Annotated in this window: 36 protein-coding genes, 1 tRNA gene and 5 pseudogenes; 16 read left to right on the forward strand and 26 right to left on the reverse strand. The window is 46.4% G+C overall.

Features of this window, described 5'->3' with window-relative positions:
* Positions 1 to 107: 107 nt before the first annotated feature.
* On the reverse strand, positions 108 to 596 hold the full coding sequence (locus IQ257_RS11050) for a PfkB family carbohydrate kinase (protein ID WP_193880807.1): 489 nt from the start codon (positions 594 to 596) through the stop codon (positions 108 to 110).
* Positions 597 to 726: 130 nt separating this feature from the next.
* On the opposite strand from IQ257_RS11050, the gene pgsA reads away from it, so the two are divergent.
* Complete coding sequence (gene pgsA, locus IQ257_RS11055; protein WP_193880810.1) at positions 727 to 1,284, forward strand: CDP-diacylglycerol--glycerol-3-phosphate 3-phosphatidyltransferase; 558 nt, start codon at positions 727 to 729, stop codon at positions 1,282 to 1,284.
* Here pgsA and IQ257_RS11060 read toward each other — a convergent pair.
* The 4 genes from IQ257_RS11060 to IQ257_RS11075 form a co-directional block, all read right to left on the reverse strand.
* Positions 1,230 to 2,165, reverse strand: coding sequence for an NAD-dependent epimerase/dehydratase family protein (locus IQ257_RS11060; protein ID WP_193880813.1), 936 nt, complete (start codon positions 2,163 to 2,165; stop codon positions 1,230 to 1,232). The genes pgsA and IQ257_RS11060 overlap by 55 nt on opposite strands.
* A gap of 164 nt (positions 2,166 to 2,329) precedes the next feature.
* A tRNA-Glu gene (locus IQ257_RS11065) sits at positions 2,330 to 2,402 on the reverse strand.
* Between the two features lie 74 nt (positions 2,403 to 2,476).
* Complete coding sequence (locus IQ257_RS11070) at positions 2,477 to 3,517, reverse strand: glucokinase (protein ID WP_193880816.1); 1,041 nt, start codon at positions 3,515 to 3,517, stop codon at positions 2,477 to 2,479.
* A gap of 1 nt (position 3,518) precedes the next feature.
* On the reverse strand, positions 3,519 to 4,157 hold the full coding sequence (locus IQ257_RS11075; protein WP_193880818.1) for a histidine phosphatase family protein: 639 nt from the start codon (positions 4,155 to 4,157) through the stop codon (positions 3,519 to 3,521).
* A 430-nt stretch (positions 4,158 to 4,587) separates the two neighbouring features.
* Here IQ257_RS11075 and IQ257_RS11080 point away from each other — a divergent pair, with 430 nt between their 5' ends.
* From IQ257_RS11080 to IQ257_RS11095, 4 genes and pseudogenes are all read left to right on the forward strand, one after another.
* Positions 4,588 to 5,547, forward strand: a complete 960-nt coding sequence (locus IQ257_RS11080) for an RNA polymerase sigma factor, RpoD/SigA family (protein ID WP_193880821.1) — start codon at positions 4,588 to 4,590, stop codon at positions 5,545 to 5,547.
* A 266-nt stretch (positions 5,548 to 5,813) separates the two neighbouring features.
* On the forward strand, positions 5,814 to 6,158 hold the full coding sequence (locus IQ257_RS11085) for a DUF760 domain-containing protein (RefSeq protein WP_193880824.1): 345 nt from the start codon (positions 5,814 to 5,816) through the stop codon (positions 6,156 to 6,158).
* 84 nt (positions 6,159 to 6,242) lie between these two features.
* Positions 6,243 to 6,791: pseudogene (gene mutT / locus IQ257_RS11090) on the forward strand (8-oxo-dGTP diphosphatase MutT); the annotation flags it as partial.
* A gap of 466 nt (positions 6,792 to 7,257) precedes the next feature.
* Complete coding sequence (locus IQ257_RS11095; RefSeq protein WP_193880830.1) at positions 7,258 to 7,485, forward strand: hypothetical protein; 228 nt, start codon at positions 7,258 to 7,260, stop codon at positions 7,483 to 7,485.
* A 70-nt stretch (positions 7,486 to 7,555) separates the two neighbouring features.
* Here the strand turns inward: IQ257_RS11095 and IQ257_RS11100 are convergent, their stop codons facing one another.
* The 10 genes and pseudogenes from IQ257_RS11100 to IQ257_RS31495 all read right to left on the reverse strand — a co-directional run bounded on the left by IQ257_RS11100 (position 7,556) and on the right by IQ257_RS31495 (position 20,014).
* On the reverse strand, positions 7,556 to 7,936 hold the full coding sequence (locus IQ257_RS11100) for a DUF86 domain-containing protein (RefSeq protein WP_228060619.1): 381 nt from the start codon (positions 7,934 to 7,936) through the stop codon (positions 7,556 to 7,558).
* Positions 7,923 to 8,237 (reverse strand): nucleotidyltransferase family protein, encoded by a 315-nt coding sequence (locus tag IQ257_RS11105; RefSeq protein WP_193880833.1) that lies wholly within the window; start codon positions 8,235 to 8,237, stop codon positions 7,923 to 7,925. Before IQ257_RS11105 ends, IQ257_RS11100 begins: the two co-directional genes overlap by 14 nt.
* A complete protein-coding gene (bchH, locus tag IQ257_RS11110) occupies positions 8,238 to 12,104 on the reverse strand; it encodes a magnesium chelatase subunit H (RefSeq protein WP_193933040.1) in 3,867 nt (1,288 codons plus the stop codon).
* Positions 12,105 to 12,437: 333 nt separating this feature from the next.
* Positions 12,438 to 15,263 carry a PAS domain-containing protein gene (locus tag IQ257_RS11115; RefSeq protein ID WP_193874471.1) on the reverse strand — a complete coding sequence of 942 codons (2,826 nt, stop codon included), beginning with the start codon at positions 15,261 to 15,263 and terminating at the stop codon, positions 12,438 to 12,440.
* 152 nt (positions 15,264 to 15,415) lie between these two features.
* A complete protein-coding gene (locus IQ257_RS11120) occupies positions 15,416 to 16,012 on the reverse strand; it encodes a macro domain-containing protein (RefSeq protein ID WP_193874469.1) in 597 nt (198 codons plus the stop codon).
* Positions 16,013 to 16,198: 186 nt separating this feature from the next.
* Positions 16,199 to 16,759 (reverse strand): WD40 repeat domain-containing protein, encoded by a 561-nt coding sequence (locus tag IQ257_RS11125; protein ID WP_193874467.1) that lies wholly within the window; start codon positions 16,757 to 16,759, stop codon positions 16,199 to 16,201.
* Between the two features lie 143 nt (positions 16,760 to 16,902).
* Entirely contained in the window at positions 16,903 to 17,373 is a 471-nt protein-coding gene (locus IQ257_RS11130; protein ID WP_193874465.1) for a WD40 repeat domain-containing protein, read from the reverse strand.
* Between the two features lie 154 nt (positions 17,374 to 17,527).
* Positions 17,528 to 18,709: pseudogene (locus IQ257_RS31160) on the reverse strand (AAA-like domain-containing protein); the annotation flags it as partial.
* A 21-nt stretch (positions 18,710 to 18,730) separates the two neighbouring features.
* The gene (locus tag IQ257_RS11140; RefSeq protein WP_416207926.1) at positions 18,731 to 19,723 is read right to left on the reverse strand and encodes an AAA-like domain-containing protein; all 993 of its coding nucleotides are present in this window, start codon (positions 19,721 to 19,723) and stop codon (positions 18,731 to 18,733) included.
* Positions 19,724 to 19,894: 171 nt separating this feature from the next.
* A complete protein-coding gene (locus tag IQ257_RS31495; protein WP_369076433.1) occupies positions 19,895 to 20,014 on the reverse strand; it encodes a hypothetical protein in 120 nt (39 codons plus the stop codon).
* A 551-nt stretch (positions 20,015 to 20,565) separates the two neighbouring features.
* Between IQ257_RS31495 and IQ257_RS31165 the strand changes: the two are divergent.
* From IQ257_RS31165 to IQ257_RS11175, 6 genes and pseudogenes are all read left to right on the forward strand, one after another.
* A pseudogene (locus tag IQ257_RS31165) lies at positions 20,566 to 20,697 on the forward strand (mersacidin/lichenicidin family type 2 lantibiotic); the annotation flags it as partial.
* 26 nt (positions 20,698 to 20,723) lie between these two features.
* Positions 20,724 to 20,789, forward strand: a pseudogene (locus IQ257_RS31170) (hypothetical protein); the annotation flags it as partial.
* Positions 20,790 to 20,831: 42 nt separating this feature from the next.
* A pseudogene (locus tag IQ257_RS31500) lies at positions 20,832 to 21,289 on the forward strand (biotin/lipoyl-binding protein); the annotation flags it as partial.
* 378 nt (positions 21,290 to 21,667) lie between these two features.
* Positions 21,668 to 24,085: an endonuclease MutS2 gene (locus IQ257_RS11165; protein ID WP_193874461.1), complete on the forward strand. Its 2,418-nt coding sequence runs from the start codon at positions 21,668 to 21,670 to the stop codon at positions 24,083 to 24,085.
* Positions 24,086 to 24,270: 185 nt separating this feature from the next.
* The gene (locus tag IQ257_RS11170) at positions 24,271 to 24,858 is read left to right on the forward strand and encodes a DUF3038 domain-containing protein (protein ID WP_193874459.1); all 588 of its coding nucleotides are present in this window, start codon (positions 24,271 to 24,273) and stop codon (positions 24,856 to 24,858) included.
* A gap of 126 nt (positions 24,859 to 24,984) precedes the next feature.
* Positions 24,985 to 26,565 carry a DUF4335 domain-containing protein gene (locus IQ257_RS11175; RefSeq protein ID WP_193874457.1) on the forward strand — a complete coding sequence of 527 codons (1,581 nt, stop codon included), beginning with the start codon at positions 24,985 to 24,987 and terminating at the stop codon, positions 26,563 to 26,565.
* A 61-nt stretch (positions 26,566 to 26,626) separates the two neighbouring features.
* Here the strand turns inward: IQ257_RS11175 and IQ257_RS11180 are convergent, their stop codons facing one another.
* Positions 26,627 to 27,619 (reverse strand): response regulator, encoded by a 993-nt coding sequence (locus tag IQ257_RS11180; RefSeq protein WP_193874455.1) that lies wholly within the window; start codon positions 27,617 to 27,619, stop codon positions 26,627 to 26,629.
* A gap of 521 nt (positions 27,620 to 28,140) precedes the next feature.
* The gene (locus tag IQ257_RS30740; protein ID WP_265584487.1) at positions 28,141 to 28,263 is read right to left on the reverse strand and encodes a hypothetical protein; all 123 of its coding nucleotides are present in this window, start codon (positions 28,261 to 28,263) and stop codon (positions 28,141 to 28,143) included.
* Positions 28,264 to 28,370: 107 nt separating this feature from the next.
* On the opposite strand from IQ257_RS30740, the gene IQ257_RS11185 reads away from it, so the two are divergent.
* Complete coding sequence (locus tag IQ257_RS11185) at positions 28,371 to 28,877, forward strand: LD-carboxypeptidase (RefSeq protein WP_193874453.1); 507 nt, start codon at positions 28,371 to 28,373, stop codon at positions 28,875 to 28,877.
* Here IQ257_RS11185 and IQ257_RS11190 read toward each other — a convergent pair.
* The 5 genes from IQ257_RS11190 to IQ257_RS11210 all read right to left on the reverse strand — a co-directional run bounded on the left by IQ257_RS11190 (position 28,863) and on the right by IQ257_RS11210 (position 34,709).
* Complete coding sequence (locus tag IQ257_RS11190) at positions 28,863 to 29,378, reverse strand: hypothetical protein (RefSeq protein WP_193874451.1); 516 nt, start codon at positions 29,376 to 29,378, stop codon at positions 28,863 to 28,865. The genes IQ257_RS11185 and IQ257_RS11190 overlap by 15 nt on opposite strands.
* A 259-nt stretch (positions 29,379 to 29,637) precedes the next feature.
* Complete coding sequence (locus IQ257_RS11195) at positions 29,638 to 29,976, reverse strand: YbjN domain-containing protein (protein WP_228060621.1); 339 nt, start codon at positions 29,974 to 29,976, stop codon at positions 29,638 to 29,640.
* 399 nt (positions 29,977 to 30,375) lie between these two features.
* Entirely contained in the window at positions 30,376 to 31,227 is an 852-nt protein-coding gene (locus IQ257_RS11200) for an HNH endonuclease (RefSeq protein WP_193874449.1), read from the reverse strand.
* Between the two features lie 298 nt (positions 31,228 to 31,525).
* On the reverse strand, positions 31,526 to 34,135 hold the full coding sequence (gene acnB / locus IQ257_RS11205; protein ID WP_193874447.1) for a bifunctional aconitate hydratase 2/2-methylisocitrate dehydratase: 2,610 nt from the start codon (positions 34,133 to 34,135) through the stop codon (positions 31,526 to 31,528).
* 178 nt (positions 34,136 to 34,313) lie between these two features.
* Entirely contained in the window at positions 34,314 to 34,709 is a 396-nt protein-coding gene (locus IQ257_RS11210; protein WP_193874445.1) for a VOC family protein, read from the reverse strand.
* Between the two features lie 518 nt (positions 34,710 to 35,227).
* On the opposite strand from IQ257_RS11210, the gene IQ257_RS11215 reads away from it, so the two are divergent.
* The gene (locus IQ257_RS11215) at positions 35,228 to 35,617 is read left to right on the forward strand and encodes a hypothetical protein (RefSeq protein WP_193874443.1); all 390 of its coding nucleotides are present in this window, start codon (positions 35,228 to 35,230) and stop codon (positions 35,615 to 35,617) included.
* Positions 35,618 to 35,868: 251 nt separating this feature from the next.
* The gene (locus tag IQ257_RS11220; protein WP_193874441.1) at positions 35,869 to 36,759 is read left to right on the forward strand and encodes a fructosamine kinase family protein; all 891 of its coding nucleotides are present in this window, start codon (positions 35,869 to 35,871) and stop codon (positions 36,757 to 36,759) included.
* Between the two features lie 191 nt (positions 36,760 to 36,950).
* Here the strand turns inward: IQ257_RS11220 and typA are convergent, their stop codons facing one another.
* Positions 36,951 to 38,741, reverse strand: a complete 1,791-nt coding sequence (typA, locus tag IQ257_RS11225) for a translational GTPase TypA (RefSeq protein ID WP_193874439.1) — start codon at positions 38,739 to 38,741, stop codon at positions 36,951 to 36,953.
* 771 nt (positions 38,742 to 39,512) lie between these two features.
* On the opposite strand from typA, the gene IQ257_RS11230 reads away from it, so the two are divergent.
* Entirely contained in the window at positions 39,513 to 41,033 is a 1,521-nt protein-coding gene (locus IQ257_RS11230; protein ID WP_193874437.1) for an MFS transporter, read from the forward strand.
* Between the two features lie 389 nt (positions 41,034 to 41,422).
* The gene (locus IQ257_RS11235) at positions 41,423 to 43,651 is read left to right on the forward strand and encodes a molybdopterin oxidoreductase family protein (RefSeq protein WP_193874474.1); all 2,229 of its coding nucleotides are present in this window, start codon (positions 41,423 to 41,425) and stop codon (positions 43,649 to 43,651) included.
* Positions 43,652 to 44,397: 746 nt separating this feature from the next.
* On the opposite strand, the gene IQ257_RS11240 is transcribed toward IQ257_RS11235, so the two are convergent.
* From IQ257_RS11240 to ppk2, 3 genes are all read right to left on the reverse strand, one after another.
* Complete coding sequence (locus IQ257_RS11240; protein ID WP_193933042.1) at positions 44,398 to 47,910, reverse strand: HEAT repeat domain-containing protein; 3,513 nt, start codon at positions 47,908 to 47,910, stop codon at positions 44,398 to 44,400.
* Between the two features lie 230 nt (positions 47,911 to 48,140).
* Positions 48,141 to 48,344, reverse strand: a complete 204-nt coding sequence (locus IQ257_RS11245; RefSeq protein WP_193882443.1) for a hypothetical protein — start codon at positions 48,342 to 48,344, stop codon at positions 48,141 to 48,143.
* Positions 48,345 to 48,538: 194 nt separating this feature from the next.
* Complete coding sequence (ppk2, locus tag IQ257_RS11250; protein ID WP_193882441.1) at positions 48,539 to 49,408, reverse strand: polyphosphate kinase 2; 870 nt, start codon at positions 49,406 to 49,408, stop codon at positions 48,539 to 48,541.
* Positions 49,409 to 49,774 lie beyond the last annotated feature (366 nt).

The following is a 49,774-nucleotide window of genomic DNA, read 5'->3' on the forward strand; positions in this document are numbered from 1 at the left end:
TCCCCTATGCTCATTGTCACTTCTGGTGTTTCCATATCGCTTACTGATACAGTCTTCATCCTATTATCTACTCAATCAGGAAGAAATGACAAGAGGTGATTAGGAAATTAGTTAGAGTTACTAACCCCTACAGAATGTGCGGTTCGGGCGGCTGAGAGTACGGCGGATACTGGAATTTCCAACTGCATCAATAAAGCCACAGCACCCGGTAAAAGAGGCTGGAGGCGTCCGACATCGGTTTCGTTAAGCCGTCCATTAGCACCAGGGGTAATAACAATTTGATTTTCGCCTGCATCATCGACACTAATAACAGCAACGCCAGAAGTCGTTCGGGCATCCAGCAAAATGCCATCAGTATGAACACCAGCCCCTTGCAAGCTAGCCAGAAGCTGACGCCCAAACTCATCATTTCCCAAACGCCCAACCAGGTGAGTTGGGATACCCAACTGCGATGCGGCTACGGCTTGATTAGCACCTTTACCACCAGGAGCTGTAAAAAATTCATACCCTTGTAGCGTTTCACCCGCAACGGGTAATTGAGGAACTCTGGTGACTAAATCAATGTTGATGCTACCAAAAACAATAATTGGTTTCATGGTTGCTCTCTTACGAGATTTCGACACTTGCCTAGACAATGGGATAATCGAGGTCTTCTCCTTAGGGTATAGGTCGAAAACCTATTCTATGAGTTATGACGTAGAAAGCAGTACTTAAACTCACTCGTTTATGAATATACCCAACTCGATTAGCTTTTCTCGCTTGCTAGGATTGCCATTTATCTTGTACGGTCTGAATAATCCAACCCCTCTATCACGCTGGATTTGTTTGGGACTATTTCTGGTTGCGGCTGGAACCGATTGGCTCGATGGTTATCTGGCACGTAAACTCGACCAAGTTACAGATTTGGGCAAGTTTCTCGACCCCTTAGTTGATAAGTTACTGGTATTGGCTCCGTTGCTGGCTTTAATTGAACTTGGTCAGGTGCCTGCTTGGGGGGTATTCCTGATTTTAGCGCGGGAATTAACGATCGCGGGTTGGCGAGTCAATCCTAGCTTAACCACACAAATTAGTGGAGCCAATATCTGGGGCAAGCTGAAAACCGTAAGCCAAATTGCTGCGATCGCTCTTTTAATTGCTCCCCTGCCTGAGGCGTGGAAAATTCCTTCCCTGATACTGTTCTGGCTATCCGTTGCCCTAACCTTAATTTCTGGAGGGGTTTACATTGCCCCTCAAATTGCGGCTAATATTTGGTCATCCAATGAGAAATCTACCTCAGCGTCGTGACGATTGGATGTTAAATAATCATTTTGGAAGGAATCGTTCAGACCGGATACCAGGTCATATTCGGGTTGCCACTTCAGTTCACTCATGGCTTTATGCACGTCTGCAAAGAAGTGTTGCGCCCGCATGGGGAAGGCTTTGCGCTTACCAAAATCAAACTGTTTCGGGTCGTAATGCACGATTTGGAGCGCATCGGGTGACTTGCCCGCCGCCGTAGCACAGGCGCGTGCCAACCCATCAAAGGTGACGTAGCGATCGCCTGACACGTTGTAAATTTCCCCTACAGCTTGTTTATTTCCCAGTACCTGGGACATAGCATGGGCTAAATCCTGAACATGACCAAGTTGAGTGATATGCATCCCGTTACCGGGAATGGGGATAGGGCGATCACGGACGATACGATCAAAAAACCAAGCTTCTAAGTCGTTATAATTCTGGGGTCCATAAATATAGGTGGGGCGAATCCCTGTAAAGGGAATACCTTGGCTTTGCAGGTAAGTTTCTGTATGGTGCTTCCCTTTGTGGCGGCTTTTCGGGTCAACGGCGTCTCCCTCTCGATGGGGCAGTTGGTCGGATTTCAAATACACTCCAGCCGAACTCATGTAAATAAAATGCTGCACTCGGTCTTTAAATATCTCTGCTAGGGGTTGAGTGTCACTCAGTTCCCGACCGTTGTTGTCAAAGATAGCATCAAATTCTTCTGAAGATAGCTTCTCTTTAAGTTGAGCTGCATCCGTGCGATCGCCGTGAATCTGCTTGATGTTCTCAACAGGGGCAGGTTTGTTGCCGCGATTGAACAGCACCACGTCATGTCCTTGTTCGAGCAGAATTTTCGTTAAGTAAACTCCGATAAAGCGGGTGCCACCCATGATTAAAATTCGCATACTAGTCCTTTCCTTCAAAGTCCCCTTGTCGGCATTTTACAGGAAGAAAGCGATCACTTTTTCGGGTCTTACTCTCTTAACGAGGCAAGCCAGCCGCCTCTCCATGAAAAGAGGAGTTGCACAACACAAGAGCGTTGGAAGAATAGAATAAATATACTTTTAAATACCCCCAAGGGAATTCGAATCCCTGTCGCCTCCGTGAAAGGGAGGTGTCCTAGGCCTCTAGACGATGGGGGCTTGTTTTTCGCACCTTTTTAAGATTAGCGGCTTTTTCAGTGACTGTCAACATCTTCCTCAAACAAATTGAAAATTTAAAGTCTGGCGGCACAAATAGCTGCCCCGATGAGTCCGACGTCTGGATTCAAGGTGATATGTACAGGTACATTCTCCAGTAGTTGGCTGACCCGACCTTTATTCCCGAACTCTCGCAGGAACCCCCCTTCCTGCATCAACGGCAGAATCTTGGCGGCAATGCCTCCAGCAATGTAAAGCCCGCCGTAGGGCAATAGTTTAATTGCCAAATTACCAGCTTCAGCGCCGTAGGCTTCCACAAACATTTTTAAGGTCTGTTCGCTGAGGCGATCGCTTCCCGCCAATGCCGCTTTAGCGATCGCCGCAGCCGGGTCAACACTTTTTTCGCTGCGCCCCATTTCCTGTTCCCAAGTGCGGATAACTTGTTCAATTTCTGGAGATTCCTGAGCAAACTGCCGATCTCGGAGGAATTGGTAAATGGCAACAATCCCTTGACCTGAAACCACTCGCTCGGCAGAAATGCGCTGGATATCGTACTTTTCTCGCAAATATTGCAAAAGCTGAAATTCTAGCTCGTTGCGGGGTGCAAAGTCGGCGTGTCCCCCTTCTGAGCCAAAAACTTGATAGATGCCATTCTGGGGAATGAGAAATCCCTGTCCTAGACCTGTACCCGCACCAATTACCGCAATCGGGGCGTCAGGTTGTGGGGTTGCTGCTTGCAAGGTACACAAATCTTTGGCTTTTAAGCCGAGGATACCGTAACCAACAGCAGCAAAATCATTAATTAGCGTGATTTTGGAAATTGTGAGTTCTTTCTCTAAGCGTCTGGCATCAAGTACCCAAGATAGATTCGTGAGGTTGGAGGTATCGTTAACTACAGGTCCTGCGATCGCAAAACAGGCTTTCTCTGGATGCAATGCCTTGCCTAGCTGTTTTTCTGCTTCCGACAAGAACTCCTGCACGATTGGGACTAAATCAGGAAAATCGCGGCTGGGATAACGCGCCTCGTGGAGAAACTGCCGCGATTTGTCCGCTAACTCCTCCACCAGTCGCAGAATTGTTTTGGTGCCGCCAATATCTCCAGCCAGTATTAATGTCATGCTAATGAAACCGAATAACGTTCTCAGTTTGACTCAAGTGAGAGGTATCTCCATTGAGTTCCATCACCCATTGTTCCCCCTGACGCACCACTTTGACTAAACAGCACAGAGAAGCGTTAACTTTTGGCGTCCCACCGACTAGTCCTTGGGTAGTACCAACCACGGATGCCCCATGACCTACCAGTAGGATATCGTCTGAGAAGGCTGCTGTTAGCTGCTGTGCTGTTTGACGGGTGCGTGCAAGTACCTGCTCGTTGGTTTCTGGATAGCGAGGTACAACACAGGATAAATAACTGGGGTCAATTCGCGGAAAGCGTTCTTGCAGGAGATCCGTAGGCAACCGTTCTGGCTCCACTTTCATCCATTCGGGATTGAGCCATTCACTCAGACCCAATTCAATTTTAATGGGCAATTCCAGGCGATTGGCTACTTGATTGGCTGTTTGTACAGTGCGCAAAAAAGGTGAGGCGAAAATATGCTTGATTCCTTTACCGATAAGGCGCTGACCCAGTTCCTTGGCTTGTACAATACCATCCTCTGACAGGGGTGGGTCGTAGGGGCGCTCTGCTGTGTTAAACCATTGGGGGTGAACAAAGTCTAAGCGGTTTCCGTGTCGGGCAATCCAGACAGTTTGACTCATGAGTTTGTGACTTTAAAATTTTTCTCATTTTGTTTACCAAGATGCACTTGTCCGAGCGAACTCTGGGTACTCTCTTAATTGGCAGGGTTCTAGAAGAAGCGACACCCACCCACTATTCAAGTTTCCTGCGCTTATTTTTCAGATAATGTTACAATACTTAACTAAATGAGGGGTGACACCTCAGGGTTTTATGAGAACACTACTTATAGAGACGCATCCAGACAGAGATGCTTTGGAGAGTACCTGTAGCCAATGCATAGTCCCCATTGCGGCTAGTCATGATAGTTATGTGCCTTATCCACTCGGTACTCTTGTGTGCAATATAACTTAACGCCTTTCTCATAAATAACGAACTGCCAAATCCTGGTAGTGAACCGAGCCTGAAAACTAGGCTGTTTGCTTGAACTCCATTCATATCAGATCGAGCGCCATGAAAACTGCTCAGACATCAAAAGACCTAGTCCGTACCTACCTGCAAGAAATTGGTCGTGTACCGCTTCTGACCCACGAGCAGGAAATTCTTTATGGAAAACAAGTACAGCGCTTAAATGCGTTAGAGAAGCTCAAAGAGCCGCTAGTATCCAAGTTGGGTCACGAGCCAACGCTTTCGGAATGGGCAGATGCTGCTTCAATATCAGAAGCTGAGTTGCAAGGGTGTATCGCCGCAGGACAAAGAGCTAAACACAAGATGGTGGAAGCAAACTTGCGCCTGGTGGTTTCAGTCGCGAAGAAGTACATTAAGCGCAATGTAGACTTACTGGATTTAATTCAGGAAGGTACGATTGGTATGCAGCGGGGTGTTGAAAAATTCGACCCGACTAAAGGCTATCGCTTCTCAACCTACGCTTATTGGTGGATTCGGCAGGCAATTACCCGCGCGATCGCAGAAAAAGGTCGAACCATTCGCCTTCCCATCCACATTACCGAAAAGCTGAACAAAATTAAGAAAGCCCAGCGTAAACTATCACAGAATCTCGGACGAGCAGCAACCGTTTCGGAATTGGCGATTGAACTAGACTTAACTCCAAAGCAGGTGCGGGAGTACCTGGAGCGATCGCGTCAACCTCTATCGTTGGATCTGCGAGTGGGAGACAATCACGATACAGAACTCGGAGAACTCTTAGAAGATACGGGTCCTTCTCCAGAAGACTTTGTAACCCGCTCTTCAATGCAAATGGACTTAGAAAAGCTGATGGAAGATTTGACGCCTCAGCAACGGGACGTGTTGATGCTGCGTTTTGGTTTAGCAGATGGTCAACCCATGACGCTAGCCACAATTGGCGCTCGCCTCAACATCAGCCGCGAACGAGTGCGACAAATCGAACGGGAGGCACTCTCTAAACTTCGTAAGCGCAAAGCGGATATGCGGGAATATATTGCGGCGAGTTAGTTTGTCATGAGTCATTGGTTATTCGCAGATACCAACCTACATCTGTTACTGAATCCGTTGCTACTTTTTGAGTAAAGGACAAAGGACGGATGACAAATAACTACTGAGGTGAGATAATCCGACGTGAGGGGTTCGGTTCAACCTACTTGGTTACTCGCTCTAGCTTGTTACATTAACTTACAGAGACTAATTCAGTAGAGATAGAAAAAATAAGGGGTTCTCCCTCAGTGGGATGATGGGAGTGATCCGTTGCTAGGAGGTAAAAGGTGAACAATAGAGCTGATCGCACCCCAGAATTTTTTGAAGGCAATGGTGACACAAATTTGTTGTGGCAGTACGTGCAATCTCTGAGTCCAGATACAGTTGCCCACCTATCGAAACCGACATCGTCAGACGTGTTCCAAGTGATGGAACGGAATATTATGGGAATGCTGGGTAGTCTTCCTTCCGAACATTTTGACGTGAGTATCAACACTAGCCGCGAGAATTTGGGACGTTTGCTGGCTTCAGCGATGATTAGCGGTTATTTTCTACGCAACGCCGAACAGCGCATGACCTTTGAAAAGTCGCTGCAAGTGGCTGAACCCCATCCATCGGATAGCGATCGCTAAACATTCCACTCTTTAGTTTAATCGGCAATTCATCGAGCTTACATCCTATTGTTCTCAATCGATGTAGGTAGTTCACAAAAGCAGAGGCAAGCGCTGATGGATTTAGGCGCTACGGTTTGTACGCCCAAAAATCCTAATTGTACCCATTGCCCTTGGAAGGTTCACTGTCAGGCGTACAATCTAGGTATTGCGTCGGAGCTACCCATGCGCGAAACTTCTGCCCCCCTGCCTCATAAAATTATTGGTGTTGCAGTAATTTGGAATGATAAGGGACTTATTTTAATCGATCGCCGACCCGCAGAAGGATTGTTAGGGGGTCTGTGGGAGTTCCCTGGTGGTAAAATCGAGCCAGATGAAACGGTTGAGGAGTGTATCCAGCGGGAAATTAAGGAAGAGTTGGGAATTGAGATTGAAGTGGGTGATCGCTTAATTGTGCTCGACCACGCCTACAGTCATTTTCGCGTTACACTGAACGTTCATCACTGTCGCTATCTCACAGGTATTCCTCAACCGCTGGAGTGCGATGAAATCCGCTGGGTGAGTTTAGATGAAATCGATCAGTTTCCTTTCCCGAAGGCTAACACTCAGATTATTGCGGCATTGCGTCAGGAAAGGGGAGGAGTAAAAGGGTGAGGTGTGCGTTCACGGTAGTTCCCAGCGAAGTTATCCTGAATACATATAGGTGGTTTCAATCCCTGATAGGTATTAAATACGAACACTCTCCTAAACATTTAGCATGGTATACTCTGCAAAATGAGGTAGTATATTAGGTGTGGTTTCAATCCCTGATAGGGATTAAAATTTCATATCGTTTAATCAAATTGCATAGCTTTCTAATTGGTACTTGGGAAGTGTGCAGTAGCTCTAGGGTGTTCTAGGGCGTTACAAGACGAAAAATTTAATTAGATAGCGCTAGGGTGGCTAATTTCACGAATTGAGCTGCTTTAGGGCTATTTTTGATATTTGACAACTATAAGAGGCAGGTTCTATTGTTAATGATGCTTGATTGTTAGCTGATAGGGAGTACCACCCTGAACAGTTAAGCATTCTATTTGTCTTGTAACGTTTTTTTAGGTTTCATCAACCTTAGAGGTAATTTATGTTTGCTAAAACACCCTATTCTCTCCTAGCAAAGCTGGTTGAGAATCCAAAAGAGAGTTTGGAAATTGTCAATGGAGTATTGAAGCTCTACGAATACGAGCAAGCTGAGAAACAACAGCTAATTGCCATAGCTCTAAATGTAGCCAACCGCCAAGGTATCCCTGAAAGAAACAGACCAATTTTTAAGGGCAAAACTAACGAAGAAATTCGCCTGTGGATTGCCTAGTACTCCTAAGCTAATTATCGTTTAAGAACACAATAGCCTTAATAATTAGCCAGCTTTCGGGCTAACCAGGTTATTGTGTCAAATTCTCAATGATTATTCTATCTCTGGTGGCAGGGGTGGTATCAGAGGCTCCAACTGAACAATCAATATGATGATATCGATCTACAACAGCTTTGGTCTGTTGTAGATCGATATCATCATATTGATGGGCTATAACATTCCGTTGCCCAATAATAGAACTCCAAGTAATTTCAGGATGCTCTTGTCGGAAAGCGTCAGACATTCGTCGTGCAGCTTCGCCTAGAATTTCTAACTGTCGCTCAACTGCACTCTGAAGCAAGATACTGTTGAGATAATCTTCGTAAGACAAACCTGTGGTAAATTCTTGAAGGCGACGTGCTGCCTGTAACATATCCCAAAGGTAGCCAGCTTCACGATTATTCGGTGGCATAAATTACCTGCTTTGTACTTAAAATTTCATAGCGTCGGAAAGGATTGCGTAAACAATCTTTTTGCACTAGATCGACTTCGCGCCCAAACAAGATTTCGAGTTCTTCTTTTATTTTGATAATATCCCACAAACTCCATTTAGTATCTGGAGCAAAACTTACCAGCACATCCACATCACTATCTGGGCGAAAATCATCCCGTAAGATAGAACCAAACAAGGCAAACTCTGTGATTTTCCAATGAGTACAGAAAGATGCGATCGCATCCTCCGATACCTCAACTTTCGGGCTAATTGCAGTCATTTAAACCGTCACCCCCTCCAATTCCTCATCCGTCAACTCATACAACTCCCGCAACTTCTGCAACTTCTCCTCAGAAGGTTGCCAGAAACCGCGCCCATTTGCCTCCAACATCCTACCTATAATATTGCGGAACGCCTCCGGATTCGCCTCTCGTAACTTATCCGCCATTTCCGCATCCAACGCATAAGTGTCCGCCGCTTGATCATACACCCAAGACTCTTTAAAATCAGCCGTACCACCCCAACCGATTAACGCTGTCATCCGTTGAGATATTTCATAAGCACCACCAGAACCTTGATTTGCCATTGCATCTGCCCACTTAGGATTGAGTAACTTAGTGCGATACTCTAAACGCAGCAAGTCTTCTAATTTACGAGGCGTCGTATCTTTCGAGAAACTTTCCACAAAACTGGTACTTACCTTTTTCCCCTGTTGCTTTTCTGCTGCCTTTTTTAAACCCCCCGTATTGGCGTAATATTCCTGAATATCCGTTAAACCGTACTCAACCGAATCGATTTCCTGGACAATGTTACTCGTAGTTTGCAATAACTGCTGAAGGATTTCCGGACGCGCTTGTCCTTTATCTTGTCTGCCGTAACTAAATGTATTGCGACTCTGCCAAGTATTGCCCAACTCATCTCCAGATTCCCAATTACCATCTACCACTTGATCATTTACCAGGGAACCAAAATCTCCGGCTGGATTAGAAAACAAGCGGGCAGAAGTATTATCTATGCCTTGCGATCGCAAAACCAAAGCGTGTTTTCTGATAAAATTTTGATCTTCGGGTTCCTCTGCTTCTGCTGCCCGTCGGAACAAGTCATCCAATAATTCAATAATATTGACAAAGCTATCCCGGAAAATCCCCGACAAATTTGCCAGCACATCAATACGGGGATGTCCCACTTTTGCTAAAGGTTTTAACCCATACCTCACAATTCGTCCTGTTCCTTCTTTTATCGGTTCTGCCCCCACTAATTCCAGAAGAATACCCAAAGATTCACCCTTGGTTTTAATTGCATCTAACCCCCAGAGCATCACCGCAACCGTTTCAGGGTACTCCCTATGTTCTTCCAGGTGTTGGGCAATAATTTTCTTCGCAATTTCTCTCCCCCTCTCATAAGCAGCAGGTGAAGGCATACGATAAGGATCGAGGGCGTGAATATTTCGTCCCGTAGGCAATACACCAGCTCCATCTCTCAACAAATCTCCCCCTGGTGCAGGTAGAATATACTCCCCATTTAACCCCCGCAGCAAGTTAGTTAATTCATCAGTCGTTTGCATTAATAAATTAGCAACAGATTTTGTAGCAGATGTAGCGGATGAGTTATTGGTGATTGCAGATTCTTTAACGGTTTGGGTAGCCAACAATTTATCCGTTACATCCGTTACCACATCCGCTGCCACCTCTTCTCCAAAATAAGCTTTTAGATAACTCGTCAATTCCTCCGGAGTGGGAGCTTCACCCAACGTATGCAACCCGGAAGAAAACAAGCGCTGTTCTACCACTTGCAAGTATTCGTAGAGATTGACAAGATAGCGATTAAATGCATCAGCACTAAACATCCGAGCATTTTCTGGTGTGAAGGCAATCCCTAACTTTTTGGCATCTTCAAAGGGGCAATCTGCATCTAATCCAGTATCTAGAATCTTCTGACAAATTGCTTCTTTAAGGGCGTAATTTTTTTGGGTATCTTCTCGATAGTCTGAAATTAAATCTCGCAGTGTCATCAATTCCTTATATAACCCTGCACGACCATAAGGAGGTACATTATGAGAAATCAGCACTCCATAACCCCGGCGTTTTGCTAAAATTGACTCCGAGGGATTATTTGCTGCATAGATATAGAGATTGGGTAAATCTCCTAGCAGAATATCTGACCAAGAATAGCCCGTGTTGCCGAGGGGAGAACCCGGCAACCATTCCACTGTTCCATGCATCCCAAAGTGAACAATTGCATGGGGTTGAAAATCGTTTTGCAGCCATTTATAAAAAGCTGCATATTGGGGATGAGGCGTTAAGTCTTTTTCAAACATTAACCGCATCGGATCGCCTGAAATACCCAGAGGGGGTTGAACGCCTATCCAAACATTTCCTAGCTGAATGCCACCAACGTGGAATTCATCTCCGTAGGTTTTGATACCTGTATCTGTGAGGGATTTCCACTGTTTCTTGATACGAGTAGTTAGCAGATATCCCAGCCATTTTTCTAGGGTTTTAACATTGACGGTAGAACCCCCCCTTGCCCCCCCTTGGTAAGGGGGGGTAGCTTCATCGGCTTCTTTCACCCTGCGGATTAATTCTTCCCCATCTTCAGGTAACTCACCAACGTTGTATCCTTGCTTTTTGAGGGCGTGGAGGAATTTCAGGAGCGATCGCGGTACATTTAATAAAGCGGCTGTTCCAGTTGCCCCGTACCCAGGTGGAAAACCATAAAGAATAATGGCAATTCGTCTATCAGCAGGTGGTGTTTGTCTCAGGGCAATCCAACGTTTGAGGCGTCCAGTCAAACGCTTTAGTCGTTCGGGTATCAGATAAATGTCTTCTCCGACTAAACCACCGAGAGCAACGGTGTCAATGGCTCCATCCAGTTCCGGTAATGCATATAAGACAACTGACTGTAAGCCTCCAATTCCTTGTCGTGTCCAAGAGTGAATATCTTGAATCAACAGGGGGGCAGCAACGATATAGGGGACATTCTTGGCGGTGAGAATGCGTGTTGCGACAGCTACTTGACGTCCTGCTTCCATTGAACCGGCAGGTCCTCCTACTAATGGAAAGCCGATAGTGGAGACAATGGCATCAACTTCTACTGCATCTTTTGATAAAGAAGGCGTTTCGATATTACCCTGCTGACGTTGGGCTATTTCATGGGTGGATGTCATCCAATCTCGTACAGCGACGTGTCCTTCGACACCATTAATAAAGATAGGTAGGGGAATTAATCCAGCCTTTTCAAAGTGGCGAATGAGTTGGGGAATGTAGGGCTGTTTCGTGATAACGTGCTTGCGATACAGCAGAATACCGACAATTGGACTGGCAACGGATTTTGATTCCCCCTTGCCCCCCTTAGAAAGTGGGGTAGATGTAGTCGATGGGCTATCGAATTCTTTAGAGACTTTACCTTTTACAGATAACTTATCCGTTGCTAAATTCGTTGTTATCCGCTGCTGATACCATTCCAGATAGTTTTGTGGGGATTCAAAATAACCGTTATAGTCAGGATGTAGTAATCCCATATTGGGAGTTTCTACTGGGGGCGGAATTTCTCCTACCTTCAACCCCAGGTATTTTTCGGCTAGCATCCAAAACAGGGATGCCACGTTATCGGAACCACCAGCGTTCCAGTATCCGTAAATAATCAGCCAGTTGCGTAAGTCTTGAACTTTTTTGGCGGGAATGTATTTGAGTAGTTTCGGTCCTGTTTTCAAGAAGCTGATATAACCTGCGAGTTTATCTTCTTCTCGCCCATTGCTGAATTTATCGAGAATAAATTTAATGGGCTTGGGCATTCCTTTGGGTTTATCTCCAATTTTGAAGTCACCAAGCTGGGTGAGGCTCATTAATTCCAGGGCAGACTCGAATACCAGACGGATGGGGATAGGTTGGGTTCTTTCGCGCAGCCACAGCACTTGATCATAATCAAAGAGCAGACTACCGAAGAAAACATCGGCATCTTGGAGTGCTGCTTCTACTTTATCGGGTTCGGTGGAGAGGGAGCGATTAGCTTCGCTACCGGGCAAAGCCCGATCGCTAAATACCCGAATATCTAACTCTGGGCAGCGCTTCGTCGCCAAATCAGCCGCCTGCCGATACAAGTTGGCGTTGAAGGATTCAAACCCAGCAATTAAGACGATGCGTTTCATATCCCAAGCTCGAAATACTTCTTCATCTTCGATCTTAAGGGATTGTTAAGTTTTCTACAGATATCCTTTTATTGACGAAACAGGAGATAGAAAAAAAGGCTCGACAACAGATTATGTGAAACGGCAGTACATTGGGAATCTAGGGCTGAACAGGCAGAAGCTCGGTTAGAATCTTTGCTTGAGCGGCTGCGGGAATCAGGAATTGACCCTGATACGTTTTTGGATAGTCACAGATGAAGAGAGTCCTATCGGGGCATAGCGGCTAACAGTTCCTTAACTCACATCTTGCTTGCCCAGTGAAAGGCTTATCTACAAAGGTGCAAGATATCTCAGTTAACAGAGTTGGTCTGAACAAAGACGTCGCAAAGGCAACGTGACGATAAACGTCGTTCCCACCCCAACTTCACTATTTACGGCAATTTGACCCCCATGCAGGTCAACACATTTTTTAACAATGGCTAACCCCAAACCAGTGCCCTCAATTGCGCCAACATTTTTCCCTCGATGAAAAAACTCAAATAGGCGGGGTTGGTCTTCTTTCGGTATACCAAGTCCTCGGTCTTGAACCACGAAAATAGCATTCTCTTGGTCACAAATCAATTCAACGTCCACCGAACCCCCCACCGGAGAATATTTAATGGCATTAAACAGCAAATTATTGAGCAATTGCCGCAGAAGCTTACGATCCATACAGGCTAAAAAGCGTTGACCCTGACTAGTAAAAGTGAGGGTGTAAGAAACCTCACTGGAGAAGCGTTTCCATGTCAACCCCCGCTGGATTTCGGTAATTAATTCCTGGCAAAATTCACGCAGATCAAGGAGTACTGGGTGGAAGGGCAGTTGTCCAGCTTCGGCAATGCCAATAAACAGGGTATCTTCTAACAACTGGAGCATCTGTTTAACTGTCTCTTGAATTAACTGGAGCTGTTCTTTTTCTTCTTCTGGAGTCCAGTCGTAGTATTCGAGTAACTCAGCAGTGGACATTATTGTTGCTAGGGGCGTGCGGAATTCGTGGGAAGTGATAGAAACAAATCGGGATTTGAGATCCCCTAACTCTTTTTCTTTGGCTAAGGCTTTGAGAATTTCAGCTTCCGCTCGTTTGCGTTCTGTGACATCCTCAGCGATGCCAGCAGTGCGCTCAATTAAACCAGATTCGTTTACCACTTGAAAACCCCGCATCCATACCCAACGCTGTAATCCATCTGGGCGTACAATCCGATACTCTTCTTCAAAGATTTTTTGCCCTTTCAGGTGTTTGGCGACAGCAGCAGTGACGCGCTCGCGATCGTCTGGATGCACTGAGTCTAGCCAGAAACTGGGCTGCTCGTAAAGGCTCTGAGGACTGCGCCCCCATATCTCCTCGTAGGCAGGACTGATATAGTAAATTTGGCGCAAATCGGGACTGGTTAAAAAGAAAACCTCACGGATATTTTCGGTGAGTTGGCGGAACTGCTCCTCGCTCTTGCGGAGTGCTTTTTCTGTGGTGGCACGAGTGTTGGCTTCCATCGCCAGTGACACCATGTATGCTGTAGTGCTGGCAAAGCTTTCTTCTTCTAATGTCCAATACCGCTGGGTTCCGGTATGTTCTGCACACAGCACCCCAACCACAATCCCGCCCAGACGAATTGGCACGTCTAACATGGAGGTAATCCCCAAAGGAGTGAGGTAAGAGGCGCAGAACTCCTGGGTGCGTGGATCAGTGTGGGCATCGGTTGCGGCGATGACCTGTTCATTGTCTAGCACTTTGAAGTAGTTTGGGTATTGAGTGGCTGTTAGTTCATAAGCGGCTGAATGGTGCTGGGGTGTCAGTTTATAGAGATCAATACAGCAGAGCGAGGAGCGATCGCTATTGTAGAGCCAGATACTACAGCGTTCCACTTCCAGTGTTTGGGCAACAGTTTCGGTAATTTCCTGCAAGGCAACACTCAACTCCCCGTTGTAAATTGCCTGACAGTGAGCGAGTTCCGACAATGCCCGATGCTGTTTACGCAATCTGGCTTCGCTTTGACGCAAAGCATTCTGTGCCAAAACGCTTTCATACCAAAGTGAGACGGCGGCAGCCGCTGCTCTGAGCAAATCGACTTCCGACGCTTCCCAAGGATGGGCTTGAGTGCAATTATCGAAGCCGATAAACCCAAAAAAATTGCCGTTAACTTTGAGGGGCAAAACTAGAATGGACAGAATACCTTGCGGTTCTAAAATAATGCGTTCTGATTCAGGAAACTCAGCAACGACACCTGCAATCACACGATCCTGGGACAAGTGTTCCACCCAACGAGGAAAAAATTCGTTATAGGAAAGGTTTTGCAGCCTTGGGTTGTCCATTTCCTGTTGAATGCCTAGAGTACACCACTCAGCTCGTTGACTCATCAGCAAGCTGCTGCTAAAATCAGCGTGATTTTCAAAGACGTAAACCCGGCTGGCAGTAGAAACTTGCCCCAAAATAGGCAGGATTTCGTTGTAGGGGCTAAGGTTTAAGGGTTCGTCTGGGTTGTCTCCCTTGAATGCCAGCAGCCGTCCCTGTACTTCGACTAGGGCAGCTAAGTAGCGTTCCCGTTTGGCAAGAGCGGCTTCATTAAGATGGCGTTCTGTAATGTTGTACAAGGTGCCACAAGTGCCAATAATCTGCCCGTCCTCATCCAGGGTGAATTGGGTTAATACCTCAATCCAGCGGTAGTTGCCACAGGTAGTTCGGTAGCGAATTTCGTGGCGGAGGTATTCTTTTTGGCTCTGGATTAATGCTTGAATTTGGTCTTGATAGGATTGCCTATCGTCAGGATGAATGTAATCTAGAGATGAAGTGCCGATGCTATCAGCGATCGCAAAACCTGTAATTTGAGTCCAGGCTGGATTGAGGAACGTCCAGCATCCCTCAGCATCGGTTTGGAAAATTACTTCTCTAACAGTATCAACGACTAACCCGTATTGCTCCTCTCGCCTTCGCAAGTAGTCTTCTACCTGATGACGTTCCTTAATTTCGTGTTTGAGTTGATTAAGGGTGAGGATATAGGCTAGCACCAAGAAAATAGAAAAACAAGTCAGTGCCATTACCCAAGCGGGTAACGCTAAACCCGACTGCCAGGGATAGCAGTACTCGTGGGGAAAATCTATTGATAAGGCGGCTAGCGTAGTCCAGTTGCCATATCCGACTATTGGCATTGAAGCTTATCGGTGAGTTTAAATTAATTGAGTTTTATAGTTATTTGCTAGCTTTTCAGCGCGTATCCGGTATTTCCCTAAAAGTTTTATAAAAACTAAGTTTTTGAGTTTTTTGTCTCTCACATCCGTCTCTGCAGCCACAAGAGCGATCGCTACCCGTTCTTTTGAATTTTTTCTAAAAAATTTTGAATATTCAATTCGTTTATAATTTCTCTCTCATATAGAGCAACGACAACTTCACAAACGTTCTGGTTTTCATCAGATAAATCTATAATTACTTTTTTTAATATAGTTTCCCAAGCGATTTGTTTATCCAGGCATCCTGCTCCTGTACCCAACAAAGGAAATACAATTGTTTTATATCCATAGTGATTTCCTTTCTCCAGGCAATTATGTACCACTTCATTAATTATGTTTGGAGAGGGGAATAATTCAAGCTGCCAATCAATGACTGCACTATGAAATATTTTTTTTGTCGGGAGATTTCCGGCTGATGTCACAACAACATCACCGATAGATAGAGAATTAAAATTCCTAAAATTTTGGCTTTCTGTATAAATCTCTTCGCCACCTATCCGTCTAATCCTGCGAGAGACTCCACCTCTCATACTAAGATAGGTATCATCCGAACTGACGATAACATCTGCGGCAAGATTCGTGATATCCCCTTGATAAATTCTTATTAATTTGTTATTGACTGCAAACTCACCTAGGAACCCTTCTCTTGGTTTATTGGCAACTATTTTCACCAAGCGCTGTTGAGGTTCTATAGTTGCAGCAAATGAGTCAATAGTGTGGTCGATTTTACACTCAGAACTCAGTCGCTCAGGAGCCGCTAGTACTCTGTCAAAGCTAGTTTGACGGGTTACTTTTATCTCCGTGTCCCTCCGCGTCCCCGCGTCCCCAGGTCCCCACGTCCGTCTTAACCCGTCAATTTAAGGTTGACAGACCACTAGTGTGGTAGGGAGTGAGGGAAAATTTGGTCGATTTGATTCTGCTGCAATAGAGTTAGATTTGTTTTTAAGCGTTTTGAGTGCTTCAGGATGAGTGACAAAGTAATCCTTGAGCCAGTCATAACCTCTGGCTAATAATTCCTCTAATCCTTCAACCTGCCACAGACGAACTGTGGCATCATCTCCAGCCGTGACAAGGAGTTTTTCGCTTTCAGAAAAACTCACACTTCTAATTGCCCCTTGATGACCCTTAAATTCGGTCAGCAATTGTCCTGAAATTGTCCAAAGTTTTGCTGTGCCGTCTGTACCTGCTGTGGCAATAATCTGCCCGTCGGAACTAAAACTGATACTGGTAACTTCTCCCTGGTGTGCGTTCCACTCGACTAAATGATGTCCCGATAAATCCCAAAGACAGACAATACCATTTATTCCTGCTGTGGCAACTCGTTGACCATCTGGATGAAAGCTTATACTCTTGAGTTCACCTCGATTGGTGTTCCATTGAGTTAGCACATTTCCACTCAAACCCCAAAGACAAACCATACCGTCTGCTCCTGCGGTAGCGATGCGTTCTGTCTCACCGCTTTGCCAATTAGGACTGCAACTTACACTGTTAACCCAGGTTGAATCCTGAAACTCGTACCAGAAGGTAGTTTGATAGTCACAGTGACCCAGTTCTGCATCAACTAGATTTTTAATTTGCCACCGCAGGGCATTGCCATCGGATAAACTGTACCGTGATCAGTCTTCCATCTAGCCGGATGCTTTTGGGACAAATCCCAAATTTTGACTGTTTCGTCTGTACCCCCAGTAGCAATAAGCTGTTGATTCGGACTAAAGCATACACTATTGACTGAACCTTGATGACGTTTGAGTCGATGCAACTGCTCCCCTGACAAATTCCACAGTCTAGTTATGCCATCTTCTTCTGCTGTTGCTAAACACTGCCCATCAGGGCTAAAACTCAAACTGGTGATTCCCGTTTCACCTTTCCATTGAACTAACTGCTGCCCAGATAAATCCCAGAGTTTGATTATGCTGTTTTCATTAACTGTCGCAACTCTGTCCCCATCAGGGCTAAAATTAAAACTGGTGATTCCTGTTTCACTTTTCCATTCAGCTAACTGCTGCCCGGATAAGTTCCAAACTTTGATCATTCCGTTGTCCCGCTTGTATCGCTAAAAGTAAAGCCTCGATTTGTTGAGACTCAAACAGTTGTAGCGCTTCATTAGCCATCTGCTCCAATGCCTGAATTTCTGTCTGAGAAGAAGTCGGTGTTTCTAACTCCTCCAGTAACAAACCAGCTTCAGCCAAAACCTCATCAACCCAATTTAGGTTGAAAACAGACCCATAAATACGGTTATAAACCTGTAACTTCCCCTGCTGCTTCACCACTAACCCAGACAGCCGAAGTTCCATCTGTTCCGGCGTATCTTTGGCTCTAACTTCCCCGTGTTGTAAGATCTGCCGATACAACAGCAGCAACTGCTCCTTGCGCGGACTCCACAAAATGCGATCGCGTATTGTCCTCAAATGCTCCGGTTCATCGACAGTTTCCCAATTATCAATAATATGCGATCGCACCAGTTCCTCTACCCAAGTGGCAACGGATTCCTTAGCGGATGTAGCGGATGAGTTATCGGTTTCTCCAAAAACCTTATCCTTTTCAACGAACCTATCCGTTACATCCGTTACCCCATCCGCTGCCACATTCGTTGCCACCTGTTCAACCACTAACTTACATAACTTCTGGGTCAAAAATGGCTGTCCCTCTGTCCACGTTAATATCGCGGCTAAAACGTCTTCTGGACTATTGACTTTCCCAACGAACCCCTGAGTTAACGATAACTTGGCTTCCGATAGTTTAAACCCTGTCAATTCAATCGCTCGACCAATATTAAAAGGGGTGCTGAGGTTTCTATCTGCAATCAAATTTGAAGGAGTTGCTACTCCTAATAGGCAAAATGTGAGGCGTTGGTAATCAGAATTGTCAGCACGTTGGTTGTAACAGGCTCGGATAAAGGCAAAAAAGTCATCTCGGAAGGGAATTTTTATGATACTATCAATTTCATCGATAAAAATTACTATAATTCGCGATAATTCTAGTAACAGTACATCTTCAATAAACTCACTCAGTCGCTGCACCGGGGACAACATCTCCCTGTCCCGCCACCAGTTACTAAAATTCACTTTCCTGGAAAGACTAAACCCCCGCAATAACTCCGAAACTACTCCGCCATACCATTCTTCGGGCGTGACATGGCTGCCAATTCGGGTCATGTCAATCGAGGCACATTTCACGCCTTGGGCTTTCAGTTTCTTGGTCATATGCACCCGTAAACTCGACTTGCCCATCTGCCGCGAGTTCAAAACATAACAAAATTCCCCATTCAGCAATCCCTCATAGAGTTCCGAGTCAGCTTTTCGTACTACATAAGTAGGATGCTGATATTCTAAACTTCCCCCGACTTTGTAATAGTTGCAATCTGACATATTATATTCATAATTCATAATTCATAATTCATAATTTTTTTGAAAATACTGCCGATACAACTCACAACGAGGCATCACCTGATCGCGCTGTCGTTGAATCAGTCCCATACTGTATAACTTATACGCCTGCATTGTTTCAATTCGCACAGGTTCACTCGCACTCACAACCTGTTTCAGTGCTTCTGCCAGTTCCAAATTGTCCTTCAGCATCCCCCAATGGCGGCGCAAATGTGCCTCATAAATTCCCGCTTCTGTGGGTGCATCCTGTAATAATTGCTTCAACGTCACTTCCTGATGTGCTAGGTGATGCAGTGCCAACCGCACCAGATAAGGGTGTCCTCCCACCATTGCCATCAACTGTTGCACTTGGGTATCATCCCAATTCAGTTGATAGCGCCGTGCCAAGTCTGCTACCTGTTCTGAAGTAAACTCCGGCAATTCTACAGGTAACCCCACATTAAACGGCGATTGATTAATATCTAAAAGCCCATAATCTTCGGTTGAATGTGCCACTACCAACCGCAGTTGTTCCCAAACATCAATCGTCTTGGCTTCCTCATGCCAACTCCGTAACATGGGGAAGAAACCTTGAGCAATTTCTGGGGACTGGAATACCCGATCCGCTTCATCCAACGCCAAGACTACGGGAGAGTTGAGTTGCTCTAACAGATGCTCTTGAACGTAGGTCGTACAATTAACAATACTGCCGCGATCGCAATCCCAATACTCATCAAGCTGAGCGTCGAGTTTGACCTTAGAACTCATGCAGGCACAAAACCAGCGCAAAAACTTATTCAAGCTGCGAAACACGTCGCCTTTAGCTTGCAGCAAGTTTATCCGAATTGTCTGATAACCCTGCTGTTCTGCATACTCAACAATTCGATCGAGCAGGGACGTTTTACCCATTTGTCGAGGCGCTTTAATCCGGATGAGCGCCCCAGCTTGACGAATGGTCTCATAACAGCGCTCCTCAATGGGCGATCGCTCGACATAAAACTCAGAATCTAGTTTCACTGGCCCATGGGGTAGTTCTAATCCATTTCCTAGCGGCACAGATAACTCAAAATGCTTGTGTCGCGAGGGTATAGTAGGCGGCGCTTCAAACGATTCATCCGGTGCGACTTGTTTGGACTTTTCCGGTCGGTGACGCTCCCACTCTAGATTAAACCGCTTGAAGTTCGCGTCCTAATCATACCGCTTGTGCCAAAGTTTTAACGTAAAGTGCCAGTTTGACGAACCCTGAGTTTGAGAGCGGTTGTCTTCCAGAATCTCTAAGACTTTAAACTGCTTGAGCGCTTCCTTAATTGGTTATCCCCCATTGTAGGGAACTTCTTCCGATTGGCGTAGGCGGTTGGCTTAGGGGTAGTTCGCCCAACGCCTCTGAATTCGCGATCGCACCCTACCAAATCCCCGATGTCTTGAAGCTGTTGGGGTTCTAATATTGTTTCGCTTTTACTTTGTCCCAGATAATTAAGTCAGTAGAGGGTTGACAAATTTTGCTTAATGATGTTATTTGGCGGATTGGTAGAATTGGCGTTCTTTAGAGCAATCTCACTATCGACCAGTCAAATTTGGCAAGAAAGTTGGGGGAATCCCCTAATTGAGCAACTTCTCCTAACTGTTTATTCCCTACTGTAGAAAACTTTTAGCGTTAAGCCTAGGCGATTAGCTTGAGGGAAATTAATCCAACTATTCTAAGTTCAAGAGTTAAATGACTCGCGATTGAGCAAAGAAATGATTGAGAGTTGCGAAGTTTTAGCGGAGCGTTCTTGATGATTTTCTAGCTAGGTAATGCCAATCCTGGCATTCAATCTGTTTCAGTTGTTTTGAATTTACTTAACTTAAGGAGAAAACAAATGTCAAACCTCGACATCATTCGTGCTTGGAAGGATGAAGAGTATCGCAATAGCTTGAGTGAGGAGCAACGAGACCAGTTGCCTGAAAACCCAGCAGGGATGATTGAACTTAGCAATACAGATATGGAAAGTACGGACGCATTTTTACGATTAACCGCATTCGCGAACTTGTTGGAACTCGGCAACAAGGCACAACCTTATTAGGGTTAAAACGAGGGGCAGAAACACTAGGATTTCAAGCACGGTCAGTCAAAGCACCTCCTGAGATTTGCGACAGAATTAAAGAAGTCCCTAACGAATTTCTACCCCCAATTAGTCGCTGGAGTACCCTGGGCGGACTGTTTATCGTCGGTTCCGTGGGAGTTGCGATCGCTCTCGCCTCTGTCATAAAATACAATGTCACGGTCAAAGCATCAGCAACCGTCCGTCCTGCTGATGAATTGCGACTTGTACAAGCAAGCCACCAGAGAAGGTCAGGTGAAGCACATCTCCGTCAAAGAGAATCAAATGGTGAAAAAAGGAGATGTAATTGCCACTATCGACGTTAGAGGAAGCCCAACTCGAAGTTACCGAGCAACAACAAGCGGTTAAAGCGCAACACGCCACCGTTGAAGCCCAAAAACAAACCATTGAGCAACAACAACGAGCCGTTGAAGCGGCTCAAGCTCGACGGCAACGCACCTTAGCTGCCCTCAATCCTACTCCTGCCGAAGTGGCGATCGCAAAACCTGTAATTTGAGTCCAGGCTGGATTGAGGAACATCCAGCATCCCTCAGCATCGGTTTGGAAAATTACTTCTCTAACAGTATCAATTGGGTTTTATAGTTACTTGCTAGCTTTTCTGCGGGTATCCGGCATTCTTCTAAAACCTTTATAAAAAATTTAGATTTTGTTGTTGTGTTTTTTCCATCCATCTCTGACTCACAAGAGCGATCGCCCTCTCATCCAACCGAGAGCCTTTCATACTACAATTTCAACTACAGTGAAATTTATCGGATAATGACAGTAGACTTCTTGCAAATATCCGGTAATAGCCGTTTCTGTTCCCTACTCCCGAATCAGATCAAGAAGTCTAGTTACGTAAGCTTTTAACGTTTGAACGTTGATTCAATCTGAAACCCTAGAACTACTCGAATGGCAACGCCTGTGTCAGCACTTGGCGACCTTTTCCGCTACCAAACTGGGAGCGATCGCTGTTCGTAACCTCCATCCACCAACCACTCAGGCAGAAAGCCTGCACCTGCTTGCTCAGACGAAAGAAGTCTACAACCTGGAAAATCGGTTAATCTCCGGACTAAATTTTGATGGTATTCAGGATATCGGAGACTCTTTAGAGCGATCGCAACTCCAAGGTATTTTATCTGGAGAAGAACTTCTAGCGATCGCCACCACCCTCGCAGGCGCCCGACGCTTGCGGCGCACGATTGACGATCAAGAAGACGTTCCTGTCCTCTCTGAACTGGTTGGCGATATTCGTACCTATCCAGAATTAGAACAAGAAATTCACCGCTGCATTGATGACAGAGGCGATGTAACTGATCGTGCTAGTCCCAAACTCGGCGGACTTCGCATTCAGATTAAATCCCTGCGCGATCGCATTTACCAAATTCTACAAGGCATAGTGCAGCGTCAAAGCAATGCCCTCCAGCAACCGTTGATTACCCAACGGAGCGATCGCTTTGTTATCCCAGTTAAAGCCCCTCAGAAAGACGCAGTGCCCGGTATTGTTCACGATGCCTCTAGCAGTGGTGCCACATTATATATAGAACCTAAAGCGATCGTCGGACTGGGAAATCAGCACAAAACCTATCAGCGTCAAGAACAAGCTGAAGAAGAAGCAGTACGTCGTGCCTTGACAGAACAGGTTGCTGCGGTTAAATCAGACTTAGAGCAAGTCCTCGCAGTCGCAACTATTTTAGACTTAGCAACCGCCAAGGCACGATACAGTTTGTGGCTAAACGCTAATCCCCCCAGATTCATCGACTGCAACACTGAAGAAATTATTACCCTGCGGGAACTACGACACCCCCTGCTCATCTGGCAGCAGCAGCACGAAGAGGGTTCCCCCGTCGTACCCATTAACGTCCAAATTCAGCCCGAAATCCGAGTCGTCGCCATTACCGGACCTAACACAGGGGGTAAAACTGTCACCCTAAAAACCCTCGGTTTAGCAGCACTAATGGCAAAGGCAGGTCTGTTCGTCCCCGCCAGAGAACCCGTAGAACTGCCTTGGTTTAACCAGATATTAGCAGATATCGGCGATGAGCAATCCCTAGAGCAGAGTTTATCCACTTTCTCCGGTCATATCCGGCGGATTAGTCGGATTTTAGAGGCTATGGGAGAGGAGTCAGGAGTCACGAGTCAGGAGTCAGGAGAATTTTTGATTTCCAATTCCCTTGTCTTACTTGATGAAGTGGGAGCAGGAACAGACCCGGCAGAAGGCAGTGCTTTAGCGATCGCTCTGCTAAGATACCTAGCTGACCATGCCCAGCTTACCGTTGCCACCACTCACTATGGGGAACTCAAGGCGCTGAAATATGAAGATGAGCGGTTTGAGAATGCATCAGTAGAATTTAATGATGTAACGCTTTCCCCCACTTATCGCCTATTGTGGGGAATTCCCGGTCGTTCTAACGCTTTGACCATTGCCCGACGCTTGGGTTTGAAGTCAGATGTGGTTGACCAGGCACAAACGTTAGTAGGCGCTGTTTCAGATGATGTTAACCAGGTGATTGCAGGACTAGAAGCCCAACGCCGCCGTCAGGAAACTAAGGCAACAGAAGCCACCCAACTACTGCAACAAGCCGAACGCTTGCATGAGGAGGTATCAAATAAAGCAAAGCTATTGCAGGAACGGGAACGGGAGTTGAAACTGTCCCAGGAACGAGCGGTGCAGGATGCACTCACAGCCGCGAAAGCAGAAATTGCTCAAGTCATTCGCCAATTACAGCAGGGACCCCAAAGCGCTCAGAAGGCTCAAAAAGCCACAGAATCCCTCAATGAAATTGCCCAGCACCACCTCCCAGCAGCACCACCTCCCAAACAGAAACCAGGATTTCGACCCCAAGTGGGCAATAGGGTGCGCATTCCCCGCTTGAACCAGACGGCTGAGGTACTAACTGCCCCCGACAAAGAGGGGGAACTCACAGTGCGCTTCGGGATAATGAAAATGACCGTATCCCTAACCGATGTGGAATCGTTGGACGGTCAAAAGGCGGAGATACCAGTCAAAGCCAAACCCGCACCACCACCAACCTCACCCCCTAGTCCTCCAATCCGCACCTCGCAAAATACCGTTGATATTCGGGGTTCTCGGGTCGCTGATGGCGAGTTTGAACTAGAGCAGGCAATTTCCAAAGCAACTCAATCTGGGGCATTGTGGATTATTCACGGCAAGGGAACAGGGCGGCTGCGCCAAGGGGTGCATGACTTCTTAGAACGGCATCCTTTAGTGGAGCGCTTCGAGTTAGCAGAGCAATCTGAGGGTGGGGCTGGAGTTACCGTTGCCTATCTGAAATAAGAAACAGGGATTGGTGATAGGGTATTGGGGGTTTGGCTTTTCCCTCATTCCCTAAACTCTCCGGATAATTATTTTGTTGAGAAGCTAATTAACAGTAGCGGAAACTTGCCTTACACTCTTGGAGTCGTGTTTCAAGATCGGTAACTGCACTCCACCCACGCCATTAGATTCCTTACTCTAAAGTTATGCGCTCTACCGTAAAGACGCCGACATCGGCTCACCCTTGGGAGGATTTGCCTCTGGGTCAAGCGCCAGACCCTCTGCAACTGGATAACATTAAAGTTCAGTTGGATGTGGTTTTGCTGGCTCTAGAAGCTCTGGCAGGCATTGGTTCGGAGGCAATGCTTCAGGCAGCCGCTGACTTAAATTTAGAGTCAATGGTATCAGACCGGGTGGCGCTGTGGCGTCTGCGTCAGTCTAACCCCCTGCGTAAAAGTTCGGGAGGGCGCAAAAAGCTGGATGTGGAAGAGGCGCGATCGCTAGTTCTCATTATCTGCCACCTTGCCAGACAGCACCAGGAGTTGATCCGTCGTGCTGTGGCGCTCTTGGAACAAATGGCAGAACAAAACAGCGAACCCCACCGCACCGCTTTGTTAGGAGATTACCTCGACACGTTCAGCAACACTTACCAAGAGCGTATGGAACAGGGAGAAAATGTATCACCCGATCGTCTGAACCAGTTGGCTCTTAAACTACTGATTGATCTGCTGTTCTATGGCAGTTCCAACGGTCACAGACGCCTCTGGCTAGCCTTGCTGGGTCAAACCTCTTAGTTATTTGTCCTTAGTCATTTGTCCTTAGTCATTCGTCTTTTACTACAAGTAACAATAACCTCCTGACCAATGACCAATGACCGATGACCTCCTAACCAATGACCAATGACCAATGACCGATGACTAATGACTATGCCTTTATCTAATTCAGTTCTGCGACGCTACACTCCCCCGACCTGCACCCTAGAAATTGTGGGAAAAACTTCACCCCTATCTCGCTGGGTGGGAACCTCTGTATTCAAAGACCTGCATTTTGAGCTGCATTTTGACGACCCCCGGCAACCAACAGAGACGAAGGTAACGATCCGAGGCGATCGCACAAAACTCGATCATTTGTATGATGCGGTCAGCAACTATGTGCAAAATTTCCTCAACTCCTCAGAAATGCCCTTGTCTTTAGCGATACCAACCCTTACTGGTAACGGTGATGAGATAGCTGAAGATCACAACCATTCATCGGCTTTCTCGGCATCGTGGCTCACTCTGTCTAAGTCGATAACACCTCAAAGGTCAGCAGAATCATTCAATGAGCTAGATTTTAATAATGTTAAAGCTCTCAAACCGCGATCGCTTCCTAAAGAAGTTCACCTGAAACCAAAAAACTTAGTTGCCCATCAACTGTTTCTGGGTCATCTAGCAAACGAAGAATCAGGATCTGTTATTAATTTAAGTGCGCTACAACTACTTGACCTAGCGACAGCTCTGGATGAATATGCCGCTGAAATCATAGCATTACCCAACCTCAACCGCTCCCGTGGCAAGAAAATCCTACCCATTTGGGCGCAGGCAGCAGCCGCTGTGGTATTGGCAGTAGGAGTCTCCACCGCTGGAATTAAATTTCTCAACTCGTCTAAATCTGCCCAAGAAGCTACTGCACCTACTACAGAGGAAAATTCGGCTGAGTCCAGTTCAAATCTTGCTCAGGTGCCGCCACTACCAACTGCTCCCACATCTCCCTTACCCTCTCCTCTACCAACACCAGTAACACCTCCCTCCCTCTCCCCCGCACCTACCTTGACACCACCGGAGCCAGTAAAAACTCCACCTCCTCAAACAAGCACTGCACCGCCAGTTTCCCCCCCACGTCAAAGTATTTCAATCAGCCCTCCAGTTAATCCTTCTGGTGTCCAGTCCGCGCCCAATCCCGGTAGCGTATCATCTCCCCCTGCTTCTCCTCCCACTCGATCTAGCAATCCTCCTTCCTTGTCTGGAACAACTCCACCAAGTCAGACTCCTCGACGAACTTCAGACAAAGTACCGACAACACCACCACCCCTGCCAACTGCACCCAGTCTTCAGAAAAACCCCCCTAGGGGTATTCCATCCTTGGGTAATGACAGTGCCGATGCTTCTGCTTCACAGAGCTTGAGCCAAGAGCCACGTTCGGCAGCAAGTGATAGAGTTGATGGTCGGTTATTTGACACTATTCCCCAAGTCGCCCAAGCCAGAAACTATCTCCAGCAGCGATGGCTGCCCCCCGAAGAATTGACAAAAACATTGGAATATAGGTTGTGGCTCAGTTCAGACGGTTCAATTGAGCGTATTTACCCCGTAGGAAATGCGGCAAGTATTTATATTGATCGCACAGGTATCCCCTTAATTGGCGAACCGTTTGTTTCTCCAGTAGAGGGGGGAAGTAAGGCACCAATTCGGGCAGTTCTGTATCCAGATGGTAAGGTAGAAACGTTCTTGGAAAAGATAGATTAAGAACCTTCCTACTCCCTACTCCCTACTCCCTAAAATCAATAGTGAGGATACGGCAGGTAAGTCAAACTTTAGTAAAGCACTGATTGCGTCCCAAAGCTTTTGCCTTATATAATGCCTTATCAGCCTCTGCAATGAGCAAGGTGGGTGACGTGTTGACGCTGGGTTGAAGGTGAGCGACTCCTAAGCTGACACTAACGTAGTCGCTGACAGGTGAAGCACCATGGGCTATTTTCAAACTATTAATAACCGAGCGAATTTCTTCACCGATTTGAGAGGCACCGATTGCGGTGGTACTGGGTAGAATCACGGCAAATTCTTCACCCCCATACCGAGCCACTAAATCGACTGAGCGCTTGGCACAAAAGCGTAGTGCATCAGCTACCCGTCGTAAACAAGCATCACCCGCTTGGTGTCCATAAGTATCGTTGTATTTCTTAAAAAAGTCGATGTCGCAAAGAATCAAAGACAAAGGCGACTCTTCTCGCATCATCCGCCACCATTCATCCTCAATATACTGGTCAAAGCGGCGTCGGTTGGCAACCCCAGTGAGTCCGTCTAAAGTCGCGAGGCGCTGCAATTCTCGATTGGCTTGTTCAAGCTGTTTGTAAAGTTGAAACTGTTGGATCAGACGCCGCACTCTTTGGCGCAGAACAGCTAAGTGAATTGGTTTTGTGATGTAATCTGTCGCGCCAACTGAGAAGGCTCGGTCAACGGATTCTGGATCGTCAAGACCGGTAATCATCAGTACTGGCGTTTGCGAAGCCCCGTGCAAAACTTCGCCGTCAAGAAGCTCACTTTCGGTTGAATTTTCTTCAGCCAATTGTTGCAGTTGGTTGCAGCAGGTAAAACCATCCATTACGGGCATTAAGGCGTCTAGCATGACTAGATGAGGTTTGAGGCGTTTGTAGGCTTCCAAGCCCTGTTCGCCATTGCTGGCTTCGACAACCTGATAGCCTTCCTTTTCCATGACTCGGCGCAATAATTCCCGTATGAACTGGTCATCATCCACGACGAGGATGATCGGTGTTTCATTGAGGAAAGGGACTAATTTCATCCTTGAGATTACTAATATCGCTGTTTTGGGGTCTATAACATTGCCTCGACCCGTTCGTACCTAGTTTCTAGCCAGGACAACAGCGTCGGTGCCGCTATGAGAGTACTATTGTGGCTTGTAGTGTCTAGCGCCTGACAAAACTGGTACGGCTTTTTTTGCACCTATTACCGCTTTACTTAACCCTGGCATCCGGTTCATTGTCCAGTTTCCGCGCCTCACTGATTGTAGTTGCACACATAGCTTGCAAAAACTTCGGAGTTCCGTATCTCACTGATAGTAGCTGCAATAGTAGCTGCACACATGGTTTGCAATAACTGCGGAGTATCGTCTAGACCGCTATCAATGATCTCCAGAGTTACAGAAGAGGCATCTTTACCTACCATAGCTTGAAGTAACGGCAATGCCCCTAAATAGAAAGCCGAATGTATCCAGTGTTCTTTGCAATTGATTGGGGAAGAAGATCTAACCTGCATGGAAAGGCTCAACCAAGATATCGTATACAACATTAAGGTGCCTGTGTTTTACCCAATACAGAGGCGAGCGATCGCCTCTGCACTGTCTGGCAGATGACACCAAAAACCACCCGTCTCGGTGACGTTGATGTTCAACTTATAGTTAAGTTGACTGAAATCTGGTAGATGCAAGTTCCATCCCCTACAAGTGTTGCTAATGTTTGGAGATGACTTGAAATAATTAATTTTAGCCTTTTTTTTCTACTGATGCTGTGGCTGACTTTTCAGCGCATTTTCTCATGTCATTACCATTAATTTTGAATCGCCGCAAGTTTCTCAAAGTTTTAGGATTGACTTTGTTGGCAGCACCGTTGCCTGCGGTCGCAAAAACAAATCCACTTGTGCGATCGCTTCTCAAACCCCAACGGCTTAAAGCTGGGGATACGGTAGGATTAATTAGCCCTGCTGGTCGTGTTGACCGAGAAACTATCGATCAATTTACCCAAGTCATAGCAAAACTTGGGTTAAAAGTCAAGCTAGGAACCCATAGTCTTGACCAATACGGCTATCTGGCAGGTCAAGATGCTGACCGTGCTGCTGATGTGAATGCAATGTTTGCCGATACCTCAGTTCAGGCATTGTTTGCTTTAGGGGGTGGTTGGGGTTGCAATCGGATTTTGCCCCTATTAGACTATGACTTAATTCGTAGAAATCCGAAAATTATCATGGGTTTCAGCGATGTTACGTCGATGTTGTACCTTTACTCTTTCAAAACTCTAGAGCTGTCAGGCTCAAGCTATTCGTAAGGATTGCTTTTTAGCGCTTCGACTTCGCTCAGCGCTAAAGCCGAGCGGAGCCGAGGCAATAGATTTGTTGGTACTCAAGAAACCCATTAAATTGTGCAAGAATGAATGGCTGACTTTGGAGTTGGTAGCTTCCGAGTGCAACTGGGTGGGAAGAGGTTCTATGACTTGGGTAGAAGGAGTGCTAACTATCAAGGGAACTTCCTCTGCTAGCCCCACTGCAATTAATCGAAAGGCAATCTGCTGCACTTTTTTGAGGGGAAGTCTGAGCTGTTGGGCGATCGCTTTGAGCGAAACCGTGCCGTTGGTATATTCCCAAATCTGAGACTCTAGGGCATTAAGTCGATAGCGGAAGCTACCTATTTTCGCACTGACTAAACCCCCATTCGGATCAGGTAACTTGTGTGCTATGGCATCCCAATTGGAGAGCGATCGCAATCCGATCAATGTTATCGCTGTCGCAGCTAGACTCAATCCTGTCATCTCTTGTGCAGGTAGCTGCACGTTATGCTCAAATCTAAACTGAGCTGCTTTGAGTTGAAATGCGGTGTTAATGAGTGATAACTTGTATCAAGTAAAAACCCATTTAGTGATGGATAAAGGGGGTGATAATGCTGGTGGATTTCGACTGGTGTAGCGCCGCAGAGGTTTGTGAACAGTATTGTTACTTTATCCAGGAAGTTCACCGTTTCTGTTGCGATTCTTGTGTCAACTTGAGCCAGCTTCGGCTGAAAAGTTCATACTCCGTTAAGAGGATAAAGTCTCAGCTATGGCAAATCGCATTGACTGGTGACACTCCACCTTTAGTTACAGCGATGATACCAGGTAGGTATTCATCCGTCATGTTCACATTGGTGTATACCAACTGTTTGATAGTGTCTGCATCAAGAGAGTGATTTTTGACATTCGTGCTAGTCTTGTAACGAATCTCCCCATCATCGAAATTTAACTCAAAATTGCCGATAATCATGCCATAATTGGCTCTCGATAGAAACTCTCCTACAGCTCGACGCTTAGATTTGGGAATTTTAATCGGGTATAAGGAGTAGAAGATAAACTGCTGCTGTGCTTCAATCGCTTGGGCATACCCCACTTGCGTCATTCCAGGAAAATAAAACTAGCAGCAAACTGATGAAAGCCCTACTCAATGGACAATAGAGCGATCGCTTGCCTAAATAGCATTGCGTGACGCTCATCTTCTAGACACTAAAAGTAAGGTGGGCAATGCCTATCCTACATTAATTACTGTACTGTACGACTTTTGCTTTCATCTGGGTTAAATGACCTCTCCCCCAACCCCTCTCCTGCGTTAGCGAAGCGGCACGAAGTGCGGAGAGGGGAGCCAGAGCCTCTTGTTCCCCCTTCCCTCGTAGGGAAGGGGGTTAGGGGGTTAGGTTTTTCAAGGCGTACTCTGCTTAAAGCGATCGCACTTCTGGCTTCTGGAATCAAGACGCGATCGCACAGATTCGTCTTCCAATTAGCTGTCTGCTTCGTCTTGCTGTCATCTCAAGTCTGTGCTGTCTTTATTGCTCTTACCAATGTTACATTTCAAGCACAGAGTTTGAAGGTTTTTCATATCATCCGTGCCGCCTAGTGAACGAGGCTTAATATGATCGACATGGAGCGTTATTCCATCTTTAGCTGAGCGCCCACAACTACAACACTTCCATTTATCACGAGCCAGAACAGACCACCACCGACCTGGTCTTACAAAGGAATAACTGTCTAGTTCTGGTAAGTCAGTGAGCTCACTACTTTCATAATCAGAGTCTAGTTTTTGTACATATTTTTTCCCCTCTGATCGATACCATCTCTTAAATTTTTTCAGCATTTTATACAGTTTATGTGGTTCGCCTTCTGCAATAGAGAATAGGGAATCCAGCAAAGGATAGAGAGCTATAAATGCCAAAATTAGATTAGCCAGACCGCGATTTATGTCGAGCGGAAAGTAGTACAGAGGAGATAAGAGCCTAATTCCGTTATATCCCACTTCTTCATCTGTAAAGGCATTCCTGATATGAACAAATTGTTCAGCACTACTGTGTGAAATATGGGTCAGGGCAAAAATTGGAGAAAGTGCATCAAGATTACGGCGAATTAAATCAGCTACAGCAGAGACAAATTGAGAATCTACGCCTGAGCGAAATGGAAGCAGTTTGACAAACATCCCACCTTGTAAATCAACATTGTATGTCAAATAAGTTGGATGGAGAAAAAATGGGTTTCCATCTCGACGTTTGATTGTAAGTGTCCTATCCGTTCTACGCTTCCCCGTCAACCCAATATGTACTTGACCATAGTCAACATTCTGACGTGCTGTTTTTCTGTGACTTGGAGCGTAAACAAAGGTCATTCGCTCATATGGATTTACACCATAGACTGTTTATATTACGTCTAAAGTATGTCTAAGTAATACTTCCAAGCGAGGAAAGAAATACTTTTGTAAAGTGTCGAGACGTGTTCTTGTATCAGGTATTTGAAATATTTCAGAGTCTCTTTGCTCAAATACTATCTCACTGACTGTGGTCGGCTTTGTGACAGCCATTGTCTAGTCCTACATACTTCAATAGCCAATATAGCTCACGCTTTTACTGATAGAAAACCGCCAAGAACACCCTAGTTTTGGCGGTTGCAAGCCTTCTATCAGTAAACTATCGACCCGCCGCCGTCGGCATCCCCAAAATATCCTCAATCTTGGGCATTTCTTCCAACGGAATCACCCGTCCTTCATCCTCAAACCCAGCGATTTGATCGAAATTCAAATACCGATACAAATCACCCGCAAACGGATTCAATTTCTCCGCCACAATCTCCCTGTATTCCTCCACCGTAGGAATCCGTCCTAACAGCGCACAAACTGCTGCTAATTCCGCAGAACCGAGATACACTCGCGCATCTTTCCCCATGCGGTTATTGAAGTTCCGAGTCGAGGTAGAAAACACCGTCGCACCATCTTCAACTCGCGCCTGATTCCCCATACATAGAGAACATCCCGGCATTTCCGTCCTGGCATTCGCAGCAGCAAAGGTGTCATAAACTCCTTCTTCCCGCAGTTGCTTTTCATCCATCCGGGTAGGCGGACAAATCCAGAGGCGCACTTTCACCTCACCTGCACCTTCTAACACCTTGGCAGCAGCGCGGTAATGACCGATATTGGTCATGCAAGAACCGATGAAGACTTCATCAATTTTGTCACCCGCACATTCTGACATTAACTTGACATTATCCGGGTCATTCGGTGCAGCAACAATGGGTTCGGTGATTTCATTCAAATCAACGTCAATAATATCAGCATACTCGGCATCCCCATCCGCAGACATTAACTCAGGATTTGCCAACCATTGCTCCATTTTGGCAACACGGCGCATCATAGTACGGGCATCTTGATACCCCCGCGCTACCATATTTTTCAATAGCGCAATATTGGAACGCAGATATTCAGAAACCGTCTCCTCACCCAGCTTAATCGTACAGCCAGCACAAGAGCGTTCCGCAGTCGCATCGGTGAGTTCAAAGGCTTGCTCTACCTTTAAGTTAGGCAAACCTTCCATCTCCATTATCCTGCCGGAGAAGACGTTTTTCTTATTCTGTTTCGCAACGGTTAACTTCCCTTGTTGCATTGCCACATAAGGAATCGCGTTAACAATATCCCGCAGCGTTACCCCCGGTTGCAACTCACCCTTAAACCGCACTAACACAGATTCCGGCATATCCAAGGGCATTGCACCCAACGCCGCCGCAAATGCCACCAACCCGGAACCCGCTGGGAAGGAAATTCCCAAGGGGAAGCGCGTGTGGGAGTCGCCACCAGTGCCTACGGTATCTGGCAATAGCATCCGGTTTAACCAAGAGTGGATAATGCCATCACCGGGCCGCAACGCCACACCGCCGCGAGTTCCAAAGAAATCCGGTAGTTCTTGATGCGTCTTGATATCCACGGGTTTGGGATAGGCAGCAGTATGGCAGAAACTCTGCAGGACTAAATCGGCACTGAACCCCAAACAGGCGAGTTCTTTGAGTTCGTCCCGCGTCATTGGACCCGTGGTATCTTGGGAACCAACCGTGGTCATTAAGGGTTCGCAGGATGTACCGGGACGAACTCCAGGTAAACCGCAAGCTTTCCCCACCATTTTCTGTGCCAGGGTATAGCCTTTGCCTGTATCCTCTGGCTGTTTGGGACGGGTAAACAGGGTGCTGGGTGTTAATCCTAACGCTTCGCGGGTTTTATCGGTGAGACTACGCCCGATTAATAAGGGAATGCGTCCACCGGCACGCACTTCATCAAGAATGGTATCGGGCTTCAGGGTAAAGGTGGAAATCACGTCTCCAGCTTCGTTGGTAATTTCCCCTTTATACGGATGAATGGTAATCACCATCCCGGTTTCCATCTGGGTGACATCACACTCGATGGGTAATGCCCCGGAATCTTCGGCGGTGTTGAAGAATATAGGCGCGATCGCACCACCCAAGATATATCCCCCAGCTCGCTTATTCGGAACGTAGGGAATATCTTCACCAATATGCCACAGTAAGGAATTAATCGCTGATTTGCGGGATGAACCAGTACCGACAACATCCCCAACATAGGCTACAGGATACCCTTTTTCTTTTAATTTGGCAATGGTTGCGAGTCCTTCCGGCATCTGCGACTCCAACATTGCCAAAGCGTGTAAGGGGATATCCGGGCGCGTGGTGGCGTGGGGGGCGGGGGAGAGGTCATCGGTATTCGTCTCTCCTGGCACCTTAAATACCGTTACTGTCACGGCTTCCGGTACTTTGGGACGGCGGATGAACCACACGGCATTCGCCCAAGCATCAATCACTTGTTTGGCGTAGGGATTGATTTCTGAGAGTGCCAGCACATCATTGAAGGCATCATAAACCAGGGTAATCTTACTCAGTGCGATCGCTGCTTCAGCCGCTAACGGTTCGTCGTGGGGTTTGAGCAGATCGACCAACGATTGAACGTTGTAGCCACCAATCATTGTTCCCAATAGGTCTATCGCACCTTGGTGACTAATTAAAGGACTGGTAACTTCGCCCTTGGCAATGGTGGTTAGAAACGAGGCTTTGACATAAGCGGCTTCATCGACCCCAGGCGGGACGCGATCGCGCAATAATTCCATTAATGTTTCCCGTTCACCAGGCGGGGGATTTTTCAGCAGTTCGCACAGTTGTGCTGTCTGTTGGGCATTTAACGGTAAGGGGGGAATTCCTAAGGCGGCGCGTTCAGCCGTGTGTTGGCGATAGGCTTCCAGCATTCTAGTTGTCTCCTTTCGTAGTAGTTGCTCGCATTTTGGCAGTTCAGGTTAGAGGTTTTCAAGTAAAGCTCTTCCTACTTAGCTGCCTATTCTCTGGATAAAGAGTACTGTTTCCTCACGCTCTTTGCTGTTGGCAGTGAACGCTTATCATGAAGTTTCCCCCGACTCGGTATCGGATTTAACGTAAAGCGTACTCTGGGTGATACTCTACTAACTCGATTTCATTGCCATCGGGATCGGTGACATAGATGCGGTGTTTGGTTTCGGATGCAGTCATGGTGTAGTACTCAATGCCATGTTCTTCAAGTCGGGTTTTCATGGCATTACCGTCATCAATCACAAAGCCAACATGGTTCACGCCAATCATTTCGTAAATCTCGTGTACCCGCTTGAGGTTGGGTTCGTGATTGAGGGCTAGATAAAATTGGTCGTTGCCAAAATGCATCCAGCGATCGTGTCTATCGTTATTTTCTGCCCGCACGTACCAATCGGGAAATAGGGTTTGGTAGAAGGTTTTTGTTGCGTCCAGATCCTGGCAAGCTAGATTGATATGTTCAAAGCGTTGAAGTTTCATAACTCTCTCCTATGAGAGGAATTTAAGTTTATTGGTAAATCATAGTCGTTATGAGTACGAACTGGCAACTTAGGGAGGCAACGGTTATTGTTATCACATGAAGGAGTGAGATCGCGGGGTAAGGTTACTTTTTTTTGAAACGCAGAGGTTCGCAGAGGGTTTAGGAGAAGGGTTCAGTTTTCTAAGAAAAGATTAGGGAGGCTCAAGCCGTTATTGTGACAATTGTCTGCATTACTATCTAGAATCTTATAAATCTCAACTAACTTTAGAGGTATATAAAGCTATTCTGGAACCTCTCCTTAGAAAGAAAAATAGCGAATAGGTTTTGAGTTATAACCAGAATAGATCCTTCGTGTAAATTGATAACTGAGCAATTGTACTGCTCTGGATTTAACAATTTTATCTGATGAGATTTTAGCAATCCATTGCTTGACTAGGGGGTCACTTTCAGAGATGCGCGTTAAGATAGCAACGCGCCCTATTCTTAATACAAGAAATTGCTACGAGAGGTAAATATTATGAAAAATCAGCAGGTTGATAATTTTTTTTTGAACCACCCTGTAGTAGGAGGAAAAAATCTGAGTGAAGTTAACGTGAGTGAGGCACATAACAAGCACTCACCCTTACAGGAGGAAACATCGACGGATAACGGATTTTTGTTGGCTCCCATGGGCGTTGTCTTCGTAATCTGGACGCTGTTAGTTCTGGTTAAATTAGATTTCTGGAAGAGGTTTCGTAATCGGTTGACTCCTGTAAAATCGTCTCCTAAGATTCCCTGTTCTCACTGTCGGTTCTTTAAAAACGACCCTTATCTCAAATGTGCCGTACATCCTGGCAAAGTTTTAAGCGAAGAAGCCATCAATTGTGTGGACTACTGGTCTGAAAATAGCGACCAATTTCGGAAATAATTTGTAAAGTAACGTGATAGATTGGTGCGTCGGCTTTTACCCGAACTCCGACGGAGGAACTTGGGGTGCCGACGCGAACAATAGTACTAACTGCCTCCCCGAGCGGGCAAAATTTCATTAACTGACGTGGTTCTAAGCCTTATGGCAGATTGAGTTTTCCATCATACTGTCTCAAAATAAGCAAATCTGATAAACTTGCCCCTAAAACCAGTTCCTGCAATCCCAACTCTGAAAATCCCAACGTCTAAATAATGTGGACAGAAATTGCCAATCGTATCAGTAAAGTAACTGGTGAACCCTTTGAAATCATGAACCGCCGTTCGGTTAGTGGTGGCTGTATCAATCAGGGGTGCGCTCTCATTAGCGACAATGTGACTTACTTTGTCAAAACTAATCAGGCTTCTCTTGTCGGTATGTTTGAGGCAGAGATGCTGGGTTTAAAGCAAATGCTGGACACTCAAACGATACGAGTGCCAAAACCGCTTTGCTGCGGGATAGCTGAGGATTTGGCATACATCGTATTGGAATGGCTGGAGTTTGGGGGCAGCAGCACCCAGGCATGGGAAGAGATGGGACGCCAGCTAGCGGCAATGCATCAGGCAAAGCCTCCCCAACCCCTGGAAATCAAAGGAGAGAGTCTAGCAAGGTTTGGCTGGGAGCAAAATAATACGATTGGTTCAACGCCGCAAATCAACACCTGGACGGATGAGTGGGTGGAATTTTTTGCCAAGCATCGATTAGGGTATCAATTCCAACTGGCACGGCGTCGCGGTGGACATTTTCCTGAACAGGATAAATTGCTGGCGCGGGTGCCTGAACTGCTGACTCACCAACCCGAACCTTCTTTGGTTCATGGGGATTTGTGGGGGGGAAATGCGGCAATTACTCGTTCGGGTGAGCCTGTAGTGTTAGATCCAGCAACCTACGTGGGCGATCGGGAAGTAGATATTGCTATGACGGAACTGTTCGGGGGTTTCCCTGGTGCATTTTATCGCGGCTACAATGAGGTTTGGTCTTTGGATGCAGGCTACAAGCAGCGGAAAACCCTGTACAACTTGTACCACATTCTGAATCATTTTAACTTATTTGGCGGTGGGTATGGATCCCAGGCAAATAGGATGATTGACCAGATTTTAGGGTAGTGGCGTGACCCAGCAATGCCTCAACCGTCGGATTGAATCGGTTGAAAAACTTCAAGTTGATGCCTGACAGCAGGAGCGCAACCAAAGTGCTGCCAAGGTAGTTTGGCGATCGCGTTTCTCTGATACTATTGCACCATTTTAGCTGGGTCACGCCACTACTGGCTATCTACTATTCAGGAAAAGGAAATGACTTAACGCTTCGCCAGTTTCTTCGTCATCTTCCGCAAGCGGACTGACTGCGGCGTTACTTCCACCAATTCATCAGATCCAATATATTCCAGCGCCCGCTCTAAACTCATCTCCGCTGGGGCTTGCAACTGCACCAACTCATCCCCCGTTGCTGAACGGTGGTTGGTTAATTGCTTTGTCTTGCAAACATTCAAATCCAAATCTTGAGGACGGTTGTTTTCGCCGACAATCATGCCCTTGTAAACTTTAGTACCAGGAGTAATAAAGAATACACCTCGGTCTTCCCCGTTTTTCAGAGCGTAAAATGTCGAAACCCCTTCCTCAAAGGAAATGATGACTCCATTACGACGAGTTTCAACATCGCCAGAAAGAGGACGATAATCCAGGAAGCTGTGATTCATGATGCCATCGCCGCGAGTCAGGCGCATGAACTCACCCCGGAAGCCAATTAAACCACGGGCAGGAATCACAAACTCTAGCTGAGTTCGACCATTACCCCCCATTTGCATATCCTGCATTTCGCCCTTGCGCTGACCTAGCCGTTCGATACAGCCACCCACCCCTTCTTCGGGAATGTCTAGGGCCAAAAGCTCAAAGGGTTCGCAGGGTTGACCGTTAACTTCCCGGTAAATGACTTGGGGTTGGGATACTTGAAACTCGTATCCCTCGCGGCGCATGGTTTCGATTAAGATACCCAGGTGCAACTCACCCCGACCCGATACCAGAAATTTATCGGGAGAGTCGGTTTCTTCAACACGCAAAGCGACGTTAGTTTCCAATTCTCGCATTAAGCGATCGCGCAATTGTCGGGATGTCACATAATCCCCTTCCTGACCGGCAAAGGGCGAATCGTTCACCGAGAAAGTCATCTGTAAGGTGGGTTCATCCACCTTAATCAGAGGTAGTGCCTGGGGTTCATTGGGACAAGTAATCGTCTCGCCGATATTGGCATTAGCAAATCCAGCCACAGCCACGATATTTCCAGCAGAGGCTTCTTGTAAGTCAATACGATTGAGTCCTTGGAAGCCCATCAGTTTGCTGATTTTTGACTTGACAATATCCCCTGTTTCTGTCACGAGAGCTGCTTGTTGACTGGCTTTGATTGTACCGTTGTGGATTCTGCCGATCACAATCCGACCCAGATATTCGGAATAATCCAGGGTAGTGACTTGCAGTTGCAGTGGCTTATTCGGGTCACCAACCGGTGCCGGGACATGACGCAGAATCGCATCAAACAGGGATTGCATATCGACCCCTTCTGCATCTAAGTCTTCTTTGGCGAAGCCTTGCAAACCGGAAGCGAATAGATAAGGAAACTCACACTGATCATCATCAGCACCCAATTCGATGAACAAGTCAAGGACTTTATCCACCGCACCGTAGGGTTCGGCTTGGGGTCGGTCGATTTTATTGACGACGACAATCGGGCGCAGTCCTTTTTCCAAGGCTTTTTTGAGGACGAAGCGAGTTTGGGGCATCGGTCCTTCGTTGGCATCCACAATCAGGATGCAACCATCAACCATGCCTAACACCCGTTCAACTTCGCCCCCGAAGTCTGCGTGACCGGGAGTATCGACAATATTGATTAACGTATCCTTGTACTGAACGGCGGTATTCTTAGAAAGAATAGTAATTCCCCGCTCCCGCTCCAAGTCATTGGAGTCCATGACGCAATCAGGAACCTCTTCCCCTTCACGGAAGATGCCGGATTGTTTAAGAAGGGCATCAACCAGGGTGGTTTTGCCGTGATCGACGTGGGCAATAATTGCAACGTTGCGGATAGGGAGAGTCATAAAGGCGTCAGGGAACGATTGTGGAGTAGTTTTTACTATAGATTTCTTAATAATTCTAGCTTAGGACGTGGTGCGATCGCGGTTTTTTTAGGACTTGCGTACTCCTACAGCAGGAACATTTCTACCTGTATTGGCTGTAGTGACAGGTTTGAGAGACTATCGAGTATACAAAACTTGACTGAATTGGCATCTTGCACCCTTTACAGGACAGGTGGGACGCTCATCCCACACTATAGCCATTTTTCGGGTGGGGTAGACCAGAAAGCCTGCCTGGTGAAACGCTTACTGAGACTGATGCAAGATGCTAGTTCTACTTAAATCAAGACAGGACTCTCAATATACTATAGATAATGTAAAAACCGAATAAAACTAATGCACTAAATCCATTCAAACTCGTATTCTGTAATCAAATATACTAAATCCTAATTTTTCAAATGTAATCTTTGTAGAGACAATAATTAGGAAAGTAAGGTAATATTTCCTTCAAAGTTCTACAATCATGCACGAGTATGCACGCAGAATCCGTAACTCAAATCAACTCAGCAGTTTTGGAATTATCTTTAAGACAATTTGTTGAATCTTGTGATATATCTGTTGTGCTGTATCTGTAACTAAAAAATCAACTCATTGACCTATTGTCAGTTGAGGGAGTATTCCAGCTTAAATGAATGCAATTAACGAAGTGAGTTGATTGGGTGAGCCAATTCACTAAGATTTCTAGTACGTTAGCTCCAGTTTTCAGTATTGTTCAGTTAGGAAAGAGGATTGCAAATGCTTAGAGAATTATGGTCATTTCACGGTAGATACCGTATCTTACACATGACCTGGTTTGCCTTCTTTTTATCGTTTGTGGTTTGGTTTAACTTTGCTCCCCTAGCCACAGCGATACAAGAAGACCTGGGTCTAGATCCAGCACAAATTAGGACGCTCGCTATCTGTAACGTTGCCCTAACGGTGCCGGCTCGTATCATCATCGGTATGCTCTTAGACCGCTTCGGTCCGAGGCTGACGTACTCGCTGTTGCTGATGTATGCAGCAATTCCCTGTATCACCTTTTCCCTAGCTCAAAACTTCAGCCAGTTAGTCATCAGCCGTTTGGCTCTCAGCATTGTGGGTGCAGGTTTCGTAATTGGTATCCGCATGGTTGCAGAATGGTTCCCCCCCAGAGAGATTGGTGTTGCAGAAGGCATCTATGGTGGTTGGGGTAATTTTGGTTCGGCGGCAGCGGCATTCACTTTACCAACGATTGCGGCAGTAATAGCGTTTGGTGCGGGTGGTACGTTAAATTGGCGGTTAACTATCGCTCTGACGGGTATCATCGCCGCTATCTATGGAGCCATCTACTACAACAGTGTCCAAGACACTCCCTCTGGCAAGGTTTATCAGAAACCCAAGCGCCACGGTGGTTTGGAAGTCACCACCAAGCGGGACTTTTGGTTCCTAATGCTGATGAATATACCTCTAGTGGGAGTTCTAGCTCTGCTGGCATGGCGCTTGAGCAACGTTGGTTTCTTCGACCAAACTGGACTGATTATTACCTGGTTGGCACTTTTAGGTTTGTACCTGTTTCAAGCTTACAAGTGCTGGGATGTAAACAAAGACTTGATGACTGGCAAAAAGCGCTACCCTGCTGAAGACCGCTACAACTTCTCTCAGGTTGCTATATTAGAACTAACTTACGTGGTTAACTTCGGTTCTGAGCTAGCCGTCGTTTCCATGCTCCCGGCATTCTTTGAAAATACCTTCGGACTTAGCAAACAGTTGGCTGGGATGATTGCTGCGAGTTACGCTTTCATGAACCTAGTCGCTCGTCCAGGTGGTGGCTTAATCTCTGACACCCTAGGTAGCCGTAAGTGGACAATGACTGTTCTAACCGGTTGTATGGGGATTGGCTATCTGATAATGAGTACTGTCAAAGGCAGTTGGTGGCTCCCTCTTGCCGTTATCCTAACCATGTGTTGCTCATTCTTTGTTCAAGCTGGAGAAGGGTCTACCTTTGCAATGGTGCCTCTGATTAAACGTCGGGTGACAGGTCAAGTCGCTGGTAACGTTGGCGCTTACGGAAATGTGGGAGCTGTGGCTTACCTTACCCTGTTCAGCTTGTTGCCTGAAGGTGATGTCGGCAACCAAACCTTCTTCCAAACCTTGGGTATCACAGCACTCATTGTTAGTTTCCTTTGCTGGTTCTTGCTCAGAGAACCCAGAGGCTCCTTTGCCGAACACCATGAGGGTGAGGACACAGAACCGCCAATGTCTGCCATACCTGTACTAGCCGACGATCGAGCAGACTAAGGTTAAAGTTGAAAAATTGATTAGGGAATGGGTATTGAGTGTAGAGCATTCGATATCCATTTTTTATTACCTACTTTAGTTTTCATTATCTTTTGAGCGGCATGAAATGTAAAAATGACATGGCGGTAATGTCTTCACTTCATAGTGACAATGAATTTGTTACTAAATATACAAATATTATTTGCTAATATAACTAATTTGATTTTGTAGAAGTCTCTATATAAAAACTTTTATCCATCAATCAAGTAAAATAACTTAGAGATAAAAAATAATTTAGTTTTTTTATTTACCTTGAAAAATTAGAGAACATTGCAATGACTCTTTAGAGAAATGAAATATAGAGAACCCAAAGATAAGCAATAGTGTTAGGAATTCAAGGTGCGATCGCTATGACTAATTCAATAAAAACACTCTGTCCATATTGCGGTGTTGGCTGTGGTTTAGAAGTATCGCCACCGGCACAAGCGGGTAAAGCAACGAATCGAGATAGTGAAGGAACACCGATTTGGAAAGTCCGGGGCGATCGCTCTCATCCCTCCAGTCAGGGTATGATATGTGTCAAAGGTGCGACGGTGAGTGAGTCTCTGGAGAAAAGCCGCCTGAAGCATCCCCTGATGCGGGATTCCTTAGATGAGCCGTTTCGTCAGGTGAGTTGGGATGAAGCCCTTGATCACATTGTTAACCGCATTCAGACGGTTCGCTTTACTCAAGGACCGGAAGCCCTTTGTATGTACGGTTCGGGTCAGTTTCAAACCGAAGATTATTATATTGCTCAGAAATTAATGAAAGGGTGTCTTGGCACCAATAACTTTGATGCCAACTCCCGCCTCTGTATGTCTTCTGCCGTAGCGGGTTACATTCAAAGTTTTGGTTCTGATGGTCCTCCCTGCTGCTATGAGGATTTGGAGCAAACCGACTGTGCCTTCTTAATTGGCACCAATACGGCAGAATGTCACCCCATTATTTTCAACCGCTTGCACAAGCATTGCAAAAAAAACCGTAAGGTGAAAATGATTGTGGTTGACCCTCGCAAGACTCCCACTGCTGAGGCGGCTGATTTGCATTTAGCGATTCAACCGGGGACAGATATTGATTTACTTAACGGTATTGCTCATCTATTGATGCGCTGGGGTAAGATTGACAGCCTATTCATCGAAGATTGCACTAGAGACTTTCCCCTGTACACTGAGGTGATTTGCCATTACTCACCGGAACTGGTAGCCCAAAAATGCGGTATTAGCCTCGACGACTTGGAACAAGCGGCTCGTTATTGGGCAGAATCGGAGCGGGTGCTGTCGCTGTGGTCGATGGGGATGAATCAGTCTTCAGAAGGGACGGCGAAAGTTCGGACTCTGATTAACTTGCACTTGATGACCGGCAATATCGGCAAACCGGGTGCAGGTCCATTCTCCCTCACCGGTCAACCTAATGCCATGGGGGGACGGGAAGCGGGTGGACTCTCCCACATTCTCCCCGGTTATCGGTTAGTGAAGAATCCCCAACATCGAGCGGAAGTCGAGCAGTTGTGGGGATTAAAACCGGGACAAATTTCACCCCATCCCGGTCTGACCGCTTGGGATATGATTACAGGTCTAGAAACTGGTGATGTTGGTTTTTTGTGGGTTGCGGCTACAAATCCAGCCGTGAGTATGCCAGATATCGAGCGTACTAAAGCCGCTCTGAAAAAGTCACCCTTTACGGTGTATCAGGATGCCTACTATCCTACCGAAACGGCTGCCTATGCTCATGTTGTGCTGCCAGCAGCGCAGTGGAGTGAAAAAACGGGAACGATGACCAACTCTGAGCGAGTGGTAACGCTGTGTCCGGAATTCCGCTACCGAGTCGGGGAAGCTAGAGCCGACTGGGAAATCTTTGCAGAGGTGGGGCGTCGTTTGGGCTTTACTGAGCAGTTTAACTTTGCCGACTCCGCCGCCGTTCACGCGGAATTTGTGCAGTTGACCCGTGGGCGAGTTTGCGACATGACTGGACTGAGTTATGAGCGGTTACAACAAGAAGGACCGATTCAGTGGCCCTATCGTGAAGAGAGCGGGGAAGCAGGAGAGCAGGAGAGCAGAGGAGCAGAAGGCAATTCCAAACGACTTTATACCGATTTACGATTCCCAACACCGGATGGACGAGCTAGATTTGCAGCCTATCACTCACGGGGATTAGCAGAACCGCCCGATCCAGATTATCCTTTTATCTTGACAACGGGGCGTCTTTATGGTCACTGGCACACCCAAACTCGCACCGGTCGAATTCCCAAGATTCAGCAAATGCACCCGCAGCCATTTATTGAAATTCATCCCCGTGATGCTCAAAAATTGGGATTTGAAGAGGGGAGTTGGGTAGAAGTGCGATCGCGTCGGGGTATGAGTCGCTTCCCTGCTAAAGTAACGAAAGCGATCGCTCCGGGTACGGTGTTTGTACCGATGCATTGGGGAGCGCTGTGGGCGGATAATGCCGAAGCGAATGCGTTGACTCACCCAGAATCCTGTCCCGATTCTCTGCAACCGGAGTTAAAAGCTTGTGCGGTGCAGTTGAGTTTGGTTAGTGTTCAAGCAGATGTTTCTGAGGCGCAAGGGCAAACGCAAACGACACCAGCGGGGGCTTTTTGACTTAGAAACCTCACCCCCAACCCCTCTCCCAGAGGGAGAAGGGAGCATCCTGAAGTTGTCAATTCACACTTTTCACCCCCCTTATTAAGGGGAGAGCTAGGGTGGGAGACTGCTCTTTATGCAAAAACGGGATGCTCCCCTCCATACTCTTGTTCCCTCTCCCTTGGGGAGAGGGCTAGGGTGAGGGCGTTTTGAGCATCTGCTCATATCAATTGGCTTTTCCAATGGCACATCTGGAACCCCCCCAGCCCCCCGATGTTTTGGGGGGAGCAAGAGAGAATATGTACCAAATTCAAACCCATTTGGTATCACACGTTGTGTCAGTCAATCAGCTATCAGCTATTAAACTAAGGGTAACGACTTAATTGCAAGTTGCATTCAACTGAGATCTTGCACCAGTCTCACTAACAGCCAGTGGTTTAAACCACTGTCTCATAGCTAAAGTCGTCTAAAGACGACTGGACAAAAGTTGTAGCTATTAGCCCAGAGTTAAAACTCCGGGCGGGTTGTCGGGTTGACTGACAAGGGTGCAAAATGTGAGATTCAAAGAAGTCACTTTCTCTCCCCCGCTCCCAGCTCCCCCGCTCCCTACTCCCTGCCTTCATTCAGGGTGTACCTCACAAGACTAGGAAACGCTATAGATAAGCTGGAACAATTGCGATCGCACTGAGTAGTTATAGCAATTCACACCGGGAAAAGCGATCGCTCCCAGCAATTGGTTAACGTCATCCGCAATTTACCCGACATTACGACCATTTCGCCAATTTCTTCTGAGCAAACTCCCGCACCTTCTCATCTGGATCATTTTCTGCTCTGTCTTGCAAGAGGGGTAGAGTCTGGGGATAAGCGGGATATTGCTTGATGATGATCTCAAGTGCAGTTTGCCGAGGGTTGATTTGCCAGTTTTTCTCACGTTCAAAAGGGTGATTGACAGCAATATTGCACAACAACTCAAATATCCCAGGTTCATCCTGCCAGCCACGGGCTAATTCTTCCACCGCCGGAGTTCGCACATACCAATTATTATCAGAAGTAGCGAGTTGTTTGAGGAGGGGTAAGGTATCCGGTTCATCTTTCCAGCCACGGGCTAATTCTCGCACCGCCGCACCTTGCACATTCAGAATATCATCAGAAGTAGCGAGTTGTTTGAGGAAAGGTAAGGTATCCGGTTCATCTTTCCAACCACGGGCTAATTCTTGCACTGCCGTACTTCGCACATCGGAATTATCATCAGAAGTGGCGAGTTGTTTGAGGATGGGTAAGGTATCCGGTTCATCTTTCCAACCACGGGCTAATTCTTCCGCCGCCACACACCGCAAGTATTCATTATCATTAGAAGTGGCGAGTTGTTTAAGCCAAGGCAAGGTATCCGGTTCATCTTTCCAGCCACGGGCTAATTCTCGCACCGCCGCACTTAGCACAAGCCAATCCTCATCAGAAGTAGCGAGTTGTTTAAGCCAAGGCAAGGTATCCGGTTCATCTTTCCAACTACGAGCTAATTCTCCCACTGCCTCACGTCGCACATGATAATGATCATCAGAAGTGGCGCGTTGTTTGAGGAGGAGTAAGGTATCCGGTTCATCTTTCCAGCCACGGGCTAATTCTTCCACCGCCGTACTTCGCACATACCCATCATCATCAGAAGTAGCGCATTGTTTGAGGAGGGGTAAGGTATCCGGTTCATCTTTCCAACCACGGGCTAATTCCCGCACCGCCCCACTTCGCACAAGCCAATACTCATCAGAAGTAGCGCATTGTTTGAGGAGGGGTAAGGTATCCGGTTCATCTTTCCAACCACGGGCTAATTCCCGCACCGCCGCACATCGCACATCATCATCATCAGAAGTAGCGAGTTGTTTGAGCCAGGGTAAGGTATCCGGTTCATTTTTCCAGCCATAAGCTAATCCTTCCACTGCCGCACGTCGCACATCCTCATCATCATCAGAAGTAGTGAGTTGTTTGAGCCAGGGTAAGGTATCCGGTTCATCTTGCCAAGTTGCTGCCACGGCTGCAACAGCTTGTCTGCGAATATGACGAACTATGCTTGCCTCTTTTCCATAGGATTCATAATAGTAATCTAGGTCATAGTTCGTTAAACCTTTTAGCTGCTTAAGGAGTCGAGTCGCCGTTTCCCTCAGTACCGAGCGATTTCTCACATCTGAAAGACATTTCGCCGCCAGAAATAGATTGATAAACTCCATAAACTCCTCCGCTTCCCCCTCCAGCGTCATCAGATAATCAATAACCTCCCCTGCCCATTTCGTCTCAATCATTCCCACAATCAGCCGCAGCACTTCATGCCAAGACTCATCCTGCCAATGCTGCCCAAACACTTCGGTTTTCAACTCATCCAGTGAAAGACTTCGTTCCTTCTCAAACTGCCAAACAAACTCCCAAGCACAGAAGTATTCCAAAAACGTCCGATGCACAAAGGCATAGTAATCGGCTCCCATGTAGCATAAGATAAAGTTGCGAGTCCGCAGTTGCTCAATCATGACTTTCGCCATGCCTCTCGCATTACTATCAACGATGCTTCTCAGATACCCCGTCAAACTCTCTTCTAAATCATCGGCACTAATCAAGTTACCCGCCAACCCCTTCTCTGCCCCTTGCATCCTGTAAGCAACCTGACGCAACATCGCCTGCTTATCCTTATAATCAATCGTTTTCGGATCAAGGCGTTCATCTTCTATCAAAGCCCGTTCTACATCCCACTGATGCAGCAAGACTCGTGAAGCTTGGTGATAAAGTTCAGGTCGATCTCGTGGTAATTCTTGATTACGGTTTAAAATCGCCATCATCGTCAGCAACAAGGGATTTCCCGCTAATTCACCAATTGCCTTTGACGTATCAATTGCCCGTTGCAGTCGTTCCCGCTTGCGAACTTTATCCCCTTCGTTGTTAAACGTTAACTCATGCCATCGATGGATAAAGTCTTTAATTTGTTCCGGTTCTAAATCTTGCAGCATGAAATGATGAAACTGGGCATCTCGCAACCGTTGCGGCTTATACCCAATCACGCGAGATGTCACAATCACCTGTACATTGGGATACTCATTCGTGAAGCGATGAATACAGGTAATCATATCCTCTCGTTTCCCCGGCTCAAATACCTCATCCAACCCATCAAACATCACCAAAGCGTTACCCGCCTTTAGCTGTTCGTGCAATTGCTGCTGATTCAGGTGACAGATTGAACCGGGACTTTGATGGAAAAACTCTAAAAAGGTATTACAACGTTTTGCTTCAAAATTCCGCAGATAGGTGCGTAACTCAATCAACAACGGAATAGACTGAAACTTCGCCGCTTCCACCGATAACGTTGCCCAATCTAAGGCTAAATATTGCAACAAGGTAGACTTCCCCGACCCTGGATCACCTAAAATAACCACATACCGATAATTATCCTTATCCTTAACAATCTCCCCAACTGGGCGACTAGGCTGTTCAAAATAAACCTGTTTATATCGCTCCAACTCCTCAGCCACAATTTCCGCTTCTAGTTGATGACTCTCTCTGAGTCGTCTCTGATGTTCTTTCGGAATTTCGTGAACCTGGTGTAAAACCTCATGAACCTGTCGCACATTCTGGGGGATAAACATTCGCCATAACGTCAGTTCGTTATAGGCGTAACCACTGGTATCCAAACTTTGCAGATTCAGATTGCCATATCGCTCTTGAATGGCTTCTTGATATTGCTCTAAGTCAAACTCTGGAATAATTCCGGCTAATTCTGCTGTGTTCTCAGCAATCGTCTCCAGCCTTTGCGAATCCAGGATAGCCCGTAACTCCTCGGATTCCCGAATAATCGCTTTCACTTTTTTGAGATACCGCTTAGTGACTGGGTTCCAGTCAAATTCCTCCGGTAACGACAACAAGTTAAGCTCATTCCAAGTTTTTGCTAATATCGCCGTATCCAGAACCTGACAATCCTCGTTAAAGGCACTACCCAGTATGGCTTTAACTGCTTTATTGTGAATAAATTGTTTTAACGGTTTAGTGTACTCCTTGATTTCTTTGTCTGAAAGGTTAGCCTCTTCTAACTCATCTTGCACCAGTTTCAAAAATTCCGTCAGTGCTTTACCCGCGGCAATATCTACAGGTTCTTTACTCGGCAGTCGCAGCACATTTTTGAGGGAATCTTTCATTAAATCTTTCGCCCAATCTTTAGTGGCATCTTTTGCCAAATCTTCCAGAATGGGTTTAAACACTAATCCGACGGCGCTAGTTACTCCCCAAACCGCTAACCACTCCACCATAATTGCCGCATCTGCCTAATTTTATGCCTACAAGTATAGCCACTGAATTAGAGCGATCGCCAAGTCATCTTACCCTGTTGCCTAAACAACAGCCTTTGTTAACCTCCCTAGCCTCCCTTCCTACATTCAAACCGGGGAATAAAGAAAAATTTATCATCCTCTTATTCCCCCCTTAATAAGGGGGGTTAGGGGGGTAAACAAAAGCTGAATAAACTAACCGCTACTCAGCACTAAGCACGAGGATTCAGATATCGCCGTTGCAAATTCACGGTATCCGACAAATCATTAAGGCTGTAAATCACCTCAGTAATAGACTGCCTGAACCGTTCATCATTTGTCAGTTCTGAAAGTTCAGAAAGAAAAATCAGTTCAGCTTGCAGGCTTTCAGAAATCCGAGCGTAGTTCAATCGAATAACTTGGTGAATGGCTTCCATCTCTAACTAGAAGTAAACAACATAATTGATAGTATTAGATGTATTAATTTTTGTAAATATATTGGAATAAAAGTACCCAAAAAACCGAAAATGAATACTATTAACGAGTAATTTGAGGGATATAGCGGTTCTCACTTACATGAGGTACAGTCCCATTCCCTACTCCCAAGCTTGGGAGTGAGGGTTAGACTTCATTAATACACTTCTGGCACAAATGTCTGAGTAGACACAGGCGGACGGACATAATCTAATTCCCGTTGTCGAGGCGGCAATTTAATCGGTTCGGGCGTTAAATCTTGGTAAGGAATCAGGCTGAGTAAATGGGAAATACAATTCAGGCGGGCGCGTTTTTTATTATCCGCTTCCACCACATACCAGGGTGATTGCTTGATATCTGTAGCTGCAAACATTTCATCCTTAGCTTTGGAATACTCCACCCACTTAGCGCGAGATTCCAAATCCATCGGACTGAGTTTCCATCGCTTGGTTGGATCTTTAAGCCGCTTCTGAAAACGGCGTTCTTGCTCTTCAGCACTAACCGAAAACCAATACTTGATCAAAATAATTCCCGATCGCTGAATCATACATTCAAACTCAGGACACGATCGCAAAAACTCAAGATACTCTTGTTGGGTGCAAAACCCCATCACCTGTTCCACACCCGCTCGGTTATACCAACTGCGATCAAACAGAACCATCTCTCCTGCTGCTGGCAGATTCGCTACATAACGTTGAAAATACCATTGAGTTTTCTCACGCTCCGTCGGCATACCCAGGGCGACAACTCGGCACACTCGCGGATTCAAGGATTCAGTAATCCGCTTGATTGCCCCCCCTTTTCCCGCCGCATCCCGTCCTTCAAAGATAACGACAACTTTCAATTCCTTCTGTTTAACCCACCGCTGCAACTTTACTAACTCGACTTGAAGCCGACGCAATTCCCGTTCGTAAGTACTCTTCTTGAGTTTTTTGGGGCTGCTTTCGACTGCTTTTCTGTCTCCCTCATCCACCTCAAGCACAGTGCTTAGATCTAGATTTTTTCCATTTTTGCGTTTTTTTGACATATATTGACCTTCTCTGACTGATCCTTATTGGAAAGTTCAGGAGTTCAGACTACAGAAGTTCAGCAACGATTTACCCCTGAAGAGATGGAGTATATCTATCAGAAACTTTTGTCTACGTTCGCCAGTAAGGGACAAGGCTCCAAACCCCTCTTTATCAGCAAGTTGCACCTTTGCCAACATTGCCGAACTCCTACAACTCTTGACCCCAGGACATTCTTTTCGTGAAGATTTGATGAAGCGCTTTTAATTTAGCTAACAATTACAGCAATGCCTATAATAATAGTACATCGTTAGGAAAATTTTCGCAAGCAAGTTTTAGTTTTGTAGAGGCAGTGACGTTCCGGGTGGGGTGCTCGGGAGCGGGGG

The organism is Coleofasciculus sp. LEGE 07092 (assembly GCF_015207375.1).
Lineage (GTDB): Bacteria > Cyanobacteriota > Cyanobacteriia > Cyanobacteriales > Coleofasciculaceae > LEGE-07092.

What these genes read in the sequence shown, in the direction of transcription:
- IQ257_RS11050 (WP_193880807.1), bottom strand. Translation starts at nt 596, where the DNA reads ATGAAACCAATTATTGTTTTTGGTAGCATCAACATTGATTTAGTCACC.
- pgsA (WP_193880810.1), top strand. Translation starts at nt 727, where the DNA reads ATGAATATACCCAACTCGATTAGCTTTTCTCGCTTGCTAGGATTGCCA.
- IQ257_RS11060 (WP_193880813.1), bottom strand. Translation starts at nt 2,165, where the DNA reads ATGCGAATTTTAATCATGGGTGGCACCCGCTTTATCGGAGTTTACTTA.
- IQ257_RS11070 (WP_193880816.1), bottom strand. Translation starts at nt 3,517, where the DNA reads ATGACATTAATACTGGCTGGAGATATTGGCGGCACCAAAACAATTCTG.
- IQ257_RS11075 (WP_193880818.1), bottom strand. Translation starts at nt 4,157, where the DNA reads ATGAGTCAAACTGTCTGGATTGCCCGACACGGAAACCGCTTAGACTTT.
- IQ257_RS11080 (WP_193880821.1), top strand. Translation starts at nt 4,588, where the DNA reads ATGAAAACTGCTCAGACATCAAAAGACCTAGTCCGTACCTACCTGCAA.
- IQ257_RS11095 (WP_193880830.1), top strand. Translation starts at nt 7,258, where the DNA reads ATGTTTGCTAAAACACCCTATTCTCTCCTAGCAAAGCTGGTTGAGAAT.
- IQ257_RS11100 (WP_228060619.1), bottom strand. Translation starts at nt 7,936, where the DNA reads ATGCCACCGAATAATCGTGAAGCTGGCTACCTTTGGGATATGTTACAG.
- IQ257_RS11105 (WP_193880833.1), bottom strand. Translation starts at nt 8,237, where the DNA reads ATGACTGCAATTAGCCCGAAAGTTGAGGTATCGGAGGATGCGATCGCA.
- bchH (WP_193933040.1), bottom strand. Translation starts at nt 12,104, where the DNA reads ATGAAACGCATCGTCTTAATTGCTGGGTTTGAATCCTTCAACGCCAAC.
- IQ257_RS11115 (WP_193874471.1), bottom strand. Translation starts at nt 15,263, where the DNA reads ATGCCAATAGTCGGATATGGCAACTGGACTACGCTAGCCGCCTTATCA.
- IQ257_RS11125 (WP_193874467.1), bottom strand. Translation starts at nt 16,759, where the DNA reads ATGGTTTGTCTTTGGGGTTTGAGTGGAAATGTGCTAACTCAATGGAAC.
- IQ257_RS11130 (WP_193874465.1), bottom strand. Translation starts at nt 17,373, where the DNA reads ATGATCAAAGTTTGGAACTTATCCGGGCAGCAGTTAGCTGAATGGAAA.
- IQ257_RS11170 (WP_193874459.1), top strand. Translation starts at nt 24,271, where the DNA reads ATGCGCTCTACCGTAAAGACGCCGACATCGGCTCACCCTTGGGAGGAT.
- IQ257_RS11175 (WP_193874457.1), top strand. Translation starts at nt 24,985, where the DNA reads ATGACTATGCCTTTATCTAATTCAGTTCTGCGACGCTACACTCCCCCG.
- IQ257_RS11180 (WP_193874455.1), bottom strand. Translation starts at nt 27,619, where the DNA reads ATGAAATTAGTCCCTTTCCTCAATGAAACACCGATCATCCTCGTCGTG.
- IQ257_RS11185 (WP_193874453.1), top strand. Translation starts at nt 28,371, where the DNA reads ATGTCATTACCATTAATTTTGAATCGCCGCAAGTTTCTCAAAGTTTTA.
- IQ257_RS11195 (WP_228060621.1), bottom strand. Translation starts at nt 29,976, where the DNA reads ATGACGCAAGTGGGGTATGCCCAAGCGATTGAAGCACAGCAGCAGTTT.
- IQ257_RS11200 (WP_193874449.1), bottom strand. Translation starts at nt 31,227, where the DNA reads ATGACCTTTGTTTACGCTCCAAGTCACAGAAAAACAGCACGTCAGAAT.
- acnB (WP_193874447.1), bottom strand. Translation starts at nt 34,135, where the DNA reads ATGCTGGAAGCCTATCGCCAACACACGGCTGAACGCGCCGCCTTAGGA.
- IQ257_RS11210 (WP_193874445.1), bottom strand. Translation starts at nt 34,709, where the DNA reads ATGAAACTTCAACGCTTTGAACATATCAATCTAGCTTGCCAGGATCTG.
- IQ257_RS11215 (WP_193874443.1), top strand. Translation starts at nt 35,228, where the DNA reads ATGAAAAATCAGCAGGTTGATAATTTTTTTTTGAACCACCCTGTAGTA.
- IQ257_RS11220 (WP_193874441.1), top strand. Translation starts at nt 35,869, where the DNA reads ATGTGGACAGAAATTGCCAATCGTATCAGTAAAGTAACTGGTGAACCC.
- typA (WP_193874439.1), bottom strand. Translation starts at nt 38,741, where the DNA reads ATGACTCTCCCTATCCGCAACGTTGCAATTATTGCCCACGTCGATCAC.
- IQ257_RS11230 (WP_193874437.1), top strand. Translation starts at nt 39,513, where the DNA reads ATGCTTAGAGAATTATGGTCATTTCACGGTAGATACCGTATCTTACAC.
- IQ257_RS11235 (WP_193874474.1), top strand. Translation starts at nt 41,423, where the DNA reads ATGACTAATTCAATAAAAACACTCTGTCCATATTGCGGTGTTGGCTGT.
- IQ257_RS11240 (WP_193933042.1), bottom strand. Translation starts at nt 47,910, where the DNA reads ATGGTGGAGTGGTTAGCGGTTTGGGGAGTAACTAGCGCCGTCGGATTA.
- IQ257_RS11245 (WP_193882443.1), bottom strand. Translation starts at nt 48,344, where the DNA reads ATGGAAGCCATTCACCAAGTTATTCGATTGAACTACGCTCGGATTTCT.
- ppk2 (WP_193882441.1), bottom strand. Translation starts at nt 49,408, where the DNA reads ATGTCAAAAAAACGCAAAAATGGAAAAAATCTAGATCTAAGCACTGTG.